The organism is Steroidobacter sp., assembly GCF_016790065.1.
In the GTDB taxonomy this organism is placed as follows: domain Bacteria; phylum Pseudomonadota; class Gammaproteobacteria; order Steroidobacterales; family Steroidobacteraceae; genus Steroidobacter.
In genome coordinates, this window is record NZ_JAEUPY010000743.1 from 1 (window position 1) to 44,523 (window position 44,523).

The 44,523-nt window shown below is 61.0% G+C and carries 39 protein-coding genes and 1 pseudogene; 25 read left to right on the plus strand and 15 right to left on the minus strand.

Features of this window, described 5'->3' with window-relative positions; genetic code table 11:
- The 8 genes and pseudogenes from JNL55_RS30205 to JNL55_RS30240 form a co-directional block, all read left to right on the plus strand.
- Positions 1–234, plus strand: a pseudogene (locus JNL55_RS30205) (3-hydroxy-5-phosphonooxypentane-2,4-dione thiolase LsrF); the annotation flags it as partial.
- A 1-nt stretch (position 235) separates the two neighbouring features.
- The gene (locus JNL55_RS30210; RefSeq protein ID WP_293863348.1) at positions 236–937 is read left to right on the plus strand and encodes a ribulose-phosphate 3-epimerase; all 702 of its coding nucleotides are present in this window, start codon (positions 236–238) and stop codon (positions 935–937) included.
- On the plus strand, positions 934–2,898 hold the full coding sequence (locus JNL55_RS30215) for a bifunctional aldolase/short-chain dehydrogenase (RefSeq protein WP_293863350.1): 1,965 nt from the start codon (positions 934–936) through the stop codon (positions 2,896–2,898). The genes JNL55_RS30210 and JNL55_RS30215 overlap by 4 nt, the downstream gene beginning before the upstream one ends.
- 10 nt (positions 2,899–2,908) lie before the next feature.
- The gene (locus tag JNL55_RS30220) at positions 2,909–3,580 is read left to right on the plus strand and encodes a D-lyxose/D-mannose family sugar isomerase (protein ID WP_293863352.1); all 672 of its coding nucleotides are present in this window, start codon (positions 2,909–2,911) and stop codon (positions 3,578–3,580) included.
- A gap of 6 nt (positions 3,581–3,586) precedes the next feature.
- On the plus strand, positions 3,587–4,762 hold the full coding sequence (locus tag JNL55_RS30225) for a hypothetical protein (protein WP_293863354.1): 1,176 nt from the start codon (positions 3,587–3,589) through the stop codon (positions 4,760–4,762).
- The gene (locus tag JNL55_RS30230) at positions 4,762–6,144 is read left to right on the plus strand and encodes a sugar porter family MFS transporter (protein WP_293863356.1); all 1,383 of its coding nucleotides are present in this window, start codon (positions 4,762–4,764) and stop codon (positions 6,142–6,144) included. The genes JNL55_RS30225 and JNL55_RS30230 overlap by 1 nt, the downstream gene beginning before the upstream one ends.
- Positions 6,145–6,256: 112 nt before the next feature.
- Complete coding sequence (locus JNL55_RS30235; protein ID WP_293863358.1) at positions 6,257–6,811, plus strand: BON domain-containing protein; 555 nt, start codon at positions 6,257–6,259, stop codon at positions 6,809–6,811.
- Positions 6,812–6,893: 82 nt separating this feature from the next.
- Positions 6,894–8,282 carry a C13 family peptidase gene (locus JNL55_RS30240; RefSeq protein WP_293863360.1) on the plus strand — a complete coding sequence of 463 codons (1,389 nt, stop codon included), beginning with the start codon at positions 6,894–6,896 and terminating at the stop codon, positions 8,280–8,282.
- Here the strand turns inward: JNL55_RS30240 and JNL55_RS30245 are convergent, their stop codons facing one another.
- From JNL55_RS30245 to JNL55_RS30275, 7 genes are all read right to left on the minus strand, one after another.
- Positions 8,283–9,941, minus strand: a complete 1,659-nt coding sequence (locus tag JNL55_RS30245) for an alkaline phosphatase family protein (RefSeq protein WP_293863362.1) — start codon at positions 9,939–9,941, stop codon at positions 8,283–8,285.
- A 97-nt stretch (positions 9,942–10,038) separates the two neighbouring features.
- The gene (locus tag JNL55_RS30250; RefSeq protein ID WP_415923189.1) at positions 10,039–11,811 is read right to left on the minus strand and encodes an IlvD/Edd family dehydratase; all 1,773 of its coding nucleotides are present in this window, start codon (positions 11,809–11,811) and stop codon (positions 10,039–10,041) included.
- Complete coding sequence (locus JNL55_RS30255) at positions 11,801–12,688, minus strand: SMP-30/gluconolactonase/LRE family protein (protein ID WP_293863366.1); 888 nt, start codon at positions 12,686–12,688, stop codon at positions 11,801–11,803. Before JNL55_RS30255 ends, JNL55_RS30250 begins: the two co-directional genes overlap by 11 nt.
- Positions 12,689–12,719: 31 nt before the next feature.
- A complete protein-coding gene (locus JNL55_RS30260; protein ID WP_293863367.1) occupies positions 12,720–13,481 on the minus strand; it encodes an SDR family NAD(P)-dependent oxidoreductase in 762 nt (253 codons plus the stop codon).
- A gap of 14 nt (positions 13,482–13,495) precedes the next feature.
- The gene (locus tag JNL55_RS30265; protein WP_293863369.1) at positions 13,496–14,650 is read right to left on the minus strand and encodes a fumarylacetoacetate hydrolase family protein; all 1,155 of its coding nucleotides are present in this window, start codon (positions 14,648–14,650) and stop codon (positions 13,496–13,498) included.
- Positions 14,651–14,662: 12 nt separating this feature from the next.
- Positions 14,663–16,165: a D-xylose transporter XylE gene (gene xylE / locus JNL55_RS30270; protein ID WP_293863371.1), complete on the minus strand. Its 1,503-nt coding sequence runs from the start codon at positions 16,163–16,165 to the stop codon at positions 14,663–14,665.
- 231 nt (positions 16,166–16,396) lie between these two features.
- A complete protein-coding gene (locus JNL55_RS30275) occupies positions 16,397–17,479 on the minus strand; it encodes a LacI family DNA-binding transcriptional regulator (RefSeq protein WP_293863373.1) in 1,083 nt (360 codons plus the stop codon).
- Between the two features lie 133 nt (positions 17,480–17,612).
- Between JNL55_RS30275 and JNL55_RS30280 the strand changes: the two genes are divergently transcribed.
- The 3 genes from JNL55_RS30280 (at position 17,613) to JNL55_RS30290 (ending at position 24,507) form a co-directional block, all read left to right on the plus strand.
- Positions 17,613–19,817, plus strand: a complete 2,205-nt coding sequence (locus JNL55_RS30280; RefSeq protein ID WP_293863375.1) for an alpha-glucuronidase family glycosyl hydrolase — start codon at positions 17,613–17,615, stop codon at positions 19,815–19,817.
- 18 nt (positions 19,818–19,835) lie between these two features.
- The gene (locus JNL55_RS30285) at positions 19,836–21,791 is read left to right on the plus strand and encodes a sialate O-acetylesterase (protein WP_293863377.1); all 1,956 of its coding nucleotides are present in this window, start codon (positions 19,836–19,838) and stop codon (positions 21,789–21,791) included.
- A gap of 67 nt (positions 21,792–21,858) precedes the next feature.
- Complete coding sequence (locus JNL55_RS30290; RefSeq protein ID WP_293863379.1) at positions 21,859–24,507, plus strand: beta-glucosidase; 2,649 nt, start codon at positions 21,859–21,861, stop codon at positions 24,505–24,507.
- Between the two features lie 38 nt (positions 24,508–24,545).
- Here JNL55_RS30290 and JNL55_RS30295 read toward each other — a convergent pair whose 3' ends face one another.
- On the minus strand, positions 24,546–25,805 hold the full coding sequence (locus tag JNL55_RS30295; protein WP_293863381.1) for an MFS transporter: 1,260 nt from the start codon (positions 25,803–25,805) through the stop codon (positions 24,546–24,548).
- A gap of 216 nt (positions 25,806–26,021) precedes the next feature.
- Between JNL55_RS30295 and JNL55_RS30300 the strand changes: the two genes are divergently transcribed.
- The 6 genes from JNL55_RS30300 (at position 26,022) to JNL55_RS30325 (ending at position 31,981) form a co-directional block, all read left to right on the plus strand.
- Complete coding sequence (locus JNL55_RS30300) at positions 26,022–28,202, plus strand: LysM peptidoglycan-binding domain-containing protein (RefSeq protein ID WP_293863383.1); 2,181 nt, start codon at positions 26,022–26,024, stop codon at positions 28,200–28,202.
- Complete coding sequence (locus JNL55_RS30305; RefSeq protein WP_293863385.1) at positions 28,199–28,591, plus strand: hypothetical protein; 393 nt, start codon at positions 28,199–28,201, stop codon at positions 28,589–28,591. Before JNL55_RS30300 ends, JNL55_RS30305 begins: the two co-directional genes overlap by 4 nt.
- Before the next feature lie 198 nt (positions 28,592–28,789).
- Entirely contained in the window at positions 28,790–29,302 is a 513-nt protein-coding gene (locus JNL55_RS30310; protein ID WP_293863387.1) for a L,D-transpeptidase family protein, read from the plus strand.
- 13 nt (positions 29,303–29,315) lie between these two features.
- Positions 29,316–30,734 carry a nucleotide 5'-monophosphate nucleosidase PpnN gene (ppnN, locus tag JNL55_RS30315; protein ID WP_293863389.1) on the plus strand — a complete coding sequence of 473 codons (1,419 nt, stop codon included), beginning with the start codon at positions 29,316–29,318 and terminating at the stop codon, positions 30,732–30,734.
- On the plus strand, positions 30,731–31,435 hold the full coding sequence (locus tag JNL55_RS30320; protein ID WP_293863391.1) for a DUF6901 family protein: 705 nt from the start codon (positions 30,731–30,733) through the stop codon (positions 31,433–31,435). The genes ppnN and JNL55_RS30320 overlap by 4 nt, the downstream gene beginning before the upstream one ends.
- 288 nt (positions 31,436–31,723) lie before the next feature.
- Positions 31,724–31,981: a hypothetical protein gene (locus JNL55_RS30325; protein ID WP_293863393.1), complete on the plus strand. Its 258-nt coding sequence runs from the start codon at positions 31,724–31,726 to the stop codon at positions 31,979–31,981.
- 25 nt (positions 31,982–32,006) lie between these two features.
- Here the strand turns inward: JNL55_RS30325 and JNL55_RS30330 are convergent, their stop codons facing one another.
- A complete protein-coding gene (locus JNL55_RS30330; protein WP_293863395.1) occupies positions 32,007–32,945 on the minus strand; it encodes an AAA family ATPase in 939 nt (312 codons plus the stop codon).
- Positions 32,946–33,163: 218 nt separating this feature from the next.
- Between JNL55_RS30330 and JNL55_RS30335 the strand changes: the two genes are divergently transcribed.
- From JNL55_RS30335 to JNL55_RS30345, 3 genes are all read left to right on the plus strand, one after another.
- Positions 33,164–33,394 carry a hypothetical protein gene (locus JNL55_RS30335; protein WP_293863397.1) on the plus strand — a complete coding sequence of 77 codons (231 nt, stop codon included), beginning with the start codon at positions 33,164–33,166 and terminating at the stop codon, positions 33,392–33,394.
- A gap of 193 nt (positions 33,395–33,587) precedes the next feature.
- Positions 33,588–35,552, plus strand: coding sequence for a molecular chaperone HtpG (gene htpG / locus JNL55_RS30340; protein ID WP_293863399.1), 1,965 nt, complete (start codon positions 33,588–33,590; stop codon positions 35,550–35,552).
- A 59-nt stretch (positions 35,553–35,611) separates the two neighbouring features.
- Positions 35,612–36,100, plus strand: coding sequence for an FKBP-type peptidyl-prolyl cis-trans isomerase (locus JNL55_RS30345; protein WP_293863401.1), 489 nt, complete (start codon positions 35,612–35,614; stop codon positions 36,098–36,100).
- A gap of 6 nt (positions 36,101–36,106) precedes the next feature.
- On the opposite strand, the gene JNL55_RS30350 is transcribed toward JNL55_RS30345, so the two are convergent.
- A complete protein-coding gene (locus JNL55_RS30350) occupies positions 36,107–36,754 on the minus strand; it encodes a YbhB/YbcL family Raf kinase inhibitor-like protein (protein ID WP_293863403.1) in 648 nt (215 codons plus the stop codon).
- 136 nt (positions 36,755–36,890) lie between these two features.
- Here JNL55_RS30350 and JNL55_RS30355 point away from each other — a divergent pair, with 136 nt between their 5' ends.
- Positions 36,891–37,550 (plus strand): alpha/beta hydrolase, encoded by a 660-nt coding sequence (locus tag JNL55_RS30355; RefSeq protein ID WP_293863405.1) that lies wholly within the window; start codon positions 36,891–36,893, stop codon positions 37,548–37,550.
- A 16-nt stretch (positions 37,551–37,566) separates the two neighbouring features.
- Positions 37,567–38,019, plus strand: coding sequence for a TerB family tellurite resistance protein (locus tag JNL55_RS30360; protein WP_293863407.1), 453 nt, complete (start codon positions 37,567–37,569; stop codon positions 38,017–38,019).
- Positions 38,020–38,084: 65 nt separating this feature from the next.
- Here JNL55_RS30360 and JNL55_RS30365 read toward each other — a convergent pair whose 3' ends face one another.
- The 5 genes from JNL55_RS30365 to JNL55_RS30385 all read right to left on the minus strand — a co-directional run bounded on the left by JNL55_RS30365 (position 38,085) and on the right by JNL55_RS30385 (position 41,214).
- Positions 38,085–38,396 carry an HU family DNA-binding protein gene (locus JNL55_RS30365; protein WP_203169711.1) on the minus strand — a complete coding sequence of 104 codons (312 nt, stop codon included), beginning with the start codon at positions 38,394–38,396 and terminating at the stop codon, positions 38,085–38,087.
- Between the two features lie 211 nt (positions 38,397–38,607).
- Positions 38,608–39,105, minus strand: a complete 498-nt coding sequence (locus JNL55_RS30370) for a DUF4426 domain-containing protein (protein WP_293863411.1) — start codon at positions 39,103–39,105, stop codon at positions 38,608–38,610.
- 30 nt (positions 39,106–39,135) lie between these two features.
- The gene (locus tag JNL55_RS30375) at positions 39,136–39,678 is read right to left on the minus strand and encodes a YggT family protein (protein ID WP_293863413.1); all 543 of its coding nucleotides are present in this window, start codon (positions 39,676–39,678) and stop codon (positions 39,136–39,138) included.
- A gap of 11 nt (positions 39,679–39,689) precedes the next feature.
- Positions 39,690–40,511: a pyrroline-5-carboxylate reductase gene (gene proC, locus JNL55_RS30380; protein ID WP_293863415.1), complete on the minus strand. Its 822-nt coding sequence runs from the start codon at positions 40,509–40,511 to the stop codon at positions 39,690–39,692.
- Positions 40,512–40,533: 22 nt separating this feature from the next.
- Positions 40,534–41,214 (minus strand): YggS family pyridoxal phosphate-dependent enzyme, encoded by a 681-nt coding sequence (locus JNL55_RS30385; RefSeq protein WP_293863417.1) that lies wholly within the window; start codon positions 41,212–41,214, stop codon positions 40,534–40,536.
- Between the two features lie 201 nt (positions 41,215–41,415).
- Here JNL55_RS30385 and JNL55_RS30390 point away from each other — a divergent pair, with 201 nt between their 5' ends.
- The 3 genes from JNL55_RS30390 to JNL55_RS30400 all read left to right on the plus strand — a co-directional run.
- Complete coding sequence (locus JNL55_RS30390; protein WP_293863419.1) at positions 41,416–42,456, plus strand: type IV pilus twitching motility protein PilT; 1,041 nt, start codon at positions 41,416–41,418, stop codon at positions 42,454–42,456.
- 53 nt (positions 42,457–42,509) lie between these two features.
- Positions 42,510–43,673: a PilT/PilU family type 4a pilus ATPase gene (locus JNL55_RS30395; protein WP_293863421.1), complete on the plus strand. Its 1,164-nt coding sequence runs from the start codon at positions 42,510–42,512 to the stop codon at positions 43,671–43,673.
- Between the two features lie 17 nt (positions 43,674–43,690).
- On the plus strand, positions 43,691–44,523 hold an 833-nt coding region (locus tag JNL55_RS30400; RefSeq protein ID WP_293863423.1), incomplete at its 3' end, for a PilT/PilU family type 4a pilus ATPase.

Consider the following 44,523-nt stretch of genomic DNA (forward strand, 5'->3'; position numbering starts at 1 on the left):
CCCGTCGTGATGGCGGGCGGCAAGAAGCTACCCGAGTTGGAGGCGTTGACCATGGCTTACAACGCCATTCAACGCGGTGCCGCCGGTGTGGACATGGGCCGAAACATTTTCCAGAGCGATGCACCGCGCGCCATGATGCAAGCCGTCCATAAGGTGGTGCACAACAGCTTCAAGCCCAAGGAAGCGCATCAGCTGTACTTGTCGCTGAAGGACGAAGAGTTGAAGGTGCATTGAGATGGCGCGTTCGCCCCTCGTTGATCGATTGCGCGCCTCCGCGCCTCAGATCAGCGTTGGGGTGCTGACGGCGGATTGGCTCAACTTGGGCTCGCAGCTACAGGCCATCGAGAGTGCCGGTGTCGAGCTGTTGCATTTCGATGTGATGGATGGCGTCTTCTGTCCCATGCTCACTTTGGGCGCGCCGGTGGTTGCTGGGCTCAAAACTCAGCTGCTGAAGGACGTGCATCTGATGATCGAAGATCCCCTGAGTAAAGTAGAGGGATTCGTCGCCGCTGGCGCCGACATCATCACGCTGCACGTCGAGTCCACGCGTCATATTCATCGCGTGCTACAAGCCGTGGGAAAACTGACCAATGCCAACGATCCGAATCGCGGCATCGTTCGTGGCATTGCTCTGAATCCAGGCACGCCGCTGGAAGTCATCGATCCGCTCCTCGGCGAGTTCGAGATGGTGTTGTTGCTTGCTGTGAATCCCGGCTGGGGCGGCCAGAAGTTCATCGCCTCCACCTGCGATCGAGTCAAACGAGTCCGCGAGATGGTTCGCGACACCGCTCTGATCTGCGTCGATGGCGGCATCACCAAAGACAACATCGCCAACATCTCGCGCCTGGGGGCGGACATCATCGTCACCGGCAGCGCCGTGTTCGATGGCAAATCCCCGTTCGAAAACGCCAAGCTCATGATGGACTCGTTGCGATGAACAGCCTGTGGAACGACCAGGAGGCAGCGCGATTCCAAGGGCTGTTGGGTCAACGGGTGTACACCTCACGCTTGCTTGGCCGCGATCCGTCGCTGGTGCTCCACGGCGGCGGCAACACATCGGTCAAGCTGCAGGAAACCAGTGTTTTCGGCGAGGCTGAAGATGTTCTTTACGTAAAGGGCCGCGGTGCCGATTTAGCGACTATCGACGCAATGGGATTTTCCCCATGTCGTTTACGGAGGTTGTTACGTCTGGTGAGTCTGAGCGAGCTGTCCGATGAGCAGATGGAAAGCGAGCTCAAATTGTCTTTGACACGCGCCGCGGCCCCGGCGCCTTCGGTGGAGACGCTGCTGCATGCTCTGCTGCCGCAGCGGTTTGTGGATCACACTCACGCCGACGCGCTCATCGCCGTCATGAATTCGCGCAACGGTTTCGAACGGCTGCAAGAGATCTACGGCTCGCTGGTCGTGGTCATTCCTTACGCCATGCCCGGCTTCAAACTGGTGCGACTGTGTCGCGAGATTCTGGCGAAGGAAGCCACTCGAGAAACCGTCGGCGTGATACTGATGCATCACGGTCTGTTCACGTTCGGCGAGACGGCGAAACAATCGTACGAACGCATGATCGAGCTGGTCACCAAAGCGGAAGATTATCTCGCCGCTCATGGTGCCGGCCGCACTGAGTGGCCAGCTCAAAGTCCCGTGGCCACATCGCGTCTGGAAATCTCAGCGCTGCGCAGGGAGGTGAGCTGTGTAGACGGGTCGCCAATGGTATTGGCGGTGCACTCGGACGCGCAGTCATTAGGGTTCGCTCGACGCTCCGACGTGGTCGAGCTGTCTCAGCGTGGCGGTGTCACGCCGGACCATGTCATTCGAACCAAACGGGTGCCCATGGTCGGCCGTGATGTTTCCGCTTATGCGGCGGCCTATCGAGACTACGTTCGATTCCACACCAACGAGCGGTCGCTGGCCGCCGTCGATCCTGCGCCGCGCGTGATTCTCGACCGTGAACTGGGCATGGGCGTGCTCGGTCGGAGCGCGGAAGATGCGCAGGTGGCTGAGAACATTTATCGGCACACCATCGACATCATCGTCAGCGCCGAAAAGCTCGGCGGGTGGCGGGCGCTGCCGGCCAAAGATTTTTTTGATGTGGAGTTCTGGGATCTGGAACGCACCAAACTTGCCAAGCCGAATCCCGACGCCGTGTTTCTCGGTGAAATTGCGCTGGTGACGGGAGCAGCCTCCGGTATCGGCAAAGCTTGCGTTGATGCCTTGCTCGAGCGGGGCGCGGCGGTCGTCGGGTTGGATGTGTCGCCGGCGGTCAAACAGCTGCACGATCGCAAGAGTTATCTAGGGATCGAGTGCGATCTCACCAGCGAAGAACAAATCAATGCCGCGCTGGATCGTACCGTGCGCACCTTCGGGTCGGTGGACATGCTGGTGCTCAATGCCGGCATCTTCCCCAAGAGTTCACCCATCGCGTCCATGCCCACCGAAGTGTGGCGCAAGACCATGACCATCAATCTGGATGCGAACCTGATTCTGATGCGCGAGTGCTATCCGTTGCTCAAGCTGGCGCCGCGCGGTGGGCGAGTCGCGATCATCGGTTCGAAGAATGTGGCCGCGCCTGGGCCCGGAGCAGCAGCGTACTCCGCTTCCAAATCCGCGGTTCAACAGCTCGCTCGCGTGGCAGCGCTCGAGTGGGGTGGGGACCGTATTCGGGTGAACTGTCTGCATCCCAACGCAGTGTTCGATACAGGAATCTGGACGCCCGAAGTGCTCGCCGCACGCGCGGCGTCTTACAACCTGAGTGTGCAGGAATATAAAACCAATAACGTCCTCAAGGTCGAGGTCACGAGTAGAGATGTGGCAGAGCTCGCAGCCGAGCTGTGCGGTCCGCGCTTCGCCAAGACCACCGGTGCTCAGATTCCGGTGGATGGCGGCAACGAGCGAGTCATCTAACGGGGGAACGATGAGGCGGTCAGAAATCAATGCGCTGATCGACGACGCGATCACGCTGCCACACGATCACAATGTTCGCTTGCCGCCGTTCGCTTATTGGAGTCCCGCAGAGTGGGCCACGAAAGGCGCGGAGTGCGACGAGATCAGGCATTGCAAACTGGGCTGGGACATCACCGACTTCGGCTCCGGCGAGTTCGACAAAGTCGGCTTGGTGGTGTTCACGGTTCGTAACGGACACCATCAGCGCGCTCCGTACAATCAAAAGCCTTACGCCGAAAAGATTCTGGTGATCCAGGAGAACCAACACACTCCCATGCATCACCACGTGCGCAAGTCCGAAGACATCATTTGCAAGTCGGGCGGCAATTTGCTGATCCGCCTGTTCAACCGCGCTGACAACGGCAAGTTGGCGGATTCCGAAGTGCAAGTGTCGCTGGACGGTGTGCGCCATCGCGTGCAGGCCGGGCATACGTTTCGGTTGCGGCCTGGCGATTCCATCACGTTGACGCCGTATCTGTATCACGAGTTCTGGGCCGAAGACGGCACTGGCACAGCTATCGTGGGCGAGGTCTCGTCGGTCAACGACGACGACGACGACAATGCGTTTTACGCCAAGGTCGGGCGCTTCCCCCGTATCGAAGAGGATGTGCCGGTCACGCACAAGCTGTGCACTGAATACTGAGCCGCCATGTCTCCGCAGCCGACCGTGAGGATCCAAGGGCAGGACTCGTTCCTGCTCCGGACGCGCGATGTCGAACTGGCCGTGACGCGCACTGGCGGAATGCTTGGGCCGGTCACCTTTTTTCCCAGGGATGAGCAGCCGATTCGGCCGTATGCAGTGGCGCCGTGGGCCGAAGAGTCAGTTCCTGCCGATGTACCGCCGATGCTCCGTGCGTTGCGAGGAGATTGGTTCTGCTCGGCGTTCGGTGAGAATGGTGAGCCTCACGCCGGTCAGCGACTGCCGCCCCATGGCGAGACGGCGAATCGCGATTGGCAGGAGATTGGCCGCGGCGAGACGACCGAAGGCTGCTGGTTGCGGCTGGGTGTCGCGATGCCTCTGCAAGGCGGTGTTTGCGAAGCCACCACCGCCTTGTTGTCCAATCAGTCCATCGTTTATCAGCGCCATGATTTGCGAGGACTGACCGGGCCAGTGAATCCCGGGCATCACGCCACGTTGGCTTTCCCTGATGAAGAAGGCACCGCGCGGCTGTCGTTCAGTTCGCTGCTGCATGCGCAGACCTATTTCGAACCGACTGCGCTACCGAAGGATCGCGGTTATTCGTGGCTCAAGCCGGATGCGGACATCGCGGACCTGCGCGATGTTCCGTGCATCGACGGTTCGTCCACCGATCTCACTCGTTACCCCGCCCGTCGTGGCTTCGAGGATCTGGCCATTCTGTGTGCCGATCCGGCGCAGGAGTTCGCTTGGTCCGCGGTGACTTGTCCGGAACAGCGCTATGTTTGGTTTGCATTACGCGATCCCAAACAACTGGCAGCGACGCTGCTGTGGTTTTCCAACGGAGGCAGGCACTTCGCGCCCTGGAACGGCCGGCATATCAATGTGCTTGGAGTCGAAGACATCACTGCCTTCTTTCATGTCGGTGCGGCGGCCTCCTGTCGCGAAAATTTCCTGAGCGCGCGAGGGATTCAGACCTGTCTGCACTCGGACGCGCGGGGTCGGCTGTCGATTTCTTACATTCAAGGCGTGGCGCACATTCCACCGGATTTCGATTGTGTCGCCGACATCGAAGGTCACTGGAGAGATAACAACATCGTGCTACGAGCGGAGTCGGGCGCGGCGGTGGCGGTGCGCTGTCACCTCGATTTTCTCCGCATGGGCACTTTGCCGGGGCTGGAACCGTAATGACACAAACACTCAGCGCTACTCTGATCCGCACGGTCTTCGTGGCCGCACTTGGCGGCTCACTCCTGGGCTTCGACACGGCAGTGATCGCCGGTTCGACGCAAGGGTTGACGCACGTCTTCGCGCTCACACCCTCCGAGCTGGGCTTCACAGTATCGGCTGCTTTGTGGGGCACCGTGCTCGGCGCAATGGCGGCCGGTTCATTCGGTCGTGTGCTGGGCGGACGCACCAGTCTGCTGATTCTGGCATCGTGCTATTTGATCTCCGCATTGGGATGCGCCTTTTCGACGTCGTGGACCTGGCTGCTGATATTTCGTTTCATCGGCGGCCTCGGCATGGGTGGCTCATCGGTGATTGCGCCGGTGTACATCGCTGAGATCGCGCCGGCGGAATGGCGCGGGCGATTGGTGGGCACATTCCAGATCAATATCATCGGCGGCATTCTGATCGCCTACTTGTCGAACTATGTGATCGGTCTGTTCGCACTCGGCGCGCTCGAGTGGCGCTGGCAGCTCGGCATCGCGGCGGCGCCGGCGGCACTGTTCTTAGTGATGTTGATCGGAATTCCGCAAAGCCCGCGATGGCTGGTTGCTCAGGGGCGAGTTGCAGAAGCCGAAGAGGTGTTACGGAAGTTGGGCTCCGGCAAGCCGCTGGCCGAGTTGGCAGCCATCCGTACTTCGTTGCAGGCCGATGGCGGACCGAACGCGGATCGGTTGCTGCAATGGAGATTCCGCCGGCCCATCCTGCTGGCGCTGGTGCTGGCCATGTTCAATCAGCTCATCGGCATCAATGCCGTGCTCTATTACTTGAACGATATTTTTGCCATGGCCGGCTTCGATCGGACGTCGCAGAATGCTCAGGCCGTGGCTGTGGGCGCGACCATGCTGATCTCGACGCTGGTGGCGCTGAGCTTGATCGACAAGTTCGGTCGTCGCACGCTGTTGTTGGTTGGCTCGGCCGGATTGGCGGTTTGCTTGACCGGCATCGCGACCATCTTCTACACCCACCAGTACCAGCACTTGCTGCTGATCTTGCTGGTCGGCTACGTTGCGTTCTTCTCGTTCTCGCAAGGCGCGGTGATCTGGGTGTACCTGAGCGAGATTTTCCCGGATCGGGTGCGCGCTCAAGGTCAGAGTCTGGGCAGTTCGACCCACTGGGTGATGAATGCCATCGTGTCAGCGGCGTTTCCGGTGGTGGCGACTCAGTCGCAGTCCGGGCCGTTCTTTGTGTTTCTGGTCATGGTGGTGCTGCAGTTTTTGGCCGTGTGGCTGTTCTTTCCTGAAACCAGCGGCGTGCCGTTGGAAGACATTCAACGGCGCCTCGGCATCACGGACTCCGACCGCGAACGCACCGTGGCGCAAGTGGCCCGCGAGACTTCATAGCGAACGATTTCGCTCACGCGCCGTGGTCACTTGCCCGGCGCTTGGAACTTCGCATTGGCTGACTCATTCCCAAGTATTCGCAGCGTGAGTCTGCGACTCTCGGAGTCGAGTCATGCGTCAATTGAGACATTGTTCTTTTCTAGTAGGTCTATTTTGTATCGTTGGAGCGGCGGCTGCTCAGCCTCAGACCGGAGCGATCAACGATCATGAGCTCACGTCCAAAGTCGAGGCGGCTCTAGCCAGCGACCGTTCCATCAAAGCACGAGACATCGACGTTGAAACCCGGGACAGCGTGGTGCAACTCAGCGGTTTCGTGGATTCGGAGAATGAGCGGACGGCGGTCGTTATGCGAGCTCGGTCGGTGAGCGGTGTGGCTGAGGTTCGGGATGATCTGAGCATTCGCAACGACGATCGTCCGGCCAAGGAACCGGTGTCGGATACCGTCATTGCCGCCAGGGTTCGCGATAGCCTCGGTAACGTCAAGCTCGCTAAGGACAGTGACGTCAATGTGGAAGTGAGTAAGGGTGTGGTTCAGTTGAGCGGCTTCGTCAATACCGCTGAGGAAAAGGCCCGGGCCGGGGATGCTGCCAGTGCAGTGGCCGGCGTGCGAGATGTGGAGAATCACATCGCACTGACGGCGGAGAACGAGAAGGTTCCCAAGCAGTAGGGCGCTCGATTTGTGACTGGCCCGGCAACGAGTCCGGGCCAGTGCTGCTAAGCTGAGCCGCTACGCTCAACCTGGCAGCCGAATGCTTCCTGAATCTGCAACGCCTCCGGAGACGTCCGCGCACGAGGTAGCCTCGACTGGCTCGTCCTTCGGTCAATGGCTCCGCGCGGCATTACGTTTCGTTACATTGCGCCGGGTTGACGGCGCGGCGCTAACAGGCGGCTTCGTCTCGATTGCAGCCCCGGCGCTATTGGCGCTCGCGATCTGGGCCGGAGCCGACTGGCTCAACAACGCGCCGGATCCTGACTTTTACCCATACGGCGCGCCGGCACTCGCCTGGTTCGTGCTCGCGGCGTTAGTAGTCGCAATGATCTTCGCAGTGAGATCGCGCCCGGCGATATCGATCGCCAAGGTTTGCTCGTTACTTGCTCTGCTCGCGCCAATCTTGGTAGCCGCGCAGTTTGCGATTGAACGCTACATCCCTGAGCGCTGGACTGATTGGGCTTATGCGGTGGTCGCGGCGTATGCCGTCATCTACTGCGCCGCCGGCCTGCGCTCGCTCACGGGCCAACGACAACTCATTGCACTACTAGGCGGAGCAACGGTTGCTTTCCTGGCGATCTGGCTAGGCGGTGTTCTTTACGTGAGCCCGGCGCTCTGGGCACCCGCCGGCAGTCTCGATGAAGACTACGCTGGCGAAGGCGATTGGGGCGCGTACGAAGCACTGTTATTCGAGCAGGCTGCGAGAATCGACGCCGCGGTAGATCGCTTGACCAGGCCCGCAGACGCAGCTTCAGTGAACTTCTTCGTAGGCTTCGCCGGCTTCGGCGATCAAAAAGTCTTTGCCGAAGAAATCAAATTCGCCGCAGAGCGCATCGCCGAGCGCTACGACACATCAGCCCGCACGCTGCTGCTAGTCAACGATCGGCGCGATCTAAACGAACAGCCGTTAGCCAGCGCTGCCGCTCTGAGCTACGCATTGAAAGGTGTCGCGACCAAAATGGATCTGGACCGCGACATACTATTCCTCGCCTTGTCCTCGCATGGCTCAGAAGACCCGCTGCTCTCCGTTACCAACGGCAGCATCCCATTCCGAAATCTCACCGGTGGTCTGCTGGCTCAAGCCCTGAACGAGTCAGGTATCAAATGGCGAGTGATCGTCATCTCCGCCTGCCATGCCGGCGCATTCATCGAGCCACTCAAGGACGAGCACACCATAGTGATTACAGCCGCCGCTGCGGACAAAACGTCCTTCGGCTGTTCCGACGACCGCGATCTCACCTACTTCGGTGAGGCGTTCTATCGAGACGCGTTACCGCAAGCCAAATCTCTGCGCGAAGCATTCGACACCGCGAAAGCTCTGATCGCCGAGCGTGAACAGGAAGAGGGTGTCGACGCTTCCTATCCGCAAGCTTATTTCGGCGAGCAACTCGAACAGCGGCTCGCCGAAAAAGCTAAAGCCGGCAGCTGATCAAGGCTGCACTACAGGTAGCACGCGCCCGTCAAATTCGCTGGCGGGAACATCGAGCCCGATCAGCTTGGCCAACGTCGGCGCGACATCGACAGTTTCCACGGCGGTCGGCTGTTCGAATCCCTTGATGCCTTTCCACCAGAACAGCACCGGCACGCGACGGTCGTAACCCCAAGGCGACCCGTGTGACGAGGTGTAATCGGTGTCCACGTTCTTGGGCTTGGGATACAAAGAAATATAAGGCTTGAGCAGCACCACCAGATCGCCCGAACGCTGCGGATTGAAGCTGGCCTTGGCACGTTCCAACAATGACCATTCATCCACCAGTCCCGAAGGCGGCGCGGCGGCGATCAGTTCGTTCTTGGTGAATACCGCTTGCACCTGCGGATGCTCGCGATACAACCGAGCGGCGGCTTCGATCACGCCAGGTCGGCGATCGGCCGGAATGCCGGCGTTCAGATAGATATCGTTGGCGAATTCTTTGCCGCCCAGAAGCACCGGCTTCGGCAAACCACCAAGCTGTTGTTGAAGAGTCGCGCTGGCGTTCGCGGCGAACAGCTGCTCATCAATGCGTTCCGCTGTAGTGACGCCGCGTTCGCGATTGCGCTCGGTGACATCGACGCCGCCGTGATCTGCAGTCAAAGCGACGATGTAAGGAATACCGGTCTGATCCAGGCCGCTCAGGAACCGGCCGATCGATTGATCGAGCGCGAGTTGCTGAGTGCACATCTCCGCGCCTTCGGTGCCGTAGTAATGACCGGCATAGTCGGTGCCGGAGAAACTGACGGCGAGCAGATCGATCGAGTCCCCGCGGCCGAGCTTGAAACTCTTCAACGCTGCGAGGGCTGCGTCCACTGTGAACGAATCCATCGCTGGGGTGGCTCGCCAGCGCCGCGAGTTGGCAGGAAGCTTTTGCAGAGTACCGACGGAAATATCATCGGTAACCTTGGTCGAACGCGACTTCGCTGCGCACGCCGACGGCAGTTTGGGCGTCGTCGGCTGGCCGTACGATTTGCGCAGGTTCGCGTTGACCGTGGTGGCAATCGATTTGGGAATGCTCGATTCCTTACCGTCGTAAGTGGTGAAGCCGCTGTTGGTCCACCACAGTGTCAGATCGGCGTTGTGACCGCCGAGCATCACCGCGGATCGGTCCTTGCCGGAGACGGCGACCACTCGCGTCGTCGGGTCACGAGCCTTCATTCGGTCGCCCAGCGTGGGCACCAGCAATGAATCGGACGAAATCACTTTCTTGCTGGCGTCGCTGCCGGCAGCGCCCGGCTTTTCCACGCAGTAGACAGTGAAGTTCTCTTTGCCGTTATCGGAGCGCGGCAGCGACGGGTCCTGCCAATCGTTGGCGATGATGCCGGTGCGGCCGGGGCGCGCGCCGGTCAGGATCGTGGAATGACCCGGGCAGGTTTCAGTCGAGGCATGGCTTTGATGGCCGCGTGCAAACACCGCACCGCCGGCCAATCGCTTCAGGCCGCCCTGATACAGCGGCCGATATTCGGCGAACACATCGGCGGAGAACTGGTCGACGGCGATGGCCACGACCAGCTTGGGGCGAGGCGGTTCGGCCGCGTGCAGCGGCAGGGCGAGCAGTCCAGAGAGCGAGCCGAGGGACAGGCAATGCGCGATTGCCGAGCGGAACGATGGCTTCATTGAGTAGAGCAAGCTGGGTTGATTGTCCTAATCTTAACCAAGCGTGCTGCATTTGTGTGTCGCCGGGGTGACCGGCGCCCAGGTCAATGGTCAGTGGTCAATGATTGTGTCGCGGCGTCTTGTTGGCGACTTGTCGATATTTCAAAGCCATTTCCATCACGCCGCCCTGATCCAACTGGCTGACGGTGGCGCGGTACAGCTCCTGCCACGGTGTCGCGCTCTCCGGAACCGGCGGGATGCCATCCTGCTTGCGGCGGGCGATTTCCTCGTCCGAGACCAGCATGTCACAGCGAGCCTGATTCAGATCGATGCGAATGATGTCGCCGGTGCGCAGCCAGGCGAGACCGCCGCCGGCGGCACTTTCTGGCGAGGCATTCAAAATCGAAGGGCTGTCTGACGTGCCCGATTGGCGGCCATCGCCGATGGTGGGCAGGCTGGCGATGCCTCGCTTCAGCAAAGCATCTGGCGGCTGCATGTTCACTACTTCGGCAGAACCGGGCCAACCGAGCGGACCGGCGCCGCGAATCACGAGCACGCTGCGTTCATCGATGGCGAGCGCAGGATCGTTGATGCGCGCTCGATAATCATCGGAGCCGTCGAACACGATGGCACGGCCTTCGAACACGTTGTCATGGCCGGAGGCGGACAGGTAGCGACGCTGGAAATCTTCGGTGATGACGCTCGCTTTCAGAATGGCGAAGTCGAACAGGTTGCCGCTCAACACGACGAAGCCCGCGCGCTCGCGCAAAGGTTTGTCGTAGGTCGTGATCATTTCGCGATCGCGGCTGGCACGGCCACGAACGTTCTCACGCAGGCTGCGACCAGTGACCGTCATCGTATCGGCGTGCAACTTGCCAGCTTCGATCAGCTCGTGAAGCACGGCGGGCACACCGCCAGCGCGATGGAAACGTTCGCCCAGATATTTTCCGGCGGGCTGCATGTTGAGCAGTAACGGAATGTCATGGCCGTACTTGGTCCAGTCCTGCGCGTGTAGTTCGAGACCTGCGTGGCGAGCCATTGCAGTGAGATGCGGTTGCGCGTTGGTCGAGCCGCCGAGTGCCGCGATAGCAGTGATGGCGTTCAAGAAAGATTCGCGCGTCAGGATCTTGGACGGACGCAAATCGTCGTAGGCCATTTCAACAGCGCGACGGCCTGTTTCGTACGCCATCTGGCCGCGCTCTCGATACGGCGCGGGAATCGCGGAGCAACCCGGTAGTGATAGGCCGAGCACTTCAGCGACTGCGTTCATGGTCGACGCCGTGCCCATGCTGTTGCAATGACCAGGCGATGGCGCGGAGGCCGCAGCTGCATCGAGGAACTCTTGCTCAGTAATCTGGCCTGCAGCCAGGCGGCGGCGGCTTTTCCAGATCACCGTGCCGGAGCCGACGAGTTCGTCTTCGAACCAGCCATCCAGCATCGGGCCGCCGGATAAAACAATCGCCGGAATATCTACCGTCGATGCCGCCATCACGGCAGCGGGCGTGGTCTTGTCACAGCCGGTGGTGAGCACGACGGCGTCGATGGGGTAGCCGTGCAGAATCTCCACCAAACCGAGGTACGCCAGATTGCGATCCAGCGCTGCGGTGGGACGCCGACAGTTTTCGAAGATGGGATGCGTTGGGAATTCCATCGGAATGCCACCGGCATCGCGAATGCCTTCCTTCACGCGCGCAGCCAGATCGACATGAATGCGATTGCACGGTGTGAGATCGCTACCGCTCTGCGCGATACCGATGATGGGCTTGCCGCTGGTCAGTTCCTTGGGCGTCAGGCCGTAGTTCATGAAGCGCTCCAGATACAGCGCCATCATGTCGATGTGATCGCGGGCGTCGAACCAATCCTGAGAGCGGAAGCGGCGCTTAGCCGTCATAACGAACCTCATTGGGAGCCACGCCGGCGCTGTCGACGCGCGTTGCGAACAACCCTCCCGCCAGCGGTTGGGTGGCGAGCTGTTCTTTCGACAAGCCCTTCCACGCGGTAGTGATGTACAGAGTGCGCAGGTCGGCACCCCCGAAAGCGACCTTGGTGCAGTTGGCGACCGGCAAATCGATGGTCTCCAACAACTGGCCTTCGGGCGAATACCGCTGCACGCCCCAGCCGCCGAACAAACCGATCCACACGTTGCCCGCGGAGTCGACGGCCGCGCCGTCCGGGTACGCGCCGGGCTGGGTGATGTGAGTGAAGACGCGTCGATGAGCGAGGTCGCCGTCTTTCAAGTCGAAGGCGTAGATGACTCGTTCCAAAGTATCGACGTGATACAAGGTGCGGCCATCCGGGCTTACCGCCGGTCCGTTGGTGATGACGTAGTTGGTGTCGCAGCGTTTCAAGCCGCGCGTGTCGAAGCGATACAACGAGCCGGTGGGGTGTGACTCGTCGTTGTCCATGGTGCCGAACCACAAGCGGCCGTGAGCGTCGACATAGCCGTCGTTCAGACGATTGCGCGGCCGATCCGAATCGACGCGCACGATCAGCTCGAACTTGCCGGTCGCGGCTTCGAAAGAATATAGACCGCTCTTCATGCCGGCGACGAAGCGTCCACCTTGGCCTTTGACGACCGGGGCTTTGACGATGAAGCCGACTTCCTCGGGCGTCTGCCAGGACGTCAATGCACTGCTACGAGTGTCGAAGCGATGGATCTGCCGACCTTTGATATCGACGAACCAAACAGCATGATCCGCTGCCGACCAGAGCGGACCTTCACCGAGTTGCGCGCCCACGGCGCAGACACAATCGACTTTGCTGCTCATGGCCACATCCGTGATGTTAGAGAGTTACGCGCTACCGCCAACCGGCGTCGACGAAGTATTCGTGGCCCGTGCACATGCGGGCATCGTCCGAAGAAAGAAACACGATCATGTTGGCCACGTCGGACGGTTCGACGCGGGCCTTGATGCATTGTAGGCCGAGCATGCGCTGCTCTTCATCCGGGGTGTGCCACAGCTTCATCTGGCGCGGCGTGCGCACTCCGCCAGGGATGACACAGTTCACGCGGATGCCAAACGATCCCAAGTCGCGGGCCAGGGCTCGCGTCAAACCTTCGATGCCGGCTTTGGCCGTTTGATAGATGGTCAGGTCCGGCAGCGCCAGATGCCACGATACCGAGCCGAGATTGACGATGGCGCCGCCACCGGCGGTCTTCATGTCTTCGACCACTTGCTGTGCGCAGAACAACAAGTGGCGCAGGTTCACAGCGATGCGATCGTCCCAGTATTTCTCGGTGATGTCCTGCAAGGCGTGGCGGTCATCGTTGGCTGCGTTGTTCACCAGGATGTCGACGCCGCCGAGGTCGGCGCGAATGCGCGGAAACAATTCGTGAATGGCGTCGACGCTCTTGAGGTCGCAGCGGTAGTAGCGAGGCGGCGTGCCGCTCGCGGCGAGCTTGCGCTCCAGCTCCTTCGAGTCATCGTCGGCGATGTCGAGGAACGCCACGCGCGCGCCTTGTTGAGCAAACGCTTCGACGATGGCAGCGCCAATGCCGGAACCGCCACCGGTGACAATGACGCGCTTGTTACGAAGCGAGGGGTAAACGGTGTGAGACATAAATGAGCTTCAGCCTAAGTAGAGCGCTGCGCCAGCAAGCCGCGGCCTGCCAGGTTGCGCATCAAGTGACCGATACCGATGGACCACGGCGGCGCCAGGTCGGACGTCGTCAATTTGTTTTCCAGTGTGCCCAGCGCCGGGGAGGAGACGCGCACCAGATCGCCGACCTTGTGCGTAAAGCCGCGACCGGCTACATCGCGATCGTCGGTGGGCGCGAACATGGTGCCGAGGAACAGCGCGAAGCCGTCCGGATACTGATGCTGGCTCAAGGTCTGCTCGACCAGCTCCAGCGGATCGCGGCTGATGAGCGACATGGAGCTGCGGCCCTCGAGTTTGTAACCTTCCTCACCTTCGACGGTGAGCGACACGACCGCTTGGCGCACGTCATCGATGCCGAACGTGGCGTCGAACAGGCGAATGAACGGGCCGATGGCGCAGGACGCATTGTTGTCCTTGGCCTTGCCGAGCAGCAGCGCGCTACGACCTTCGATGTCGCGCAGGTTCACGTCGTTGCCGAGTGAAGCGCCGAGTGTGCGGCCTTTGGCGTCGCAGGCCAGCACGATCTCCGGTTCTGGATTGTTCCAGTGCGACTCTTTGCGCACGCCGATCCAGTCGCCCCAGCCCATCGACGACAGCACCGGAGATTTGGTGAACACTTCGGCGTCCGGACCGATCGCCACTTCCAGATACTGCGACCACAGGCCGTCGGCGATCAGCGCTTCTTTCAAGCGAACCGCGGTCGGCGAGCCGGGTTTTACCGAGCGAATATCGGCACCGACGCGTTCGCCCAGAGCGTCGCGAATCGCTTGAGCTTTGGCGTAGTCACCGCGTGCGCGTTCTTCGATCACTCGCTCAACGGCCGATACAGCGAAAGTCACACCGCACGCTTTCACACATTGCAGATCGACCGGCGCGAGCAAACGCGGCGTCGATTCGCCGCCGTTGAAAGCAGCAGTGAACGACAGTTGCTCGAGCGGCCCGAGATCTTCGCCCTCAGGAACCGAGCCGTTCCAGCTGTTCAGCAGATCGGCAACGGTAGGCGCGACACGCGATACATCGCGAACACGACCACGCGTGATGACGACCGGCGTCGGCCCGGCAGTAGTGGCGATGCGGCCAACCAGGGTGGCCTCACGCCAGTCCGCCGGAAGATGGGCAAGTAATCTCATGGCTAAAACCGATCAAAGAGCGTTGGCAGTGCTGGCTTTGGAGGAGGCGCGTGCCGAACCATCCAGCTCGGCCGACTTCTTGGTCCACAAGTGCTGAATCGATTCCAGGCTCTGGCCCTTGGTTTCCGGCACGTAGCGCCACACGAACAGTGCCGCGAGAATGCTCATCACGCCGTAGATCCAGTAAGCGAAGCCATGATTGAACAGCGCGTTCAAGGTCGAGTTGCCGTCCAACACCTTGAAGGTCAGGGACACGAACCAGTTGGCAATCCATTGCACGGCCACCGCCAGCGCCATGGCTTTGCCCTTGACTGGGTTCGGGAAGATTTCCGAGAGCAACACCCAAACCACCGGGCCCCACGACAGCGCGAAGCCGGCGATGTAAGCGACCACGGCGATCAGTGCGGCGGTACCGACGTTGTGACTGTTGAACAAGAAGCCCAGCGACAACATCGAGACGGCCATGACCACGCCGCCCAGGATCAGCAGCGGTTTGCGACCCCAGCGATCCACGGTCACCAGCGCAACCAGTGTGAACACGATGTTGGCGATGCCGACGATGATGGTTTGTAACAACGCACTGTCGGTCGACGCACCCATGTTTTGGAACATCAGCGGCGCGTAGTACAGCACCGCATTGATGCCGATGAACTGCTGGAACACCGACAGCATGATGCCGACGAACACCACCAAGCCGCCGAAAGCAAACAACTTGGCAGAGCGTTCGTGCAGCGACTCGTCGATTTCTTTCAGTACCACGCGCGCTTCGGCTTTGTTGGAGAGCCGGGACAGCACATTTCGTGCTTCATCCATGCGGCCTTTCATCACCAGCCAATGCGGCGTTTCTGGGACCAGCAGCAACAGTGCAAAAAACAAAGCGGCGGGCAGCGCGGCCGACAGCAGCATGTAACGCCAGCCGGTCGACAGCACCCACTCGTCGTTGCCCTGCGAAGCGATGAACCAATTCACGAAGTACACCAGCGTCATGCCGCCGACGATGGCGACTTGCTGATAAGTCACGAGTTGGCCGCGCTGCCGGGGTGGCGCGATTTCGGCGATATATAACGGCGACAGCATCGAGGCCACGCCGATGCCGATGCCGCCGAGGATGCGATACAGGATGAACGCGCTCAGCGCCTCCGGACCTTCGCCGCCGATGCCCAGGAAGCCGAACTCCGGATAGGCCGAGCCGGCCGAGGACACCATGAAGAGAATTGCCGACACGAGCAGGCCGCCGCGACGGCCAAGCTTTTGGGACATCGGGCCGGCCAGGGCCGCGCCGATCACACAACCGATCAGGGCGCAGGCAATGGCGAAACCGGACAAGCTGCCGGCGCTGGTTTCGGACAGCCCACGCGGCGAGATGAAGTTGTGGTCGATGGCGCCGACGGCACCGGAGATCACGGCCGTGTCGTAACCGAACAGCAGGCCGCCTAGCGCTGCGACGACCGCCAGGCCTCGCACCAGTGCGGTTTCCGCACGCGCGTTCGGCTCGTTGGGAATCCCCTGTGACATAAATGTGCGCCCCCTGAGATGACGCCTGCGAGTGGATTGTCGGCCGAGGCCGTCATGGGACCTCGTGCTGTTGGGGCAGCGTAGTGATAGCGCTATCAAAATTCAAGCATGGCCTGACTCTGACGGTCTTGGTCCGCCTGAATCGAGCGCTTTTTCGAGGGGGCATCCTTGCCCAGCACAGCTCCTAAACGTCTTTGCGTCCGTTACATTCGGGCATCCTGCCCATCAGAACTAGCCGGCGTTAGGGGCCGCGACCGAGTCGCGCTTCACCAGAACGTGCGCTACCACGTGATCGACCACTACACGGGCTTCGCCGTCTTTGCGGCGGCGAATGCTCCGTAACAGCAGTTCGATGGAGGAGGCGGCCATCGCGGCGATGGGCTGGCGGATGGTGGTCAACTCAGGCCAAACCGTGGTCGCGGTGGGTGTGTCGTCGAAGCCGACCACGGATATGTCGCGCGGTACATCGAGGCCGCGGCGGTGGGCGACGGATACGGCGGCTGCGGCCATATCGTCATTACTGGCAAAAATGGCGGTCGGCGGCTTTTTGCGCGCGAGCAGCTTTTCGGTGGCTTCCAGGCCGGAGCGATAGGTGAAAAAACCTTGTTGAACCAAGGTCGCATCCACCGGGATGCCGGCTGCTGCCATGGCGGCCTGATAGCCCTCGTAGCGCAAGCCGCTGGCGGTTTGATTGGGATGGCCTTTGATGAAGGCGATGCGCGAATGCCCGAACGAAATCAAATGCTCGGTCATTTCTTGCGCTGCGCGAAAGTCATCGATGCGCACTCCGGAAATATCCGGCTGAAAGCGGCCCGACGCGATTGCGACCACCGGAATTCCTGCCGCCACCAGTTCGGAACAAACAGCCTTGGATTCGCATAGCGGCGGCGGAAGAATCACGCCGGCCACGCTTTGCGCGATCTTGCGAGCCGCGGCGCGTTCGGTCGCGCGCGTCATGTGATCCCACGTATCGAGCACCAATTGCGTGGCTGCTCGGCTTGCACCGTCGAGTGCGCCGACCAGCAATTCGCTCAAATAAGCCGAGCTCGGGTTTGTATAGATCAGCGCGATTCGCGTGCCCGAGGCCGCGGCCAGGGAACGAGCTGCCGCGTTTGGGGTGTAGTTGAGCTCACGAACCGTGCGCATCACCAATTCGCGCGTGGCAGCTCGAACATTCGCATTGCCATTGACCACGCGTGACACGGTCATCGGCGAGACGCCGGCGCGCTGGGCCACTTCGTGGATGGTGACCGCCGCGCCTTTACGCCGGGTCGGGGTAGCGGAGTTGCGGGCTCTGCGAGGTGCGTTTTGCATGAAGGTGCTTAGGTGGGCCAAGCGCTTGAATGAGTACGGCGCATTATGCCTCGTAGGTGCAAGGGTGGAAGCGCGCTAAAGGCCCGTGATACCGTTACCAGGAATTTTGACGCAGCGATGGTAGGGGGAACTGATGGCACCAGGTCATGGGCTGGGTGGCGGGTGCGCGCCGGCGTTTCGAGCTATTTCACCGCTTTGGCTGGCTTTTTGGGCGCTGTGCGCGGCGTTCGCTGTGCAGCCCGCGGTCGCCGAAGATGGCTACGATTTATGGCTGCGTTATCGCTCTTTGCCGGCTGAGCAACGCGCAATTTATGCGCCTGCCACTGCGCAACTCGTCATGCCCGCTTCGTCACCGACGCTGGCGGCTGCCAAGAGCGAACTTTCTCGTGGATTGAGCGGCTTACTGTCGCAGACGCCAGCGAATGTCGAGCGTGTTGCGGCGGCCGGAGCTGTGCTCGTCGGTACACCGCAATCGAATCCGCAGATCTCGCAACTCGAGCTGGGCCTGAAAGGCCTATCGCCGCAAGGCTATGTGATTCGTCAGCAGCGCGTCGGCGACCATACAAGCATCGTCATCGCGGCCAACGACGATGTCGGTGTGCTGTATGGCGTGTTTCATTTCCTGCGCTTGTTACAGACACACCAGCCGCTGCAAAACCTGGCGATCAGCGAGTCCTCGCGCATTCAGTTGCGCATGCTGAATCATTGGGACAACTTGGATCGCACAGTGGAGCGCGGCTATTCCGGCGCTTCGTTGTGGGATTGGCACAAGCTGCCGGACTATCTCGATCCGCGCTACACCGACTACGCGCGCGCCAACGCGTCGATAGGCATCAACGCCACGGTGCTCACCAACGTCAATGCCAATGCGCTAGTGCTGACTCCTGCCTATCTCCACAAGGCAGAAGCGTTAGCCAAAGTGTTTCGTCCTTACGGCATTCGCGTGTTTCTGACCGCTCGCTTCAGTGCGCCGGTGGAGATCGGTGGTTTGAAAACAGCTGATCCGGCGGATCCGGCCGTGCAAAAGTGGTGGCGCGACAAAGCGGCGGAAATCTACAAAATCATTCCCGATTTCGGCGGCTTGCTGGTCAAGGCCAATTCGGAAGGTCAGCCTGGTCCGCAGGATTACGGCCGTAATCACGCCGACGGCGCGAACATGTTGGCCGACGCGGTGAAGCCGTTCGGTGGCACTGTCATCTGGCGCGCGTTCGTTTATTCGCACGAGCAGCCCGACGACCGCGCCAAGCAGGCTTACGACGAGTTCGTGCCGCTCGATGGCAAGTTTCGCGACAACGTGCTGGTGCAAGTTAAGAACGGCGCCATCGATTTTCAGCCGCGCGAGCCCTTCCATCCGTTGTTCGGCGCCATGCCGAAGACGCCGCTGGCCATGGAGTTTCAGATCACCAAGGAATACTTGGGCTTTGCGACGCACCTCGTCTATCTCGGTTCGTTCTGGGAGGAGGTGTTGCGCGCCGATACCTATCGACCTCGCAAGGGCTCGACGATTGCGAAAATCCTCGATGGCTCGGTGCATAACTATGCGCGCACGGCGATTGCGGGCGTAGCAAACATCGGCAGCGACCGTAACTGGAGCGGCTCGCAATTCGATCAAGCGAACTGGTACGCGTTCGGCCGGCTGGCGTGGAATCCGACGTTGTCATCGAAGGCGCTGGCGGAAGAGTGGGTGCGGATGACGTTCTTCAACGACCCGAAGTTCGTCGAACGCACCGTCGGCATGATGATGAAGTCGCACGAAGCCGTGGTCGACTACATGAATCCGCTCGGCCTGCATCACGTCATGGGTCGCGGTCATCACTATGGTCCAGCGCCGTGGGTCGAAGGCGGCCCGCGCGCAGATTGGACGGCTGTTTATTTTCATCGCGCCGATGCCAAAGGGATTGGCTTCGATCGCACCAAGACCGGCAGCAATGCCGTGGCTCAATACGCTGCGCCGATTGCGGCCGAGTTCGGCGATCTCAAGCGCGTGCCAGAGCAGTTCCTGCTCTGGTTCCATCATGTGCCTTGGGACTATCGCACCCGGTCAGGCCGCATCCTTTGGGATGAGCTGGTGTATCGCTACACCCGCGGCGTCGACACGGTTCGTGAGATGAGTCAGACGTGGCAGGGCGTGGCGTCGCAGGTCGATGTCGAGCGCCACGCGGAAGTGGCGGCGTTCTTGAAGATCCAAGAGAACGAAGCGCAGTGGTGGCGAGACGCCAGCATTGCTTATTTCCAGACGTTCTCGAAGCGGCCACTGCCCGCCGGGTTCGCGCCGCCTGAGCATTCGCTGGACTACTACAAGTCGCTGGATTTTCCGTACGCGCCAGGGCATCACTGATCTGGAGCATCACGAAGCATGAACGCTCGCGTCGGCATCCTGTGTCATGCGTTATCGCTCGGCGCGCTGCTGGCTGGGTCGGCGGTGAGCGCAGCGCCGCTGTTGCATGACTTGTTTCAAGATCACGCGGTCTTGCAACGAGACCAAACGATCAATGTTTGGGGACAGGCGCAGCCGGGCGAATCGTTAACGCTGACGTTGGCGAGCGCGCGCGGCCAGGCTCGGGCTGACGCTTCCGGTTACTGGCGAGCGTCATTGCCAAGCCTGAGCGCAGGCGGTCCGTATCGACTGTCGGTCACTGCTGCGTCGGGCGATGAGCAGACGATTGACGATGTGATGATTGGCGATGTGTGGCTGTGCTCGGGACAGTCCAACATGGTCCTGCAAGTGCATCGCGCGCTCGACTCGCGTTCCGAGATTCTGAACTCCGCGAACGATTCCATTCGAATGCTGACCGTGCCGATGTCGGCCAATGCGACGCCTCAATCCACATTCGCCAGCCCGGTGCAGTGGTTGAAAGCGTCGCCGAGCACCGTCCCGGAGTTCTCGGCCGTCTGTTTGTTCTTTGCACGTGAGTTGCAGAAGAAGGACAACGTTGCGATGGGCCTGATCGCCTCGGCTTGGGGCGGTTCCAAGATTCAAGCGTGGATGTCGGACGCGGCGCTGCGTTCCATTGGAGGCTATGACGCTGCTTTGGACGCGCTCGCTCAGTCGGGGAAAGATCCGATCGCAGCAGCGGCGCAGTGGGGCGCGATCTGGGAAACGTGGTGGCGCGAGCGTACCAACGAACGTCGTGGCACCGAGCCTTGGAGCGCCAAGCCCACGGGCAATTGGCAGATCGCGCCCATGGAAAAAGGCTACTGGGAAGCGTGGGGCGTGCCCGAGCTGGCGAGCTACGACGGCCTGCTGTGGTATCGCACGAATGTGACTTTGACGAAGTCGCAAGCGGCTCAGCAGGCCACGATCACCATCGGTCGAGCGGATGAATCCGATCAAGTATGGGTGAATGGTCGCTTGGTGGGCGCAGCGGGTCCGGGCAGCGAGAAGTCTTACTCGTTGCCTCCGAAACTGCTGCGCGCAGGAGACAACTCCATCGTCATCAGCGTGCTGGACACGTATGCAAACGGCGGCTTGCCCAGTCCCATCGACAGTCGCGCGTTGAAATTTGCCGATGGCTCCAGCGTCGTGCTCAACAAAGAATGGCGCTATCGATTGCCGCCAGCGAATGCGGCGTTTCCGCCCAGAGCACCGTGGGAAGCAACGGCCGGCTTGGGCGTCATTCACAACGGCATGATTGCGCCGCTGTCGAATCTGAGTCTGCGCGGCGTTGCTTGGTATCAAGGCGAATCGAACACGGACGAGGCTGATCGCTACCAACCATTGCTGACGCGCTTCATGGCGGATTGGCGAGCGCGATTCCGCGCGGACTTGCCATTCTTTATCGTGCAGCTGGCGGGCTATGGGCCCGCGTCGACGCAGCCGAATGAGAGTTCATGGGCGAAGCTGCGAGAGGCGCAGCGTCTGGCCGTGAAGGCGGATGGAAACGCCGGCCTGGCGGTAGCCGTTGATCTCGGCGAGCGCACCGACGTTCATCCAGCCAACAAACAAGAAGTGGCGCGCCGCCTAGCTCGCGCTGCGAGGCATGTTCTTTACAACGACGCGGCCTCGGCGTCCGGTCCAGTGCCCGCAAGTGCGCGGCGTGAAGCGGGTGGCATCTCGGTTGAGTTCACCGATGTGACCGGGCAGCTCGTTGCCTACAGCGCGGCCAGACCCATCGGCTTCGAAACTTGCGCCGCCGACATGAACACCTGCCAGTACGCCGAAGCAACTATTCAAGGCTCGCGTGTGGTGCTGAAGAGCGCCAACGCAAACATCGCGACTCGCGTGCGCTATTGCTGGGCCGATAGCCCAGTGTGCACGCTTTATGACGAAGCGCGACTGCCGGCCGGTCCGTTCCAAATCGAACTGCAATGAATGTTCCATCGCCGCCAGGACGCGGCCTATCGGGGGATCGATAAGGATGCACACCATCCAGTCAGGAATGACAACGCTTGCTGTCACGGTGACCGCCTTGCTGGCTGTTTCAGCAGCGGCGTGGGCAGATGCGCCGCTCTACAAGGACTTGAACAAATCCTTTGAGCAGCGCGCCGCCGATCTGGTCTCGCGCATGACGTTGGAAGAGAAGGTCGCGCAGCTGGGCAATAACGCCCCGGCCATTCCGCGGCTCGATGTGCCGGCCTACGAATGGTGGAACGAAGCTCTGCATGGTGTCGCGCGCGCCGGTGCAGCGACTGTATTCCCGCAAGCCATCGGGTTGGCTGCGAGCTTCGATGACAAAATGATGTTGGAAATCGCCACTGTCATCAGCGACGAAGCTCGAGCTAAGCACCACGAGTTCGCGCGCCGCGAACTGCGCGGTCGCTATCAGGGGCTGACGTTCTGGTCGCCCAACATCAACATCTTTCGTGATCCTCGTTGGGGCCGCGGCCAGGAAACCTACGGTGAGGATCCGTGGCTCACCGCTCGCATGGGTGTCGCGTTCGTGAAGGGCCTGCAAGGCGACGACCCGAAGTATCGCAAGGTCGATGCGACGGCCAAGCACTTCGCCGTGCACAGCGGTCCGGAAGCGGATCGGCATCATTTCGACGTGCATCCAAGCGAGCGAGATCTGTACGAAACCTATCTGCCCGCGTTCCAAGCGTTGGTGCAGGAAGGCGGCGTCGCATCGGTGATGGGTGCATACAACCGTGTTTACGGCGAGTCGGCATCGGCGAGCCCGCGGCTGTTACAGCAGGTCTTGCGCAAGGATTGGGGCTTCGATGGTTACGTAGTCTCAGACTGCGACTCCATCGAGGATATTTTCAAACATCACAAGATCGTGGCCACCGCGCCGGAGGCCGCAGCGCTCGGCGTGCGCTACGGCTGCGATCTGGATTGCGGCAAAACTTACGATCAGTTGTTGCCGGCTGTGAAACAAAAGCTGGTGAGCGAAGCCGAGATCGATGGCGCCGTGCGACGGTTGATGCTCACTCGCTTTCAACTCGGCATGTTCGATCCGCCGGAGCGCGTGCGTTGGGCGCAGATTCCGTACTCAGTCAATCAGGCGCCGAAGCATGATCAGCTGGCACGTCGCGCGGCCCAGTCGTCCATCGTGCTGTTGAAGAACAATGGCATGTTGCCGCTGTCGCGCGATGTCAAAACACTGGCTGTCATTGGTCCGACTGCCGATGAAGTCATGTCCTTGCTGGGTAATTACTACGGCACGCCGGCGGCACCCGTGACGATTCTGCAAGGCATTCGCGAAGCGGTGGGGCCGAAGACCAACGTGATCTACTCGCGCGGCGCGGATCTCGTCGAAGGTCGCGAAGAGCCGCGAGCAGTGCCGTTGATCGACGCCACTTTCCTGCGGCCCGAAGCGGGCTCGAAGCAGCAAGGACTCAAAGGCGAGTATTTCCGTGGGCGTGACTTTGCCGGCAAGCCGGCGATGACTCGCGTCGATTCGCGCATTGCATTCCGATGGGATCGTGGCGCGCCGACCGACGACTTGGCGGCACGCGGTGAGTTGTCGAATGAGCAGTCGCTGGCCGGCGATGATTTCAGTGTGCGCTGGACGGGTGAGCTGTTACCGCCGACCACTGGCAAGTACGAACTGGTTGTCGGTGCGAACGACGGCGTTCGTTTGTATCTAGACGATCGCTTGTTGGTGAATGGCTGGGAGCTCAACGAGCGCGTGAGCAGTCATAGCGTCGCGGTGGATCTCCAAGGCGGTCGCGCGTATCGGATCAAGATCGAGTACTTCGAAGACATCCGCGACGCTGAGATTCGGCTGGGCTGGAATCGTCCAGGCGCCAAGGCGCCGTTCGAAGAGGCGTTGGAGGCCGCCCGCATGGCCGACGCCGTCGTGTTCGTCGGCGGCTTGACCGGCGATGTCGAAGGCGAAGAAATGAAGGTCAACTATCCGGGCTTCGCCGGCGGCGACCGCACCGACATGCGTTTGCCGGGCAGTCAGCGCAAGTTACTCGAAGCGTTGCAAGCGACCGGCAAACCGGTGGCGCTGGTGTTGACCGGCGGCTCGGCGCTCGCGGTCGATTGGGCTCAGCAGCGGCTGCCCGCAATCCTGATGGCTTGGTATCCAGGTCAGCGTGGCGGCAGCGCTGTGGCCGATGTGTTGTTCGGCGAGGTCAATCCGTCGGGCCGCTTGCCTGTGACTTTCTACAAGGCGGACCAAAAGCTGCCGGCGTTCGATGACTACTCGATGCAAGGGCGCACGTATCGATACTTCGCGGACCAGCCGTTGTATCCGTTCGGTCATGGCCTGTCGTACACGCGCTTCGAGTATTCCGGTTTGAAGTTGGATCGTGCGAGCGTCGCGGCCGATGGTTCGTTGCAAGCGTCGATCACGGTGAAGAACGTTGGTTCGCGTGCCGGCGAAGAAGTCGTGCAGTTGTATGTCGCGCCGGTAGAGTCGAAGCGGTCACGCGCGGTTAAAGATTTGCGAGGGATCAAGCGCGTTGCGCTAAAGCCCGGCGAGTCGGGCAGCGTCAGCTTTACGCTCAAGCCATCCAAAGATTTGCATCACTACGATGTGGATGCGAAGCACTATGCCGTGGATGGCGGCAAGTATGAAGTGCAGTTTGGTGCGTCGAGCGCCGACATTCGCGCGCGGCAAACGTTCGAAGTGAAGCTGTGAAGCGGGGCAGGGCTCGCGCTGGCGAGCCCTGCTTACTTTCACATCTGCGCCGGTTCGAGCTTGGGCGCCAGCAGCTGAATCAATCCCAGCGCCAGCAAATAAGCCGTCGCAGCCATCAAAAACACCGGCACATAACTGCCGGTGGTTTCCAATAAGAACCCGGTGAACGTGGCGATCAGCATGCCGCCCACGGCGCCGCCGAAACCGCCGATGCCCACCACCGACGCGACGGTGCGTCGAGGGAACATGTCCGAAGGCAGCGTGAAGATGTTTGCTGACCAGCCTTGATGGCCGGCCGTGGCGAGGCCGATCAGCAACACGGCGACCCACACGTTCTGTACATGTGACACGAACACAATGGGCACCACGCACAGCGCGCAGATCAGCATCGCAGTCTTGCGTGCGCGATTGACGGTCCAGCCCATCTTGATGAAACGGCCGGCTGCCCAACCGCCAGCGATGCTGCCGATGTCGGCGAGCACATAAATCGCGACCAGCGGCGCGCCCAGGCCGAGCAGGCTCAAACCGTATTCACTGTGCAAATACTTGGGCAACCAGAACAGGAAGAACCACCAGATGGGATCGGTCATGAACTTGCCGAGCAGGAAGGCCCAGGTCTGGCGATAGCGCAACAACTGAGACCAGGGCACCTTCTCGGTGGGCTCCGGCGGGTCGCTGCGGATCAACGCTAACTCCGCGGCACCAAGCTTCGGGTGTTGTTCGGGTGGGCGATAAGTGGCGAGCCAAGTCACGAGCCAAATCGCGCTGAGCACGCCGGTGGCGAGGAAGGCGGCTTGCCAGCCCCACGTGATGGCGATGATGGGCACAGTCAGCGGCGCGACGATGGCGCCGATGTTCGAGCCTGAGTTGAAGATGCCGGTGGCGAAGGCTCGCTCACGTCGAGGAAACCATTCCGCGACTGTTTTGAGCGCGGCTGGGAAGTTGCCCGCTTCGCCGAGCCCGAGAGCGAAACGCGCCATCGCGAAGCCTGCGACGCTGCCCACCAGCGCGTGACTCATGGCGGCCAAGCTCCAAACCGCAATCGCGAGTGCATAGCCCAGGCGCGTCCCGAGACGATCGATGACAGCGCCCGCGCTGACCAAGCCGATGGCGTACGCGGCTTGAAAGCACGTCACGATGTAGCCGTATTGAATCTCGCTCCAGGCGAATGTTTTCTGTAGCTCGGGCGCGAGTACGCCGAGCACCTGGCGATCGATGTAGTTGATCGTGGTCGCGGCGAGTAGCAGTCCGCAGATGCGCCAACGATAGCGACCGGTCGGCGTCGCTGAAGAACTCACCATTACTCCCCCTCAGGCAATGGGCGGCGTGCCGTAGCAAGCAGCCTCGGTGGCAAATGATACCGCTATCATTAACCCAGGCTGCCGGTCGGGGTCAATCGAATCGCCCTGAGATCAACGTGGGGCCCCAATTTGCGAACTGCAACGCTGTGCAAGGCTCGAGGTTTTACATAGTCTTGCCCGCCTCGTTTCCCCTTCAATGTCGACGACGGTTTAATGAAGCTGCTGTATCGCCTCCCCATCCTGCTATTGCTCAGCTCTCTGGCTCTGTTCACGGCCGCCATCGCGCCCGCCAGCGCCAGTTCGAGCCAGCATTTCGTTCGCCCGGCGGAGCTGGAAGCCGATATCGCGTTTTGGCGTCGCATTTACACGGAGGTCACCACCGAGGGCGGCCTGCTGCACGATCCGGAAGAGCTGAGCGTCGTCTACGAAGCGCTCAAGTTCCCTTCGGACATCGCTCCAAAGGCGCGCTCTGCACGCATCGACGAAGCCAAGAAGAAGTACTCGCGCATCCTGGACCGTCTGGCCAGCGGGGCTGAGGATCTGAATCAAGAGGAGCTGCGAGTGCAGGCGCTGTGGCCGAAAGGCACGCGGCGTTCGCGTTACGAGCAGGCTTCTGAAGAAGTGCGTTTCCAGCTCGGCCAGGCCGATCGCTTCCGCGAAGGGTTGGTGCGCTCGGGCGCGTGGCACGATCACATCGCCGACACGTTCGAGAAGATGGGCTTGCCGCGCGAGCTGGCGGCGTTGCCTCACGTCGAATCGTCGTTCAACACCTATGCGTATTCCAAGGTCGGCGCGGCCGGCATGTGGCAGTTCATGCGGAGCACGGGTCGTCGCTTCCTGCGCATCGACGCTGTGGTCGACGAACGCCTCGATCCCTATCGCTCTACCCAAGCGGCTGCGCGTTTCCTCGAACAGAACTACATCGTGCTCGGCAGTTGGCCGCTGGCGCTGACGGCTTACAACCATGGTCCTGGCGGCATGAAGCGCGCGCAGGAGCAGCTCGGCACCAGCGACATCACCACCATCGTGCGCAAGTACAACAGCCGTTCGTTCGGCTTTGCTTCGCGCAATTTCTATCTCGCGTTCCTGGCTGCGCTGGAAATCGACCAGAACCCCGAGAAGTTTTTCCCCGGCATCCGGCGCAACGCGCCGGATAGCAGCCGCGTGCTGACCATGCCGCAGCCCGTGCCGGCCAGCCGGCTTGCTACGGTGCTCGATATCGATCAAGAGGACCTGCGTCGCCTGAATCCGGCACTACTCAACACGGTTTGGAAGGGTGCGCGTCATGTGCCGCGTGGTTACGAGTTCCGCGTGCCGTCGCATATCGATCTGACGACGGTGATGGCGAAGCTGAGCACGGCTGCGCCCGAGCCGGCCGACGTAGTGCTCGCTGGAACTCAGCATCGTGTGCAGAGCGGCGAGACGCTGTCGACCATCGCTACTCGCTATGGCGTGAGCCAGGCGCAGCTCGCGGAAGCGAACGATCTTGCGCGCCCATATCGGTTGCGCGCCGGCCAAGTGTTGGCGCTGCCAGAGAAGAGCGGTCGCCCGGCTGCGGTCGTCGCTCAGACACCGAAGGAAGTACCGCCGCCGCCTCAGGTTGCCAAGCAGCCCACTCCGCCCACGGGCGTGGTTGGCAACGAGCGTTATGTGGTTCGTCGTGGCGACACGCTCGGCAAAATCGCGAAAAGCCATGGTCTGACCGAAGAGCAGCTGATGGAGCTGAACAACATCCGCAATCGTCAGTTCATCTATGAAGGGCAGGTGTTGGCGTTGGCCGCATCGGCGCGCGCCAAGCCGCCGGTCGAAGCTGAAGTGCCGGTTGCAACGGTCGCCGCTGTCGTTGAGCCGCCGTCCGAAGCTGAAGCCGTCGAGCCGGTGTCGGAGCGTGAAGCCGAGGAGATCGGTCCTGCGCTCGTGCCGGGTACGCAGGCCGCGTCCTCCGCCGATCCGAGCGATTACTCAGTCAAGGATCACAACATCATCATCGTGCAGGCTGCCGAGACTCTCGGTCACTACGCGGAATGGTTGGATGTGCGCGCCAGTCAGCTGCGTCAGCTGAACCGGATTTCGTTCGCGACGCCGGTGATCGTCGGCCGCAAGGTAAAGCTGGATTTCTCCAAGGTGTCGCCGGATCAATTCGAGGCGCGCCGTGCCGAGTATCACCGTGCTCTGCAGGAAGCGTTCTTCACTGAGTTCCGTATCCAGGGCACCAGCGAACACGTGATCAAGCGCGGCGAGTCGGTGTGGGTGCTGGCTCAGCAGCGCTACAACATCCCGATCTGGCTGCTGCGCCAATACAATCCGGACCTGGACTTGGGCTCGTTGCAGCCCGGGGCACGATTGGTGATTCCGCTGGTCCAAGCCACGGGTGTCACGGAGCCGTCGGCTTGAGCGGGAAATTATTCAGATCCAGTTTGCTGGTCGTCGCCATCGCTACGGCGGCGAGCGGTTGCATGAGCGTGCAGCTCTACGACGGGCCGAAACGAGGCCGAGACGAAGTCGCGCGCATCAGCGGCGATCCGGCATTCAATGCCGGTTCGCCCATTGCGGTGGTGTTGCGGCAGGTCGACGGTCAGGACATCGGCGTCACTCAGACCTCGGTCGAAGTGTTGGAAGGCAAGCACACCTTGCTGGTGGATTGTCGGATTGCCGAGACGCAGCGGACCTCCCGCCATGAGCTGGAAGTGGAGGTCTATAGCGGCCGCCAGTACCGGCTACGCGCCGAGACTGGCCCGGCCTTGCGCGAATGCACGGCAGTGACTTTGGAAGCGCGCAGCTGAACGGCGGCGAAGCGGCCGCTTGGTGATCCAGGTCACGGTTTTTGGCCGCGATCCAGCCAAGATGCATGTCGAGGATGCCCTACAGCCTCAATCGTGCTGCTCACGAGCCGACATAAGTCGAGCCACGCTATAATCCCCCGGCGTTGACCTTCGCTACTCCTTATGCCGCGAAACATTGCTGCTCTCGTCACTGCTTCGTTGGTCCTTTTTTCCGCCGCGCCGCTGCGGGCGGAAACGCCATTACAGTCCTCGGCACTGGTCTCCTCCAGCGTCGAAGCAGCACTGCCATTGGCGGACAAGGTGGTGATCCGTAAGGGCGAGCGCAAGCTGTACCTCATGAACAACGGCGCCCCATTACGCACCTTCAAGATCGCACTCGGCTTGCGGCCGGAAGGTCACAAGCAGTTCGAAGGCGACTTCCGCACGCCCGAGGGCGCCTATCGCCTGACGCGCCGGAACCCGAACAGCGAATATTTCCTGTCCATCCTGGTCGACTACCCCAACGATCAGGACGTGAAACGGGCGCGCTCCCAGGGCCTGCGCCCGGGCGGCGCGATCATGATTCACGGCCAACCCAACATCCCCAAGAAGTCGCGCGACTACTACGCGAATGTCGACTGGACCGAGGGCTGCATCGCCGTGTCCAATTCGGACATGGTGGAAATCTGGTTGATGACGCCGCCCGACACGCCCATAGAGATCCTGCCGTGAAAGAGACAAGTACATGAAGGCGCCGTCCAATGACGGACGCGCCTCGGCCTCGGTCACCCAGGCCGATCCCGAAGGAGTGGTCGACGCCAGAGTCTCGCCGCTAGGCAGCCTGGAAAACCTTTCGCAGCGTGAAGTACAGCAGCTGCTCAATTCAGGGCAGGGCGGGGTCTACGACCTGTTTCGCCGCTGTGCGCTGGCGGTGCTCAGCTCGGGCTTGGAGTCCGACGACATCCGCGCCATCTTCGACCGCTACAAAGACTTCGAAATCACGCTCGGCCGCCAGGCTTGGGGCATCAAGCTGCAAGTGAAGAACGCGCCGGCCAGCGCCTTCGTCGATGGGTCGATGATCCGCGGTATCAAGGAACATCTGTTCTCGGTGCTGCGCGACATCGTCTATATCCACGACGCGATTCTGGGCAGCGGCCGTTTCGATCTGAACGATCCGGTCAGCATCACCAACGCCGTCTATCACATCCTGCGCAACGCGCGGATCCTGGATTACAAAGGCCGGCCCGATCTGGTGGTCTGCTGGGGCGGTCATTCCATCGGTTCGGTGGAGTACGACTACACCAAGCGAGTGGGTTACGAGCTGGGCCTGCGAGCGCTGAGCGTTTGCACCGGCTGCGGTCCGGGCGCGATGAAAGGCCCGATGAAGGGTGCCACCATCGGTCATTCCAAGCAGCGCATCCGTGAGGGTCGCTACATCGGCATGACCGAGCCCGGCATCATCGCCGCCGAGCCGCCCAATCCCATCGTGAATCAGCTGGTGATCATGCCGGACATCGAGAAGCGCCTCGAGGCGTTCGTCCGGTGTGCGCATGCCATCGTCGTGTTCCCGGGCGGTGCCGGCACCGCTGAGGAAATTCTGTATCTGCTCGGCATCCTGCTCGATCCGGCCAATGCCGAGCAGCCGTTGCCAGTGATCTTCACCGGCCCGCCGTCGGCGGCCGAGTATTTCGGTCAGATCGATCGCTTCATCGGTGCGACCTTGGGCGACGCCGCGCGCGCTCGCTACAAGATCGTGATCGGCGATCCGCCGCAGGCGGCTCGCGAAGTGTTCAAGGGCATCGAGCAGGTGCGCGAATATCGCCGCGCCAAGAGCGATGCCTACAACTTCAATTGGCTGCTGAAGATCCCCGAGGACTTCCAGCGGCCGTTCGAGCCCACGCACGAGGCGATGGCTCGCTTGGAGTTGCGCCGGGACCTGCCGCCGCATGTGATGGCTGCCAACTTGCGTCGCGCGTTCTCCGGCATCGTCGCGGGCAACGTCAAAGAGCAGGGCATTCAAGCCATCGAAGCGCGCGGCCCGTTCGAACTGCACGGCGACAAGGAAGTAATGACCTTGCTCGATGACCTGCTGTCGGCGTTCGTCCGCCAGAAACGCATGAAACTGGCCGGCGAATACAAGCCCTGTTACCGGCTGGTCGCATGAGCAGTAAGGTCGCGCTCACCTACCGCTTCACTTTCCCCAATTCTCAAGAGCGCGTGTTCGAGCTGGAGATGGATCGAGACACGGCGGAGTTGTCGCCGCCGGTGCTGTCCGATCCGCCGTCATGGACTGCGCTCAGCTTCAATCAATGCACCGGCTGTCCGTTCAACGCGGCTGAGACGCCGTACTGTCCGGCCGCTTTGCACATGTCGGGCGTGATCGACGGCTTCACCGATCTGGTCTCCTACGACAAGGTGCGCGTTTCGGTGGAGAGCGAAGAGCGCCAGGTCGTGGCCACGTTGCCGGCGCAGCAGGCGTTGGCGTCGCTGATGGGTTTGATCATGGCGTCCAGCGGCTGTCCGAACACCGCGGTGTTTCGGCCGATGGCGCGCTTTCATCTGCCGTTCTCGAGCGAATCCGAAACGGCGTATCGAGTCGCTTCCATGTATTTGCTGACTCAACACTACGCCGCGCGCGAAGGTGGCACGGCCGATTTGGCGCTCGAAAATCTCGAACGCGTGTATCAGGGCGTGCACTCGGTGAATCGCGGCATGGCGACGCGTTTGCGTGCAGCGAGCCGGCAGGATGCGATCGTCAATGCAGTCGTGCTGCTCGATGTGTACAGCAGCTTGGTGCCGGCAGCGATTCACGACATCCTCGACGAGATCAAACCGGCGTTCGCCGCGTTGCTCGCTGCGAAATAGACGTTTGTTTGTTCGTGTTGCGGTGTCGGATCTTTTTCCACTCGTGCAGCTGAACACGCGCGTTCAGCGATGTGTTTTGCGCGCGACGTGCGGCAACTCATCCAATAATCAATAACCGCCGGTTAAATACAGCGCGAAAAGCCCGCGCTTTGTGACGTGACACTAGTGTCAGTAGCGCTTCCCTTGCGATGGCTGTCGCACTCTAGAGACGACACTCGATCGCTGTGATGTAGTTCCTCACTCGCGTGGTGTGTGCTCCGTAAGTTGAGCTCGCACGAGGAGACACACATGACCACGACCGAATCCAAGATCGACGAGATGACCGCTACCGGCCGCCACCGCGCCTGGGCAGGCGAGAATGCGGGTGCGATCGTTCGCGCCGGTAACCGTGAGCCGCAGCGGGCCAACTGGTTGGATCGCGCCGAGCCGAGCGGCAATTCGCGTCATGCCGCGATCACGCGCTCATTGCACACCTGGTCCAACTACAAGAGCTGGACCGACAAGGTGAAGAGCAACTGGGACAAGGATACGAAGGGCGGCAAGTAATCTGTTCGCGACGCTAGTTCGGCTGTTAGCCGAACACGCGTCGGAGCAGCGAAGGCAGCAGCGATTCGGAAGAGTCGCGTGACTTCGAGCTGCTACCGCCGCGGTCGCTGAGCGCACTTGCCGGGCTCGCGACCGCATTCATCACCGCCGCGGGACTGAGCTTGGGCGTCTCGGCCGGAGTCGGCGGAGCGAACACTGAAGGTTTGGCCGCAACCGGTTGCGGCGGAAGGATGGACTCGAGCGTGGCGGTCGCAACCTTCGGTGTGGAGGTGAGCGCCGAAGTGATGGCCGGCGTGCCCGGCTCGATGTGCAGCGGCTTACGCTGCGCCAGCCAGCCCACCAGCGGCAACCAATGTTCCAGGTCTTCGCGCGCCGTCGAAGGCTTCATTTCGAAGATGCCGTAACCGGTCTCCGCCGAGCGGATGTACGTCTGCGAGTCTCGCAGCGTGGTCACCACCGGAATCTGCAGGTTCTCCAGAAACTTCATCAACGACTTGTAGATCAAGGTCTGTTTCTTGACCCGGTTGGCGATCACAGCGATGCGGTGTTCGTCACGGCGGACCTTGGCAACCAACAGCAGATTGGAGATGCACTTGGCCGCGGCATGAATGTCGATGTCCGAGGGCAGCACTGGCACCAGCACGGCGGTGGCATTGCGAGTCAAGTCGGCCAGCCGTTGCGCTTCGACCGCGGCCGGCGTGTCCACCACCAGGCGCTGTGTATCCAGCGGCAGACGAGTAGCGAAGCTGCGGGTCATTCCGGTATTACGTTCGTAACCGGCGATGCCATGGATCAGCGGCTGGCCCTGAGTGCGCTTGCTGAGCCAATGGCTGCTCGAGCCCTGGGCATCCATATCCATGAGCGTCGGACGCAACCCCTGGACCGCGAAATAGCTGGCCAGGTTGGTCGCGATGGTGGTCTTGCCGGAGCCACCCTTGGGATTCAAGACGACGATCTTTTGCATGACCGTTAAATGCCGCTGTGTTCGCTGGAATCGACTGTTAAATAGACCAAGCCGCTGTGATTAATCAGCCTACGCAGCACGTTGCCGCACTGCAAGTCCAGAGCGCTGTTCAGGACTGTGACGATCATCACCGGCTGGGGTTACCGTTGCTGTGAGTCGTCTCACACCGACCTCAATTGGCTGCCGCTAGAGTCGTCTCGCCAACCTTGAGGACTGCTATGGAATTCCTGTTGCTGTGGGCCGACAACCTGGACGACGCCCTGTGCGCCCTGCGCCACCTGGCGCCGAAGATCCTGGGCTTTGTGTTCGCATTCGCGCTGTTCGCTTTGACCGGATTCGCACTGGTGCTACAGCCCCAGGCGACGCTGGCCATCATCGGCCTGGTGATGTCCGCCTCGCTGGTCGAGCATCTGCGCCGCCGGCGCGCGACTCTCGCCACCGGCGACTGATTCTTCGTAAATTCTCCGGCCCCGACGAAAATATATCGGGGCCACCGGCCTTTTGAGGCCGCTCACCCGCCTTGAATCCTTCAACGCGGGTCCCCATAAGCCCACGCGTCCAATATCATTGCCGGCCTTCGGAAACCCGGCCTCACCGCGCTGCTGTACGCCGCGCGCGACGCGAACTTATGGAGAGCAGTACATGAACGACACGGGCACGCACGAGACGCAGAGCCAGACCCAAACCCTGGGCTTTCAGACCGAGGTCAAGCAGCTGCTGAAGCTGATGATCCATTCGCTCTACAGCCACAAGGAAATCTTCCTGCGTGAGCTGATCTCCAACGCCTCCGACGCGCTCGATAAGTTGCGGTTCGAAGCGCTGGCCCAGCCTGGGTTGCTCGAGGGCGGCGCGGAGCTCGCCATTAACATCGATGCCGACGGCCAGGCGCATACCATCACCATCGTCGACAACGGCATCGGCATGAGCCGCCAGGAAGCCATCGAGCACCTCGGCACCATCGCCAAGTCCGGCACCGCCGACTTCCTGTCGCGCCTCACCGGCGACCAGAAAGCGGACGCGCAATTGATCGGTCAGTTCGGCGTCGGTTTCTATTCGTCGTTCATCGTCGCCGACCGCGTGGAAGTGTTTTCGCGTCGCGCCGGTCTCGAGTCGAGCGCGGGCGTGCATTGGGTTTCCAGCGGCGACGGTGAGTTCACCGTGTCAGACATCGATCAGCCCGAGCGCGGCACGCGCATCGTGTTGCATCTGAAAGAAGTCGGGCACGAGTTCGCCGATCAGTATCGAATTCGTTCGCTGGTGCGGAAGTATTCCGACCACATCGCCTTCCCGGTGCGCATGCCCAAGCCGGCGCCGTACAAGCCTGAAGACGAAGAGAAGCAGGACGACTCGGTGGTGGCCGAAGTCGTGCCGGAAGCGGAGGCCAAGCCTGAGTTCGAAACGGTCAACACCGCGCAGGCGCTGTGGGCTCGGCCGCGCACTGAGTTGAAAGACGAGGAATACAAAGAGTTCTATCGTCACGTCACTCACGACTTCACCGATCCGCTGGCCTGGTCGCACGGCAAAGTAGAAGGCAAGAAGGAATACACCAGCCTGCTGTATATCCCGGGTCGCGCTCCTTACGACCTGTGGCATCGCGAAGGCGCTCGCGGTCTGAAGTTGTACGTGCGTCGCGTGTTCATCATGGACGACGCCGAACAGTTCCTGCCGCTGTATTTGCGCTTCGTCAAAGGCGTGGTCGATTCGGCCGATCTGCCGCTCAACATTTCTCGCGAGATGCTGCAGCAGGATCCGGCCATCGACACCATGAAGACCGGTCTCGCGCGCCGAGTGATCGACACGCTGGCGAAGCTGGCCAAGGACGAGCCCGAGAAGTACGCAACGTTCTGGAAAGAGTTCGGCACGGTGCTGAAGGAAGGCCCGGCCGAAGATCACGCCAATCGCGAACGCGTTGCCAAGCTGCTGCGCTTCTCGACCACGCTGGCCGACAAGCCGGAGCAAGATGTGTCGCTGGAGGACTACGTCGGCCGGATGAAGGAAGGCCAGAAAGAAATCTACTACGTCATCGGCGACAGCTTCGGTGCCGCCAAGTCGAGCCCGCATCTGGAAGTGTTGCGCAAGAAGGGCATCGAAGTATTGCTGTTGTCGGATCGTGTCGACGAATGGTTGGTCGATCACATGCGCGAGTTCGATGGCAAGCAGCTGAAGAACGTGTCGCGCGGCGAACTGGATTTCTCGACCATTCAGTCGGACGAAGAAAAGAAGGCGCAGGAAGAGCTGTCCAAGAGTCACACCGAGCTGGTCGATCGCATCAAGAAGGCGCTCACCGAACAGGTCAGCGATGTGCGCGTGACGGCGCGACTCTCCGATTCACCGGCGTGCTTGGTGCTGGGTCAGCACGACATGGGTGCGCAGATGCGCCGGATCATGGAAGCAGCCGGCCAGAAGGCGCCGGCCAGCAAGCCGACCTTGGAAGTGAACCCGAATCATCCGCTGTTGCAACGGATCGAGAAGACCGGCGAGGACGCCGAGTTCAACGATCTGTCGCATCTGTTGTTCGAACAGGCGACCCTGGCCGACGGTGGTCAGCTGGCCGAGCCGGCGGTGTTCGTGCAGCGCTTGAATCGCTTGCTGATGAAGACAGCTTGAATAGGACCTGACCGGGCGCGCGCTTATAATCGGGGCATTCCATCTGTGATTGGATTGCCATGAACTACAAGCGCTCGTCTTCCTTGGTCCTGGTTGGCGTCGCCGCGGCTCTGCTCGCGGCGGCGTGTAGCAAGAAAGAAGCTCCGCCGGTTGCGCCGGCGGAGACCTCGGCCCCGGCTCCGGCGCCGATTACCGAACTGCAGAAAGTCGACGTTGTGAAAGGCGCGGGCGAAGGCATCTCGGCCGGTCAGCAGGCGGTCGTGCATTACACCGGTTGGCTGTATGAGCCCGGTGCGCCTGAGCACAAGGGCAAGCAGTTCGATAGCTCGCGCGAACGAGGTAAGCCGTTCCGTTTCACCATCGGCGCGGGTGGTGTGATCAAAGGTTGGGAAGAAGGCGTGCAGGGCATGCAGCCCGGCGGTCAGCGTCAGTTGATCATTCCTGCGAGCCTGGGCTACGGCGAGCGCGGCGCAGGCGGTGGTGTGATTCCGCCCAACGCCACGCTGCTGTTCGATATCGAGCTGCTCGCCATCGAAGATGCAAAGTGAGCCTGGCTAGTTTTCTAGTGGCTTGGGTTTGTTGATCTTCGGATTGTTCGAATAGGTTCCGGTGAGGGTCGCCTGCGCAATGATGTGCGGGCGAATCGCCTGCAGGGCCTGCGCGCCGGTGAAGTCGCCATCCAGCGGCGCAGTGGTGCAGTTCAGCGCGTACACCGTGAAGTTGTAGTGATGCAATCGCTCGTCGTTCCATGGCGGGCATGGGCCGTCATAGCCCTTGTACGTGCCTTTCATGTCGGCATCGCTGGCGAACCAACCGGTGTAATCGTTCACGCCCTGGCGTGAGCCAGCCGGGCCACCCAGTGCTTGCTTGCCGCCGGCGACGATGCCGTTGGAACATTCGCCGGCTTTGAGTTCGGTGATATTGGGTGCAATGTCCACCATCACCCAATGATAGAAATCGGTGCGCGGCAGGCTGTCCGGGACCGACTTGCCTTCCTGATTGACGTCGTCGGGCGTGCTCGGCACGTCGGGATCGACGCAGATCACTGCGAAGCTGCGCGTTTGCGACGGGATATCGCTCCAGCGCAGCTGCGGATTGTGATTGTCGGTGAGGCGGATGTGCAGCACGGGATCCGGCGCGCCGAACGCGAACTGCTCGGGAATGGCCTGATCGTGCTGGAAGCTGGTGGAAGTGAGCTTCATATCGGTCTCGTCTGTGGCTGCCGCGGATCTCCAAAAAACAGCGCGATAGCAGTCGATGTTCCGTCATCCGGTGCGAAATCTTGGCCCGAGCAACCTCGACTCCGTGTCATTTCGCCATGAATGGTAACCTGCGCCCATGACTGTCACTGCTCCGCCCCCCGCACAAACACTCACCATCCCAGGTCCTGCCGGCACGCTCGAAGCATTGCTCGATGCACCCGCTGAGACAGGCTCGCCGGCAGCCGTAGCAATCGTCTGTCATCCCCATCCGCAGTTCGGCGGCACGATGACCAACAAGGTGGTGTATTCGCTCGCCAAGGCGTTTAACGAAGCGGGCGCGCCGGCGATACGTTTCAACTATCGCGGCGTGGGTGCGAGCACCGGCACTTACGATGAAGGCAATGGCGAAACCGACGATGCGTTGGCGGTGCTCGACTGGGCTGCGCAACGCTACCCTGGCGCGCAGCTGTGGCTGGGCGGATTTTCCTTCGGCGGTGCTGTTGCCATTCGCGCAGCTGCGCAGCGGAACGTCACTCGCTTGGTGAGCGTGGCGCCGGCGATTCGCCGCGTGTCGGTGGATACGAGTTCGTTACCGCAATGTCCCTGGCTGATCGTGCAAGGAGATCGCGATGAACTGGTGGACGCGAACGACATCCAAAGTTGGGCCGCGGCATTGCCCGAAGCGCCGCGCGTGGCCTTGCTCGAGGGTGTGGAACACTTCTTTCATGGCCGCTTGAACGAGCTGCGGCAAACGGTCGTGCGCTGGCTGAGCGAGCCGGCGCAGCTGGGCCGGTGAGTTTTACGGAGTACGCATGTTACTGGCGCAGTTGAAAAAGATTTTTGGCGAAGATGCCGTACCGCGTGGCGTGCTGGAGGATCGCGAGCCGTTCGAGCTGGCGACTGCGGCATTGTTGTTGGAGCTGGCGCGGGCCGACTTTTCCGAATCGAGCGCGGAAGTGCAGGCGATCCGCCACTTGTTACAGAAGCGCTTCGAGCTGACCGACGAGGCACTCGACGTGCTGATGGTCAATGCCGCGCGCCGCGTGGACAAAGCCGTATCGCTGCACGAATTCACGCACCGTTTGAATCGGGAATTACCTGAAGAGGACAAGCTCGCCATCGTCGAGATGCTGTGGCGAGTGAGTCATGCGGACGGCCGCATCGACAAGCATGAGGAGCAGTTGGTCCAGCGAATCGCCGGCTTACTGCATATTTCGGATCGCGACCGAGTGCGGCTGAAGCTGAAGGTGGTCGTGGATCGTTGAGGAGTCTTGGGAGGAACGGCGCCAGACGAATCCGGCGCCGCGAAGCAAACAGAAAACGGTGAAACTTAGTTCACCATCTCCTTGAGGCTCTTCAGCGCCGCGATACGCACTTTCTTGCTGGCGGGCTTGGCCTTGAACGTCATCTTTTCGCCGGTGAAGGGGTTGATGCCTTCGCGGGCCTTGGTGGCCGGCTTCTTCACAACCTTCATCTTCAACAGGCCCGGCAGGGTGAACAGTCCCGAACCCTTCAGGCTCTTCTTCACTACGCCGCCCAACGATTCAAACACATCCGACACCTGCTTCTTGGCAAGGCCGGTGTCTTTGGAAATCTGCGCGAGGATCTCCGACTTGGTCGGCGCAGCATTCTTTTTTGCCATTTGTAGTCTCCTGAGTAAGTGACAAATCGCGCCGTCTTGAACACGAGCGGTCGCGGGCAATCGCAAGACGCGCGGGAAAATAACACAAGATTTGCCGGGAAATAAGCAGCGATGCGATTTTTTTGCCTATTTTTTCAGGCTCGCGCGCGTACCCGTCGGGTGAATGCGACTAACGGACGATGCCATTAGTCGCTTTCGGTGGTGCCGCCGCCTAATCGGCGACGAATTCGCGCTTCAACTTGACGTTGAACGGTGCCGCTTCGCCCTGGGGTGTCACATTGATGTCGAACACCAGGATTTCGGTGCCCGCGATCGACACCTCGCCGATGGAGTAGATGGCTTCGCCTTCGGAGACACGGCGCATCTCGATGCCCTTGAGCTGGCCGTTCAAGTTATAGGCGTCGACGGCAACTGCCGCTTCGACCGGTTTGCGCGGCGCATGTTCCGCTTCCTTGCGCAACACCGTCACGTTGAGCAGCACCCGATTGCCGCTACGTTGAATACCGTAGACGCGCGCGACGTCGGGCGTCAGCTCGTCGGTGCGTAGTGCATTGAAATGCACCTCGTAATTTCCGAAGTCTTTGAAGGTTTCGTCCAGGGCCTGCGCCGGCATGGCGCGTTGTTCGGGTTGCTCGGTGCAGCCGGCGAGTGCCGCGGCGGCCAACAGCGTTGCCACGAACGGGGCGATTGTCCGGGTGTTCTTCAGCACCGTGTTCTCCTCGAATCGCTGGAGAACTGTTTATAGCACCGATCCGAGAGCGATGTTTATCGCCTGCAGGCCGACGATGACGAACAATGCCGAGAAGTCGATACCGCCCAGCGGTGGGATCAAACGACGCACCGGACGCAATAGTGGTTCGCACAAGGTATCGAGCAGTGCTGCTGCCGGACTATACGTGCCCGGCGCGATCCAGCTCAGGATCGCGTACAGCACCATGGCGAAGATGTAGAAGTTCAGCACGGTCGTGATCAAGGTCAGGAACACGACGAAGGCGAATTGTCCCGGCGTGAACACGCCGGGATAACCGCCGAGTAACCACAGCAGGGCCACTGCCGCGGCCTGCACGATGATCAATGCGACGACGGAAGCAGTGTCGACTTTGCCGATCGGCGGCAAGACTTTGCGAAGTGGCATCACCAGTGGATTGGTCATGCGTATCACGGCTTGCGACAGCTGATTGCGCGAGTCGGCGCGCGCCAGCGGCAACAAGACGCGGAGTAAGAACACGATGACCAGCAGCACCTGCAATAGGGTGCCGACGACAAATCTTATTGCTTCCATGGCTGAACGAGTTACGCGCTGCCCAGTTCTTTAGCGAGTTGTGCCGAGCGTTGTGCCGCGGCGGCCACGGCTTGTGAAAAGATAGCACGGACGTTGCTAGCTTCCAGATGCTTGAGGGCCGCTTCAGTGGTGCCGCCCTTGGAAGTCACTTGCTGGCGCAAAGTTGCCGGCGAGTCGCTTGACTCGCGCGCCATGAAGCCGGAGCCGTACGCGGTTTCGACCGCGAGCTTGCGCGCCACCTCCGCCGTCAGGCCCAACTCCTGGCCGGCCGCTTCCAGCATTTCGATCAGCAGGAAGAAATAAGCCGGGCCGCTGCCGGAAATCGCCGTCACCGAATCCATGTCGGTTTCTCGCTGCACCCACAGCGTTGCGCCGACTGCACCGAGGATTTGCTCCGCGAGTGTGCGATGGGCTTGGTTCACTTGGTCGTTGGCGTACAGCGCAGTCACGCCGCAGCCTTGCAACGCCGGGCGATTCGGCATGCAGCGCACGACCGGGACGCCGCCCGCCCAACGCTGGATGTCGGCGGCCAGAATTCCGGCGGCCACCGAAATCAACAGCGGGCGCGTGCCCAGCAACTGCTCTTGCAAGGCGCTCACGACGTTGCGCAATTCCTGAGGCTTGACGGCCAACACCACGACGCCGGCATCGCGCACGGCTTCGGCATTGCTGGCGGCGGTCTGTACGTTGTACTGAGCTTGCAGCGACTGCAGTGTCGGCGCGTACGGATCGGCGACGGCGATCTGTGCCGGCTCGGTGCCCTTGGCGATCAATCCCCCGATCAGGCTGCGGCCCATATTGCCGCCGCCAATGAATGCGATACGTTGTTTCATGGTTACTCGAGACTGTTCAAAGTTACTTCTTATGGCGTTCGCCAAAGATCGCCGTGCCAATTCTCACCCAAGTGGCGCCCGCCGCGACCGCTGCATCCAGGTCCGCCGACATTCCCATCGATAAGGTATCGACGGCCAAGCCGGCAGCGATCAGCCCACGCTGGCAGTCGGCCAGCTGTTGGAACAGCACGCGTTGCTCGTCGAACCGGTCTCGCGGCGGTGGAATGCACATCAAGCCACGCAGTTTGAGCTTTGGCAAAGCCACGATTCTTTGCGCCAAGGCCAAGACCTCGGCGGGCGGCACGCCGCCCTTGCCCGGCTCGGGCTCCAGGCTGACCTGCACACATATATTGAGAGGCGGGGCGTGCTGGGGCCGCTGCTCGTTCAGCCGGATGGCGATCCGCTCCCGGTCCAGCGTGTGTACCCAGTCGAAATGCTCGGCCACGGCCCGTGTCTTATTGCCCTGAAGCTGGCCGGTGAAGTGCCAGGTGAGCTTCAAATCCTGCAATTCCTGCTGCTTGGGCAGCGCTTCCTGCAGGTAATTCTCGCCAAAATCGCGCTGGCCCAGCTCGGCCAGCTGGCGCAGGGCGGCCGCGGGGTGGCCCTTACTGATTGCGACCAAACCGACGGAATCGCACAGTCGGCCCCATTGCGTCGCAAGATCGGCGATGCGATGCCGGGTCTGGGTCCAGCGCTCGCTCAAGTTTCCCGAGGTCCCGTCCGTCACTATAGCCGTCACTGTGTCAGCCGAAATCTGCGGACCGGTTAACATATTGAGCCCGATACCGCTCCGTTATACTGCTGCACGCTCGACTTTTGCGTCCGCATCGCCCCGCTCGTGCCTGTGTCCCAACCGGGTGCCCGTTGGTAAGAGCAGTGGGGCCGCTGACTGGAAGGAAGATTCATGCCCGTCGATATCGCGCAGCTATTAGCTTTCGCCGTCAAGAACAATGCCTCGGATCTGCATTTGTCGGCCGGCGTGCCGCCAATGATCCGTGTCGACGGCGACATGAAGCGCGTCAACATGCCGGCGCTCACTCATAAAGAAGTACACAGCATGGTGTACGACATTATGAATGACAAGCAGCGCAAGGCTTATGAAGAATTCTACGAGACCGACTTCTCGTTCGAAATTCCCAAGCTGGCGCGCTTCCGCGTCAACGCATTCAATCAGGCTCGTGGCGCCGCCGCGGTGTTTCGAACCATTCCGTCGTTGATCATGTCGCTGGACGACTTGAATGCGCCGAAGATTTTCAAGGACCTCGCCATGCAGCCGCGCGGTCTGGTGCTGGTGACCGGCCCGACCGGTTCGGGCAAGTCGACCACGTTGGCCGCCATGGTCAACTACGTCAACGACAACAAGCCCGATCACATCATCACCATCGAAGACCCGATCGAGTTCGTGCACGAGAGCAAGCGCTCGCTGGTCAATCAACGCGAAGTGCATCGTGACACGCTGGGCTTCTCCGAAGCCTTGCGCTCGGCCTTGCGCGAAGACCCGGACGTGGTGCTGGTCGGCGAAATGCGCGATCTGGAGACCATCCGCCTGGCGTTGACCGCCGCCGAAACCGGTCACTTGGTCTTCGGTACGTTGCATACCAGCTCGGCCGCCAAGACCATCGACCGTATCGTCGACGTGTTCCCCGCGGCTGAAAAAGAAATGGTGCGGACCATGCTGTCCGAGTCGCTGCGCGCGGCGATTTCGCAGAGCTTGCTCAAACGCATCGGTGGCGGCCGCGTGGCCGCGCACGAGATCATGATCGGCACGCCGGCGATTCGAAATTTGATTCGCGAAGGCAAGATCGCGCAGATGTATTCGGCCATCCAGACCGGTCAGAAGGACGGCATGCAGACGCTCGATCAGTGTCTGGCCGAACTGTTGCAGAAAGGTGTGGTGACCAAGGAAGAGGCGCGCTTCCGGGCGCAGAATAAGGACGCGTTCTGATTGTTACTTCTGCCCGTCGCCGTCGGCGAAGGCAATTTTAGGTAGGTTGCGAAATGGAACGCGAACAAGCTATCAAGCTGATGCAGGACCTGCTCAAGCGCGTCGTCGACCGCCAGGGCTCGGACTTGTTCATCACCTCCGGGTTCCCGCCCGCCATCAAGGTGGACGGCGAGATCCGTCCGCAGTCCGAGCGTGTGCTCACGCCCGAGCAGGCCGCGGTGCTGGTTCGTTCCATCATGAACGACAAACAGACGCGCGATTTCGACGCGTCCAAAGAATGTAACTTCGCGATCGCGCCGGCCGGCATCGGCCGTTTCCGTGTCAGCGCGTTCGTGCAGCAGGGGCAGATCGGCTGCGTGGTCCGAACCATCAACGCCAAGATCCCCACGCTGGAAGAAATGCAGCTGCCGCCCATCCTGCGCGATGTGGTGATGAGCAAGCGCGGCCTGTGTATTCTGGTCGGCGGTACCGGTTCGGGTAAGTCCACGTCGCTGGCGGCGATGTTGAACTACCGCAACGAAAAAACCCGCGGCCACATCATCACCATCGAAGATCCGGTCGAGTACGTGCACAACCACAAGGGTTGTGTGATCACTCACCGCGAAGTCGGCGTGGATTGCGAAAATTGGCACGTGGCGCTCAAGAACACGTTGCGCCAGGCGCCCGACGTGATCCTGATCGGCGAAATCCGGGATCGGGAAACCATGGAATACGGCATTCAGTTTGCCGAAACCGGTCACCTGGTGCTGGCCACCCTGCACGCCAACAGCGCCAACCAGGCGCTGGACCGCATCATCAACTTCTTCCCCGAGGAGCGCCGGGAACAATTGTTGATGGATCTGTCGTTGAACATCAGGGCACTGATTTCGCAGCGCCTGATTCCGCGCGAATCCGGCACCGGCCGGATCGCCGCCATGGAAATCATGTTGAATTCGCCGCTGATCGCCGATTTGATTTTCAAGGGCGAAGTGGCCCAAATCAAGGAAGTGATGGGTAAGTCCAACCGTCTGGGTATGAAGACATTCGACCAGTCGCTGTTCGACCTGTATGAAGGTGGGTTAATTTCCTACGAGGACGCGCTGCGTAACGCGGACTCCAAGAACGAAGTACGCTTGCGCATCAAGCTCGAGAGCAAGCGCGAGCTGAAGATTTCCGATGAGGCGAGCGATAGCTTGCGCATCATGGAAGAAGAATCCGAAGGCGTCATAGGGCGATAGGTTAGGGTTTGGTAATCATGGCCGCGAACGGCGAGACGGTCGAGAACGAAACGGCGACGACGGACGGCACTGGCGAGGATCGCCAGGTGGTCCTCAATACCAAGCCGTTGTTCAAGCTGATGGTGGACAAGCGCGCCTCAGACTTGTTCTTCACCTCCTACGCGCCCATCAAGATCAAGATCGAAGGCCAGATCTTTCCGGTCAACAAACAGATGTTGACGCCGGAAGTGGTGCGCCAGGCCGCCTACGGTTTGATGACCCAGGAGCAGATCGACGCGTTCAACGACGAGTTGGAAATCGACTTCGCCATTTCCGAGCCTGGGTTGGGTCGCTTCCGCGTCAACGTGTTCCATCAGCGCGGCAACCCGGCGATGGTGCTTCGTTACATCACGGCCGATATGCCGCGCATCGATGACCTCGGTCTGCCGGATATTCTCAAAGACTTGATGATGATGAAGCGCGGTCTGTTGCTCATGGTCGGTGCCACAGGCTCGGGCAAGTCGACCACCTTGGCGGCGATGATCAATTATCGCAACGAGAGCTCGTCGGATCACATCATCACGATCGAGGATCCTATCGAGTTCTTGCACTCGAATAAGAAATCCATCATCAATCAGCGCGAAGTCGGCTTGGACACCAAGTCCTATGCCCGGGCGCTACGCAGCGCCATGCGAGCGGCGCCGGACGTGCTGTTGATCGGCGAAATTCGAGATCGAGAGACCATGGAGTCGGCGATCATGCTGGCGGGCACTGGGCACTTGGTGTTGGCGACTTTGCACGCCAATAACTCGGCCGAGACGCTCGATCGCATCATCAATATGTTCCCTTTGGAACAGCACACTCAGATCTT

Bases quoted from the DNA above. Each gene is read 5' to 3' on its own strand.
- JNL55_RS30210 (WP_293863348.1), top strand. From the start codon at position 236: ATGGCGCGTTCGCCCCTCGTTGATCGATTGCGCGCCTCCGCGCCTCAG.
- JNL55_RS30215 (WP_293863350.1), top strand. From the start codon at position 934: ATGAACAGCCTGTGGAACGACCAGGAGGCAGCGCGATTCCAAGGGCTG.
- JNL55_RS30220 (WP_293863352.1), top strand. From the start codon at position 2,909: ATGAGGCGGTCAGAAATCAATGCGCTGATCGACGACGCGATCACGCTG.
- JNL55_RS30225 (WP_293863354.1), top strand. From the start codon at position 3,587: ATGTCTCCGCAGCCGACCGTGAGGATCCAAGGGCAGGACTCGTTCCTG.
- JNL55_RS30230 (WP_293863356.1), top strand. From the start codon at position 4,762: ATGACACAAACACTCAGCGCTACTCTGATCCGCACGGTCTTCGTGGCC.
- JNL55_RS30235 (WP_293863358.1), top strand. From the start codon at position 6,257: ATGCGTCAATTGAGACATTGTTCTTTTCTAGTAGGTCTATTTTGTATC.
- JNL55_RS30240 (WP_293863360.1), top strand. From the start codon at position 6,894: ATGCTTCCTGAATCTGCAACGCCTCCGGAGACGTCCGCGCACGAGGTA.
- JNL55_RS30245 (WP_293863362.1), bottom strand. From the start codon at position 9,941: ATGAAGCCATCGTTCCGCTCGGCAATCGCGCATTGCCTGTCCCTCGGC.
- JNL55_RS30250 (WP_415923189.1), bottom strand. From the start codon at position 11,811: ATGACGGCTAAGCGCCGCTTCCGCTCTCAGGATTGGTTCGACGCCCGC.
- JNL55_RS30255 (WP_293863366.1), bottom strand. From the start codon at position 12,688: ATGAGCAGCAAAGTCGATTGTGTCTGCGCCGTGGGCGCGCAACTCGGT.
- JNL55_RS30260 (WP_293863367.1), bottom strand. From the start codon at position 13,481: ATGTCTCACACCGTTTACCCCTCGCTTCGTAACAAGCGCGTCATTGTC.
- JNL55_RS30265 (WP_293863369.1), bottom strand. From the start codon at position 14,650: ATGAGATTACTTGCCCATCTTCCGGCGGACTGGCGTGAGGCCACCCTG.
- xylE (WP_293863371.1), bottom strand. From the start codon at position 16,165: ATGTCACAGGGGATTCCCAACGAGCCGAACGCGCGTGCGGAAACCGCA.
- JNL55_RS30275 (WP_293863373.1), bottom strand. From the start codon at position 17,479: ATGCAAAACGCACCTCGCAGAGCCCGCAACTCCGCTACCCCGACCCGG.
- JNL55_RS30280 (WP_293863375.1), top strand. From the start codon at position 17,613: ATGGCACCAGGTCATGGGCTGGGTGGCGGGTGCGCGCCGGCGTTTCGA.
- JNL55_RS30285 (WP_293863377.1), top strand. From the start codon at position 19,836: ATGAACGCTCGCGTCGGCATCCTGTGTCATGCGTTATCGCTCGGCGCG.
- JNL55_RS30290 (WP_293863379.1), top strand. From the start codon at position 21,859: ATGACAACGCTTGCTGTCACGGTGACCGCCTTGCTGGCTGTTTCAGCA.
- JNL55_RS30300 (WP_293863383.1), top strand. From the start codon at position 26,022: ATGAAGCTGCTGTATCGCCTCCCCATCCTGCTATTGCTCAGCTCTCTG.
- ppnN (WP_293863389.1), top strand. From the start codon at position 29,316: ATGAAGGCGCCGTCCAATGACGGACGCGCCTCGGCCTCGGTCACCCAG.
- JNL55_RS30320 (WP_293863391.1), top strand. From the start codon at position 30,731: ATGAGCAGTAAGGTCGCGCTCACCTACCGCTTCACTTTCCCCAATTCT.
- JNL55_RS30325 (WP_293863393.1), top strand. From the start codon at position 31,724: ATGACCACGACCGAATCCAAGATCGACGAGATGACCGCTACCGGCCGC.
- JNL55_RS30330 (WP_293863395.1), bottom strand. From the start codon at position 32,945: ATGCAAAAGATCGTCGTCTTGAATCCCAAGGGTGGCTCCGGCAAGACC.
- JNL55_RS30335 (WP_293863397.1), top strand. From the start codon at position 33,164: ATGGAATTCCTGTTGCTGTGGGCCGACAACCTGGACGACGCCCTGTGC.
- htpG (WP_293863399.1), top strand. From the start codon at position 33,588: ATGAACGACACGGGCACGCACGAGACGCAGAGCCAGACCCAAACCCTG.
- JNL55_RS30345 (WP_293863401.1), top strand. From the start codon at position 35,612: ATGAACTACAAGCGCTCGTCTTCCTTGGTCCTGGTTGGCGTCGCCGCG.
- JNL55_RS30350 (WP_293863403.1), bottom strand. From the start codon at position 36,754: ATGAAGCTCACTTCCACCAGCTTCCAGCACGATCAGGCCATTCCCGAG.
- JNL55_RS30355 (WP_293863405.1), top strand. From the start codon at position 36,891: ATGACTGTCACTGCTCCGCCCCCCGCACAAACACTCACCATCCCAGGT.
- JNL55_RS30360 (WP_293863407.1), top strand. From the start codon at position 37,567: ATGTTACTGGCGCAGTTGAAAAAGATTTTTGGCGAAGATGCCGTACCG.
- JNL55_RS30365 (WP_203169711.1), bottom strand. From the start codon at position 38,396: ATGGCAAAAAAGAATGCTGCGCCGACCAAGTCGGAGATCCTCGCGCAG.
- JNL55_RS30375 (WP_293863413.1), bottom strand. From the start codon at position 39,678: ATGGAAGCAATAAGATTTGTCGTCGGCACCCTATTGCAGGTGCTGCTG.
- proC (WP_293863415.1), bottom strand. From the start codon at position 40,511: ATGAAACAACGTATCGCATTCATTGGCGGCGGCAATATGGGCCGCAGC.
- JNL55_RS30390 (WP_293863419.1), top strand. From the start codon at position 41,416: ATGCCCGTCGATATCGCGCAGCTATTAGCTTTCGCCGTCAAGAACAAT.
- JNL55_RS30395 (WP_293863421.1), top strand. From the start codon at position 42,510: ATGGAACGCGAACAAGCTATCAAGCTGATGCAGGACCTGCTCAAGCGC.